Annotated in this window: 45 protein-coding genes and 4 pseudogenes (2 of these 49 cut by a window edge); 25 read left to right on the top strand and 24 right to left on the bottom strand. The window is 59.1% G+C overall.

Annotation, left to right across the window (positions count from 1 at the left end; genetic code table 11):
• The 6 genes from ACR0J1_RS17235 to ACR0J1_RS17210 all read left to right on the top strand — a co-directional run.
• Positions 1-139, top strand: the 3' end of a protein-coding gene (locus ACR0J1_RS17235; protein WP_480733859.1) for a sugar ABC transporter ATP-binding protein. The gene continues 1430 nt to the left of window position 1, outside the view; only the last 139 of its 1569 coding nucleotides appear in the window; its start codon lies off the left edge, out of view; it ends in the stop codon at positions 137-139.
• Positions 139-1182 carry an ABC transporter permease gene (locus ACR0J1_RS17230; protein WP_480733860.1) on the top strand — a complete coding sequence of 348 codons (1044 nt, stop codon included), beginning with the start codon at positions 139-141 and terminating at the stop codon, positions 1180-1182. Before ACR0J1_RS17235 ends, ACR0J1_RS17230 begins: the two co-directional genes overlap by 1 nt.
• Positions 1183-1211: 29 nt before the next feature.
• Positions 1212-2069, top strand: a complete 858-nt coding sequence (gene aroE / locus ACR0J1_RS17225; protein ID WP_480733861.1) for a shikimate dehydrogenase — start codon at positions 1212-1214, stop codon at positions 2067-2069.
• A gap of 87 nt (positions 2070-2156) precedes the next feature.
• On the top strand, positions 2157-2882 hold the full coding sequence (locus ACR0J1_RS17220; RefSeq protein WP_480733862.1) for an SDR family oxidoreductase: 726 nt from the start codon (positions 2157-2159) through the stop codon (positions 2880-2882).
• Positions 2883-2927: 45 nt separating this feature from the next.
• Positions 2928-3698, top strand: a complete 771-nt coding sequence (locus tag ACR0J1_RS17215; protein WP_480733863.1) for an SDR family NAD(P)-dependent oxidoreductase — start codon at positions 2928-2930, stop codon at positions 3696-3698.
• A gap of 19 nt (positions 3699-3717) precedes the next feature.
• Entirely contained in the window at positions 3718-4497 is a 780-nt protein-coding gene (locus ACR0J1_RS17210; protein ID WP_480733864.1) for an SDR family NAD(P)-dependent oxidoreductase, read from the top strand.
• A gap of 30 nt (positions 4498-4527) precedes the next feature.
• Here ACR0J1_RS17210 and ACR0J1_RS17205 read toward each other — a convergent pair whose 3' ends face one another.
• The 6 genes and pseudogenes from ACR0J1_RS17205 to ACR0J1_RS17180 all read right to left on the bottom strand — a co-directional run bounded on the left by ACR0J1_RS17205 (position 4528) and on the right by ACR0J1_RS17180 (position 9889).
• A complete protein-coding gene (locus ACR0J1_RS17205) occupies positions 4528-6042 on the bottom strand; it encodes a UxaA family hydrolase (RefSeq protein ID WP_480733865.1) in 1515 nt (504 codons plus the stop codon).
• Between the two features lie 88 nt (positions 6043-6130).
• Positions 6131-6289 (bottom strand): annotated as a pseudogene (locus ACR0J1_RS17200) (hypothetical protein); the annotation flags it as partial.
• Positions 6290-6352: 63 nt separating this feature from the next.
• A pseudogene (locus ACR0J1_RS17195) lies at positions 6353-6565 on the bottom strand (DUF2798 domain-containing protein); the annotation flags it as partial.
• 60 nt (positions 6566-6625) lie between these two features.
• On the bottom strand, positions 6626-8056 hold the full coding sequence (locus ACR0J1_RS17190; RefSeq protein WP_480733866.1) for an NAD-dependent succinate-semialdehyde dehydrogenase: 1431 nt from the start codon (positions 8054-8056) through the stop codon (positions 6626-6628).
• A 109-nt stretch (positions 8057-8165) separates the two neighbouring features.
• Positions 8166-9116, bottom strand: a complete 951-nt coding sequence (locus tag ACR0J1_RS17185; protein ID WP_480733867.1) for a LysR substrate-binding domain-containing protein — start codon at positions 9114-9116, stop codon at positions 8166-8168.
• Complete coding sequence (locus tag ACR0J1_RS17180) at positions 9113-9889, bottom strand: aspartate dehydrogenase (RefSeq protein WP_480733868.1); 777 nt, start codon at positions 9887-9889, stop codon at positions 9113-9115. The genes ACR0J1_RS17185 and ACR0J1_RS17180 overlap by 4 nt, the downstream gene beginning before the upstream one ends.
• 143 nt (positions 9890-10032) lie before the next feature.
• On the opposite strand from ACR0J1_RS17180, the gene ACR0J1_RS17175 reads away from it, so the two are divergent.
• The 3 genes and pseudogenes from ACR0J1_RS17175 (at position 10033) to ACR0J1_RS17165 (ending at position 12177) form a co-directional block, all read left to right on the top strand.
• Positions 10033-10986 carry a dihydrodipicolinate synthase family protein gene (locus ACR0J1_RS17175; RefSeq protein WP_480733869.1) on the top strand — a complete coding sequence of 318 codons (954 nt, stop codon included), beginning with the start codon at positions 10033-10035 and terminating at the stop codon, positions 10984-10986.
• Between the two features lie 372 nt (positions 10987-11358).
• Entirely contained in the window at positions 11359-11697 is a 339-nt protein-coding gene (locus ACR0J1_RS17170; protein ID WP_480733870.1) for a TRAP transporter large permease subunit, read from the top strand.
• Positions 11651-12177: pseudogene (locus ACR0J1_RS17165) on the top strand (TRAP transporter large permease subunit). Before ACR0J1_RS17170 ends, ACR0J1_RS17165 begins: the two are co-directional and overlap by 47 nt.
• 175 nt (positions 12178-12352) lie before the next feature.
• Here the strand turns inward: ACR0J1_RS17165 and ACR0J1_RS17160 are convergent.
• From ACR0J1_RS17160 to ACR0J1_RS17125, 8 genes are read right to left on the bottom strand one after another with little or no spacing between them, the layout of a single operon-like run.
• Positions 12353-12751 carry a cupin domain-containing protein gene (locus ACR0J1_RS17160; protein ID WP_480733871.1) on the bottom strand — a complete coding sequence of 133 codons (399 nt, stop codon included), beginning with the start codon at positions 12749-12751 and terminating at the stop codon, positions 12353-12355.
• Between the two features lie 58 nt (positions 12752-12809).
• Entirely contained in the window at positions 12810-13670 is an 861-nt protein-coding gene (locus ACR0J1_RS17155; protein ID WP_480733872.1) for a phosphoenolpyruvate hydrolase family protein, read from the bottom strand.
• 1 nt (position 13671) lies between these two features.
• Positions 13672-14880, bottom strand: a complete 1209-nt coding sequence (locus ACR0J1_RS17150) for a Tm-1-like ATP-binding domain-containing protein (RefSeq protein ID WP_480733873.1) — start codon at positions 14878-14880, stop codon at positions 13672-13674.
• Between the two features lie 15 nt (positions 14881-14895).
• Positions 14896-15615, bottom strand: a complete 720-nt coding sequence (locus tag ACR0J1_RS17145; RefSeq protein ID WP_480733874.1) for an ABC transporter ATP-binding protein — start codon at positions 15613-15615, stop codon at positions 14896-14898.
• Complete coding sequence (locus ACR0J1_RS17140) at positions 15605-16378, bottom strand: ABC transporter ATP-binding protein (RefSeq protein WP_480733875.1); 774 nt, start codon at positions 16376-16378, stop codon at positions 15605-15607. Before ACR0J1_RS17140 ends, ACR0J1_RS17145 begins: the two co-directional genes overlap by 11 nt.
• Positions 16369-17607, bottom strand: a complete 1239-nt coding sequence (locus ACR0J1_RS17135) for an ABC transporter substrate-binding protein (protein ID WP_480733876.1) — start codon at positions 17605-17607, stop codon at positions 16369-16371. Before ACR0J1_RS17135 ends, ACR0J1_RS17140 begins: the two co-directional genes overlap by 10 nt.
• Positions 17608-17634: 27 nt before the next feature.
• Positions 17635-18603: a branched-chain amino acid ABC transporter permease gene (locus tag ACR0J1_RS17130; protein WP_480733877.1), complete on the bottom strand. Its 969-nt coding sequence runs from the start codon at positions 18601-18603 to the stop codon at positions 17635-17637.
• Positions 18600-19466 carry a branched-chain amino acid ABC transporter permease gene (locus tag ACR0J1_RS17125; protein WP_480733878.1) on the bottom strand — a complete coding sequence of 289 codons (867 nt, stop codon included), beginning with the start codon at positions 19464-19466 and terminating at the stop codon, positions 18600-18602. Before ACR0J1_RS17125 ends, ACR0J1_RS17130 begins: the two co-directional genes overlap by 4 nt.
• 189 nt (positions 19467-19655) lie before the next feature.
• Here ACR0J1_RS17125 and ACR0J1_RS17120 point away from each other — a divergent pair, with 189 nt between their 5' ends.
• The 7 genes from ACR0J1_RS17120 to ACR0J1_RS17090 all read left to right on the top strand — a co-directional run bounded on the left by ACR0J1_RS17120 (position 19656) and on the right by ACR0J1_RS17090 (position 27481).
• Entirely contained in the window at positions 19656-20297 is a 642-nt protein-coding gene (locus tag ACR0J1_RS17120; protein WP_480733879.1) for a phosphoenolpyruvate hydrolase family protein, read from the top strand.
• A complete protein-coding gene (locus ACR0J1_RS17115; protein WP_480733880.1) occupies positions 20294-22018 on the top strand; it encodes a phosphoenolpyruvate hydrolase family protein in 1725 nt (574 codons plus the stop codon). The genes ACR0J1_RS17120 and ACR0J1_RS17115 overlap by 4 nt, the downstream gene beginning before the upstream one ends.
• A gap of 154 nt (positions 22019-22172) precedes the next feature.
• Positions 22173-23723, top strand: a complete 1551-nt coding sequence (locus ACR0J1_RS17110; protein ID WP_480733881.1) for a sugar ABC transporter ATP-binding protein — start codon at positions 22173-22175, stop codon at positions 23721-23723.
• A gap of 28 nt (positions 23724-23751) precedes the next feature.
• Positions 23752-25038 (top strand): ABC transporter permease, encoded by a 1287-nt coding sequence (locus ACR0J1_RS17105; RefSeq protein ID WP_480733883.1) that lies wholly within the window; start codon positions 23752-23754, stop codon positions 25036-25038.
• A gap of 84 nt (positions 25039-25122) precedes the next feature.
• Positions 25123-26079 (top strand): substrate-binding domain-containing protein, encoded by a 957-nt coding sequence (locus ACR0J1_RS17100; protein ID WP_480522180.1) that lies wholly within the window; start codon positions 25123-25125, stop codon positions 26077-26079.
• A 112-nt stretch (positions 26080-26191) separates the two neighbouring features.
• Positions 26192-27004, top strand: a complete 813-nt coding sequence (locus ACR0J1_RS17095; protein WP_480733884.1) for an IclR family transcriptional regulator — start codon at positions 26192-26194, stop codon at positions 27002-27004.
• Between the two features lie 48 nt (positions 27005-27052).
• Positions 27053-27481 (top strand): RbsD/FucU family protein, encoded by a 429-nt coding sequence (locus ACR0J1_RS17090; RefSeq protein ID WP_480733885.1) that lies wholly within the window; start codon positions 27053-27055, stop codon positions 27479-27481.
• Positions 27482-27577: 96 nt separating this feature from the next.
• Here ACR0J1_RS17090 and ACR0J1_RS17085 read toward each other — a convergent pair whose 3' ends face one another.
• Genes ACR0J1_RS17085 through ACR0J1_RS17075 form a run of 3 tightly spaced genes read right to left on the bottom strand, consistent with a single transcriptional unit; the run spans position 27578 to position 29613 of the window.
• Positions 27578-27712, bottom strand: a complete 135-nt coding sequence (locus ACR0J1_RS17085; RefSeq protein ID WP_480734557.1) for a DUF6525 family protein — start codon at positions 27710-27712, stop codon at positions 27578-27580.
• Between the two features lie 54 nt (positions 27713-27766).
• Positions 27767-28402 (bottom strand): DUF1826 domain-containing protein, encoded by a 636-nt coding sequence (locus tag ACR0J1_RS17080; RefSeq protein WP_480733887.1) that lies wholly within the window; start codon positions 28400-28402, stop codon positions 27767-27769.
• Entirely contained in the window at positions 28399-29613 is a 1215-nt protein-coding gene (locus tag ACR0J1_RS17075) for a GTP-binding protein (protein WP_480733888.1), read from the bottom strand. The genes ACR0J1_RS17080 and ACR0J1_RS17075 overlap by 4 nt, the downstream gene beginning before the upstream one ends.
• Positions 29614-29717: 104 nt before the next feature.
• On the opposite strand from ACR0J1_RS17075, the gene ACR0J1_RS17070 reads away from it, so the two are divergent.
• Positions 29718-30122, top strand: coding sequence for an RrF2 family transcriptional regulator (locus tag ACR0J1_RS17070; protein WP_480733889.1), 405 nt, complete (start codon positions 29718-29720; stop codon positions 30120-30122).
• A gap of 495 nt (positions 30123-30617) precedes the next feature.
• A complete protein-coding gene (locus tag ACR0J1_RS17065; RefSeq protein ID WP_480733890.1) occupies positions 30618-33983 on the top strand; it encodes a DUF3857 domain-containing transglutaminase family protein in 3366 nt (1121 codons plus the stop codon).
• A 48-nt stretch (positions 33984-34031) separates the two neighbouring features.
• On the opposite strand, the gene ACR0J1_RS17060 is transcribed toward ACR0J1_RS17065, so the two are convergent.
• Positions 34032-34730, bottom strand: coding sequence for an IS6 family transposase (locus ACR0J1_RS17060; RefSeq protein ID WP_480733951.1), 699 nt, complete (start codon positions 34728-34730; stop codon positions 34032-34034).
• Positions 34731-34936: 206 nt separating this feature from the next.
• Here ACR0J1_RS17060 and ACR0J1_RS17055 point away from each other — a divergent pair, with 206 nt between their 5' ends.
• From ACR0J1_RS17055 to ACR0J1_RS17045, 3 genes are all read left to right on the top strand, one after another.
• A complete protein-coding gene (locus ACR0J1_RS17055) occupies positions 34937-35917 on the top strand; it encodes a tripartite tricarboxylate transporter substrate binding protein (protein ID WP_480733891.1) in 981 nt (326 codons plus the stop codon).
• 66 nt (positions 35918-35983) lie between these two features.
• Complete coding sequence (locus ACR0J1_RS17050) at positions 35984-36466, top strand: tripartite tricarboxylate transporter TctB family protein (protein ID WP_480733892.1); 483 nt, start codon at positions 35984-35986, stop codon at positions 36464-36466.
• Position 36467: 1 nt separating this feature from the next.
• Complete coding sequence (locus ACR0J1_RS17045; RefSeq protein WP_480534550.1) at positions 36468-37979, top strand: tripartite tricarboxylate transporter permease; 1512 nt, start codon at positions 36468-36470, stop codon at positions 37977-37979.
• A gap of 140 nt (positions 37980-38119) precedes the next feature.
• Here the strand turns inward: ACR0J1_RS17045 and ACR0J1_RS17040 are convergent.
• From ACR0J1_RS17040 to ACR0J1_RS17015, 6 genes and pseudogenes are all read right to left on the bottom strand, one after another.
• Positions 38120-38600: pseudogene (locus tag ACR0J1_RS17040) on the bottom strand (IS6 family transposase); the annotation flags it as partial.
• A gap of 172 nt (positions 38601-38772) precedes the next feature.
• Positions 38773-39447 (bottom strand): 4'-phosphopantetheinyl transferase family protein, encoded by a 675-nt coding sequence (locus ACR0J1_RS17035; RefSeq protein ID WP_480733893.1) that lies wholly within the window; start codon positions 39445-39447, stop codon positions 38773-38775.
• Complete coding sequence (locus tag ACR0J1_RS17030; RefSeq protein ID WP_480733894.1) at positions 39444-44066, bottom strand: MupA/Atu3671 family FMN-dependent luciferase-like monooxygenase; 4623 nt, start codon at positions 44064-44066, stop codon at positions 39444-39446. Before ACR0J1_RS17030 ends, ACR0J1_RS17035 begins: the two co-directional genes overlap by 4 nt.
• A 2-nt stretch (positions 44067-44068) precedes the next feature.
• Positions 44069-45079 (bottom strand): glycosyltransferase family 2 protein, encoded by a 1011-nt coding sequence (locus tag ACR0J1_RS17025; protein WP_480733895.1) that lies wholly within the window; start codon positions 45077-45079, stop codon positions 44069-44071.
• Positions 45058-51480: a type I polyketide synthase gene (locus ACR0J1_RS17020; protein ID WP_480733896.1), complete on the bottom strand. Its 6423-nt coding sequence runs from the start codon at positions 51478-51480 to the stop codon at positions 45058-45060. Before ACR0J1_RS17020 ends, ACR0J1_RS17025 begins: the two co-directional genes overlap by 22 nt.
• A 463-nt stretch (positions 51481-51943) precedes the next feature.
• Entirely contained in the window at positions 51944-53245 is a 1302-nt protein-coding gene (locus ACR0J1_RS17015; RefSeq protein ID WP_480733897.1) for an oligosaccharide flippase family protein, read from the bottom strand.
• 637 nt (positions 53246-53882) lie between these two features.
• Here ACR0J1_RS17015 and ACR0J1_RS17010 point away from each other — a divergent pair.
• From ACR0J1_RS17010 to ACR0J1_RS16995, 4 genes are all read left to right on the top strand, one after another.
• The gene (locus ACR0J1_RS17010) at positions 53883-54707 is read left to right on the top strand and encodes an ExeA family protein (protein ID WP_480733898.1); all 825 of its coding nucleotides are present in this window, start codon (positions 53883-53885) and stop codon (positions 54705-54707) included.
• A complete protein-coding gene (locus tag ACR0J1_RS17005) occupies positions 54704-56263 on the top strand; it encodes a GumC family protein (protein ID WP_480733899.1) in 1560 nt (519 codons plus the stop codon). Before ACR0J1_RS17010 ends, ACR0J1_RS17005 begins: the two co-directional genes overlap by 4 nt.
• Before the next feature lie 12 nt (positions 56264-56275).
• The gene (locus ACR0J1_RS17000) at positions 56276-57118 is read left to right on the top strand and encodes a CpsD/CapB family tyrosine-protein kinase (protein ID WP_480733900.1); all 843 of its coding nucleotides are present in this window, start codon (positions 56276-56278) and stop codon (positions 57116-57118) included.
• Between the two features lie 73 nt (positions 57119-57191).
• Positions 57192-57671, top strand: the 5' portion of a protein-coding gene (locus ACR0J1_RS16995) for a class I SAM-dependent methyltransferase (RefSeq protein WP_480733901.1). 396 nt of this gene lie beyond the right edge of the window; only the first 480 of its 876 coding nucleotides appear in the window; it begins with the start codon at positions 57192-57194; its stop codon lies off the right edge, out of view.

Below are 57671 nucleotides of genomic sequence, written 5' to 3'. Positions count from 1 at the left end.
CCGTATCCTGACGATGTCCGAAGGGCGGATTACAGGGGAATTCAGCCGCCAGAACGCGACCGAGGAAACCCTTATGCAAAGCATGACGCCCGTGCATACACATTCCCAAGACATGCCTCAGCCCGCTGGAGTCCAATAATGAGTGACGAGACCAAACACGCCGAAAAGGGCCCGGGGGTTGCCGCTGAAACCCGCCCTTTCGATTGGGCAGGCACCCTTGCCAAGCTGGCACCGCTGATCTTTCTGGTCCTGCTGGTGATTGTGTTCACATCGTATAACGAACGGTTCCTGTCGACGCGCAATATCCTCAACATCATGACCGAGGTTTCGATCTTTGGCCTGCTGGCCATTGGTATGACCTTTGTCATCCTCACGGCTGGCATTGACCTGTCCGTGGGCTCCACCCTCGCGGCGGCGGGTATCGTAGGCGCGGCGCTGGTGACGGGCGGGCAGACCGAGTCTTTTTCTCTGGGTGGCGGGGAACAGGAGGCGATCTGGTGGTTCTGGGCCTTCGCTGCAGCCATACTTGTCGGGACGGCAGCGGGGCTTTTGCAGGGTGTTACCACAACAGTGTTCAATGTGCCCCCGTTTGTCGTGACCCTTGGCGGCATGTCTCTGTTCCGCGGCATTACCCTTTTGGTCGGTGACGGCGGGCCTATCAGCGGTTTCGACGCGGGCTATCGCTGGTGGGGGCGCGGCGATATTGCGGGTATCCCTGTTCCGGTTGTCCTGTTTGTCTGCGGAACCGCACTGGCATGGTATGTCCTGAACTATACCCGTTATGGCCGCAGCGTTTACGCCGTAGGGGCCAACCCCGAGGCTGCGCGGCTTTCGGGCATCAACGTCAAATTCGTGATTGCAAGTGTCTACACGATCACCGGGTTCTGTGCCGGGCTGGCAGGGTTCGTTTTGTCTGCCCGCCTGAATTCTGCCGAAGCCGTGGCGGGCGTCGGCTTTGAGCTTCGCGTTATCGCCTCGGTCGTCATTGGCGGCACCAGCCTGTTTGGCGGCATCGGGTCTGTTCTGGGAACCGCTGCAGGTGCGTTGCTGATCGGCGTCCTGCTCAATGGCCTTGTCATGCTGAACGTCAAACCCTTTTGGCAGCAGATCGTGATCGGCATCATCATCGTGGCCGCTGTTGCCTTCGACACCTACATCAAATCGCGCAGCCGCAGTAACTGATTGCCCCGGACGGACGGGTGGAGAAGCACATGAAATTCAAGACAGATCTGGTGGGCGTCATTGGTAAACCGGTTTGGGACAATCCCAGCGAACCGATGGTGCAGGCAGCATTCGATCACCACGACCTCGCTTGGCGCTATCTGACGCTGGAAGTCGCCGAGGACGGTCTGGAAGCGGCGGTTCAGGGACTGCGTGCCATGGGCTTTGCCGGGTTCAACTGCACCATGCCGCATAAAATCGCGGTGATAGATCATCTGGACGAGATTGCGCCATCCGCCTCTCTGATCGGCGCTGTCAATTGCGTGGTGCGAAAAGGCGACCGCCTGATCGGCGAAAACACGGACGGGCGCGGGCTGGTGCGGGCGCTGCAGAATGTTGAATCTCCGAAAGGGTTGAACGTTGTCATGCTTGGGGCGGGCGGCGCGGCGCGGGCTATAGCAGTCGAACTGGCGCTGGCGGGTATCCGACATCTCACAGTAGTGAACCGCGATAGGGCACGCGGAGAAGCGCTGTTGGAGTTGCTTCAATCCGATGAGTTGCTGGCGCAAACGGCTGGGTTCTCGGCCTCGTTCGAACCTTTGGGCGATCAAATCCGCTTGCCGGGCGATTGCGACGTGTTCGTCAACGCGACCTCGATTGGCATGTATCCGAACCCTGACGCGGTTGTGCCGTTGGATTTTGACAGCCTTCCTGCGTCCGGGCTGGTGATCGATGTGGTACCCAACCCGCCCGAAACGCCGTTGCTGAAGCGCGCAAAATCTGCCGGGTGCCGAACAATCGACGGGTTGGACATGCTGATCGAACAGGGACGGTACGGTATAGAGCTTTGGACAGGCGTCTGCCCCGACAAAGAGCCCATGCGCAGCCGTTTGGAACAGGTCATCTGATCCTCGGGCCTTTCAAGGTTGGGCCGATGGTCGAGCGACTGGTTCGGCTCTGCGCCAGCCATCGCCGAACTACATTTGGAGAGATCAATGCAGGATTTGACAGGAAAAGTGGCGCTCGTCACCGGCGCGAGTTCCGGTATCGGTCGCGAAACGGCGCGCTGCCTAAGCCGTCTGGGCTGTCGGCTGGTGCTGTCGGGCCGGGATCAGACCCGTCTGGCGACCGTCAGGGATGAACTGCAGTCCGACGCGGTGATTTTGCCCGCTGACCTTGGGGACCCGAGGCAGGCGCAAACCCTTGGTGCGCAGGCGATTGAGGCCTTCGGCCAGTTGGATATCCTGATCGCCAATGCGGGAGTTTTCGACAACCGGCCCTTTGCAGAGATGTCGGTGGATGAGATTGTCCAAATGGTGACTGTCAACCTGAGTTCCATAATGGTGCTGACGGTTTCGATTTTACCCCATATGCAGGCGCGAAAGAGCGGGGATATCCTGATGATCGGCTCGATCGCGGGGTCGGCGGATATGCGCGATGAGGCGGTCTATTCCGCGACAAAACATGGGTTGCGGGCCTTTGTAGGTTCGCTCAGACGGCAGGTGGCAAGCGACGGTATTCGGGTGTTGTCGGTGTCGCCGGGAACGGTCGCGACCGAGCTTTGGGGACCGCCCGATCCGGATCGCATCGCACAACAAGTTGCGGAGGGATCTACTCTGACACCGCAGGATATTGCCGGACTGGTTGCCCTTTCACTTCAGCAACCGCCGAACGTATCGGTGCGCGACATGATCGTGTTGCCTCAGGCGCAGGACATCTAAGTATCTGCACGAATCTAAACCGGGACATGGAAGGAGCCCTAAGCGATGGTCAGACCCCAAAACCCCAATTTTGCAACTTATCCCAGCCTTGCGTATAAATCCGTTTTTGTAACCGGGGGCGCGTCGGGCATCGGCGCTGAGATCGTTGCCGGGTTCGCGACACAGGGTTGCCGGGTTGGCTTTGTGGATATGGACGAACGGGCCAGTGCCGATCTGGTCAAGGCCATCGGCGGCGAAGTCCATTACGAAACCTGCGATCTACGCGACGTTGACGCTCTGCGCGACCGCTTTGGAAAACTTGCCGACAAGATCGGCCCTGCGCAGGTTCTGGTGAATAACGCCGCCCGCGATGACCGGCATGATTGGACCGATGTCACACCGGACTATTGGGATGACAGAACGAATACCAACCTGCGTCATATGTTCTTCGCGATTCAGGCGGTGGCACCGGCCATGATCAAAGCAGGCGGTGGCGCGATCATCAACATGGGGTCCAATTCCTGGTGGGAGGCGGGTGGAGGCTTTCCGGCCTACGCAACCGCCAAGGCTGCCGTCCACGGCTTGACCCGCACAATGGCACGCGACCTTGGGCAACACCGTATCCGCGTCAATACCGTCGTGCCGGGGTGGATCATGACCGAGCGGCAAAAGACGCTGTGGGCAACGCCGGATGCGCTGGAAAATCACCGGGCGCGGCAGTGCCTGCCCGATCTGATCGACCCGGCTTACGTGGCGCGCATGGTGATGTTTCTTGCCTCCGACGATGCGGCCATGTGTTCAGCCAATAATTACATGGTCGAAGCCGGGTCTATCTGAACAACAAAGGATGAAAGTCATGTCACTTTCCAAGTTATCACTTCCCGAATTCTCGGGCGCGGGGGTTCTGATTACGGGCGCGTCCACCGGAATCGGCGCTCAACTAGCGCGAGCATTCGCGCAGCAAGGTGCAAAGGTCGGGCTGCACTACAATTCCTCGAAAGACGCCGCCGAAGCGCTGGCTGCCGAAATCCGAGAGGCGGGCGGTACCGTGGAATTGGTGCGTGCAGATGCCAGCGATCCGCAAGCGCTGGGTGCCGCAGTTGTGGATGTGGCCGAGCGATTGGGCGGGTTGCGGGGCCTGATTAACAATGCAGGCGGAATGGTGCGCCGCATCCCCTACGAAGAGGTCACGGACAAGGACTATGACGAGATCATGGATCTGAATGCCCGTTCGATCCTTGTGGCGTCCAAAGCGGCGCTGCCGTTTCTCAAGAAAAATGGTGGTTTCGTCATCCACACCACATCCATCGCCGCGCGAAACGGGGCGAGCGGCGGCGCAGGTCTGTATGGCTCGTCCAAATCCTTTGTCTCGAACCTGACGCGCGGAATGGCAAAGGAATGGATCGGCTATGGAATCCGCGTGAATGCGGTTGCACCGGGGGTGATCACGACCCCGTTCCACGAAAGGTATTCAACACAGGCGCAGTTGGATGCCATGCTGGCGACAATTCCCCAAGGTCGTCTTGGCGTCGCCTCGGATTGCGTCGGGGCCTATTTGTTTCTCGCCTCAGATGTGCTTGCCGGATACGTCATCGGGCAAACGATCGAAGTGAATGGCGGCCAGCTTATGCCGTAAGGGTGTGCTTCGGTGTGACAGGCTCGGCCGCTACGTGACCGCACCGATTTGCCAGGGGACGAACTCAAAATCTCCCAGCCCCAGCTCTTCGGATTTGCTGGGGCGGCCCGACGCACTGTCGATGATATAGTCGAAAATCTCCTGACCCAGATCCTCGATGCTTTTGCTTTCTGTTAGAATGCGACCGGCATCGACATCGATGTCATCCCGCATGCGCTCGTACAGGGCCGTGTTCGAAGAGACTTTGATCGTCGGCGCGGGCTTTGACCCAAATGCCGACCCGCGACCGGTTGTAAAGACAACCATATTGCAGCCAGACGCGATTTCACCGGTGATAGAGGCGTGGTCGTAGCCGGGGCTATCCATGAACACAAAGCCCCTTTGGTCGATCAATTCGCCATATTTATAAACCTCGTTTAGGGATGTCGTGCCGCCTTTGGCAACAGCGCCGAGGGATTTTTCCAATATCGTGGTCAGACCACCGCGCTTGTTGCCTGGCGAAGGATTGTTGTCTATCGACCCGTCGTTGATCCGGGTGTAATCCTCCCACCAGGCAATGCGGTCCATCAATTTTTGCGCAACAGCTTCATCCGCGGCACGGCATGTCAGCAGATGCTGTGCGCCGTAGGTTTCGGGTGTCTCAGCCAGAACTGCGGTTCCGCCATTGCGCACAAGCGTGTCGGCGGCAAACCCCAGCGCGGGATTGGTGGTGACGCCCGACCAACCATCTGACCCACCACATTGCAAGGCTAGCGTGATCTCGGACGCCGGAGCGCGCGCGCGTCGGTCTTGGTTGACCAATGGCAACATCTCACGCACTTCGCGGATGCCTGCTTCGACCGTCTGTTTCAGGCCGCCCATGTTCTGGATGTTCATCGACCGAACACGCGGCCCCCGGGCCAGCCCATAGGCTTCGAGCAGAAAGTCGATCTGGTTGACTTCGCACCCGAGGCCCACAAACAAAACGCCTCCGACGTTGGGATTGCGCGCATAGCCCCACAAGACGCGCTGCAGGTTGGCGAACCCTTCGCTATTGGTCGCCATGCCGCACCCCGTGCCATGAGAGAACGCGGCAACCCCATCGACATTTTCGTAACCGGCCAGTTCTTCGTCGCCAATTCCGGCGGCAATCATATGCGCCGCTGTGGCAGAGCAGTTCACCGAGGTCAGAACCGCGATAAAATTCCGCGTTCCGACTTTGCCGTTCGGACGGTGGTATCCTATAAATTCCGCCCGGGCATCGACTGGCAGTAAATCGACCGGCTTGTAGTCTTGGCCCACGCGCATGTCGAGATCGAGGGCTTCGAACTGCAGGTTGTGCGAATGCACATGATCGCCAGGCGCGATGTCTGACGAGGCAAATCCGATAACCTGCCCGTATTTTCGGACAGGATTGCCTTTCGCAATATGCGCCGAGGCGATTTTGTGCCCCGATGGAACCGCACGCGAGAGAGTGAGGTTATCCTGACGAGCGTCTGCCTCGAGCGCCTGAGGGGCGATGACAATGTTGTCGATGGGATGAAGTTGTATCAGTCCGCTGTTCATTTATCGATCTTCAGAAAATCTAGCTGCAGTTCTCAACAATCATAGCGATGCCTTGGCCGCCACCAATACACATTGTGGCAAGCCCCTAACGTCCTTCGATGCGTTTCAGCTCGTGGACAAGTTTGGTCATTATGATCGCGCCCGACACGCCGATCGGGCGTCCCAATGCGATGGAACCGCTGGCCGTCGCGACGGCTTGTAAGCGGCTGCCACGCAAACGGTCGAAGCCCGCAGGGGTGTTCCCCGCTGGTTGAGTCGAATAACTGCTTGCAAGCCCAAGGGATCACGGTGCGTCTTCGGTTATCGCCGTTCAGTGCATCGTTTGTTTTTCTTTGACGACAATCCTCAAAATCCTGCGTGCAAGGCGCGCGACGATCAAGACAATTGGAAATGAGAAAACACAAGCCGCCAGCCACGCTGCAAACCACTTGCCGAAGAAATCGACAACGAATCCAACGTCCGAATAGGTCGCCAGCCCGGCAATCATGCAGGACATTGTCCCAGACAAGATGAAACCAAAGGCAAGCGGCTCGTACTATTTGGGAATAAAGGGTTCCATATCGCCTGTTTTACACCGTTGCGCCTACACAATGGCCGCAGAGTGCCAGACGTTTTTGACGTCCATGTAGTTATGGAGACCTTCAGTGCCACCTTCACGCCCATAACCACTGGACTTGACGCCGCCGAACGGCGTTTCGGGCATAGAGGCCTCGAGTGTGTTTATGGAGAGATTTCCAACCTCGACCTCGTCGATCAGACGGTCAATGTAATCGGCGCGATTGGTAAACGCATAGCCCGCCAGGCCGTAGGGCACCGAATTTGCTTGTGCGATCGCCTCATCCAGCGAAGAGACCGGGTTTATCACAGCGACCGGGCCAAACGGCTCTTCCTGCATGATCTGCGCATTTTGTGGCACGTTCAGCAGAACCGTGGGCTGGAAGAAATACCCGTTGTCCCCATGCCGCGCGCCGCCGGTGGCCAGTGTTGCGCCTTTGGCAACGGCATCTTCGACCAACGACGTCAGCACGGGCACGCGGCGTTCGTTTGCGGTTGGTCCCATTTCGACGCCCGCTTCCATACCGTTTCCGACGACAGTTGCCTTGGCGCGCTCGATAAAACCGGCGGCATAGTCATCAAAGATGCTTTGGTGGGCAAAGAACCGGGTCGGTGACGTGCAGACTTGGCCCGCATTGCGCATCTTGCGAATGGCGCTCGATACGGCGGCAGACTGCACATCTGCGTCTTCGCAGGCGATGACCGGCGCATGTCCACCCAATTCCATCAGCACACGCGTATCGTTTTGCGCGGCCATCGTCGTCAGATGTCGACCAACGGTCGTGGACCCTGTGAAGGCGACGAGGCGCACGGGTTTTTGGGGGATCAAGTAGCCTGAGATGTCGGCGGGGTTTCCGAAGACAAGGTTCAATACCCCCGCTGGCAGCCCGGCATCTTCGAAGGCTTTCGCAATATGGATTGCGCCTGCAGGGGTCTCTTCTGCCGCCTTCAGGATGATCGAGCAGCCCGACGCCAGTGCCCCCGCGATCTTGCGCGCAGGCTGGCTCATCGGGAAATTCCACGGCGAGAACGCTGCAACCACTCCGACGGGCTGGTGATGTACCGCAAACTTGTGTCCCCGCGCCGCCGGAATGATCCGGCCATAGGTGCGCATAGCCTCGCCTGCGTCCCATTCAAAAAACTCGGCGCCGCGAATGACTTCCAGCCGGGCCTGGGGCAGTGGCTTGCCATGTTCCAATGTGATCGAGGTCGCGATCTCGTCCTGACGTTCCCGCATAAGAGCCGCGGCGCGCAGGATCGTGTCGGCCCGTTCGCGCGGAGAGGTTTTGCGCCAAATCTCGAACCCTTTGACGGCAGCCTCCAACGCGGCGTCCAAATCCGTCGTACCGGCGCGGGGCAGGCGCCCGATCTCTTGCTCAGTGGCGGGGTTGATCACCGGCATATCCGATCCCGCCTTCCGCCATTCCCCGCCAATGAACAAATTTAGATCAGGATACATCTGTACACGCCTCCAATTACATTGCCTCCAGATCACCCATCACCTGCGCTCGCCTCAAGGAAATTGGATGAATACTGATATCGGATTGCGGAATATCAGGTTCTGGCTGCTATGCGCACAGCGACTGGGCTGCCGCATGCAGTGCCGATTTGAAAGCACGCCCCGCTGGTGACAGATCATCCCCGACGCGCAGTGAAACGCCAATGGGGCCGTGTCCAAACGGCACCCGCCAGTCAAGTTCCACAAGATGTTTGCCTGCCACGTCATGCGACACAACGGCAGCCGGCATCAGACCAATCAGATGACGCGATTGCAAAAGCGCCCGGTTGGTCAGGTACGAGACGCTTTCAATGGCGACTTTTGGTACGTATTGCTGCTGCCGGACAAAGAACTGATCGACTTGTCGCCTCAATGTCGTTTCCAAGGGCGGTAAAATCCATCCGAACGGTTTCGTCTGGGCAAAGCTTACGTCGCTTATCTGCGCCAAAGGATGATCTAGGCCAACCACGGCAAGAATACGATCTTCGAACAATTTCTCCCGGCGCAGTTTATCGCGATGTCTTTGCGAGGGCAGGCGTCCAACAACCATGTCAATTTCACCGGACAGAAGACCGGGCATCAGAACCTCGTTTGTGCCTTCAATGATCTTGATTGCCACATTCGGGCGCTGTTCCAGAAGAATTTCGATGGCTTTGGGCAAAAGGCTGGTTGACGCCGCAAGCAATGTGCCGACGACAACCCGACCGGCATTGCCTTCGCTTAGGTCGTCCAGTTCCTGCGCGGCATTCGAAATCTGCGCAAAAATCAGCTTGCCGTGACGGATCAGTGTTTCGCCAAAGACTGTTGGTACGACGCCCCGGTTGGTGCGGTCGAAAAGCTTGACCTCAAAGTCCAGTTCCAAATCCTGGATCATCTTGGTCGCGGCGGGTTGCGATATGCTCAGTGACCGCGCCGCATTCTGGATGTTGCCATGCGTGCCAACGGCCACCAGCAGACGCAATTGCCGCAGCTTAAGCCGGGTCAGCGCACGGTCAACAATCCGGGCGTGGCGATCAATCATAGTGAAATCCCCGCCGATATCTGATCAAGCTTGCTCAGAACGCTCATCGCGGCCAACGCAGAAGAGCGGGGATTTTCAGGCAGGGAATTGCCGCTGATCTGGAACTGAAACTGGCCGAAGTCGCCTTCGGCGGTGACCTCGTGAATGTTCTGCGAGACCTCTGCATCCGCAATCAGCCGAACCTTTGTGTCATCGAATCCAAGGCCCGCAAGCGCGACGGCCGCTGCGACATTGGCGTTCTTGGGATATTCCAGCGCGGCGGCACGGGCACTGCCTTCGAAATGTAGGTATGTGCCTTTGATCAGTCCTTCCAAATCCAGCTTGGCCTCGGCAGGGGACCCTTTCCATCCCTGCGGAGGTTTCCGGCCCGTATAGGTCACAGATGTCAACGTGCCCATGCGCGCGGCAGCCAAACAATCCAGCGCCCCGATGGCACCGCTGGCCAGATGCAATTGCGACCCTCCGGCCTCTGCCGCATCTCGCAAGGCGTCCCCGGTTTTCGCATTGGCTAGGGCACCAATTGAAACGGTGATCATGCTGAGACCCCGCGCCAGGATTTGCGGGCCGTGCGTCCTCAGAGCCTCGTGCCCCGCGCAGTCGATCATCAGATCAAGGTCGCGCGGAAGCGCCTCGACCGACCCGACCTCGAGGACCGCTCCGTCCGCCACTTTTTCCGGTCGCAGCAGGACGGCGCCCAGCTCATGCCCGTTCGAAGCCAGCGCATCTTCTACATATCGCGCGATTGCGCCTTTGCCGATCAATCCAACTTTCATGGGACGACATTAGGCCATCATAAGGTTCTCGGGAATTGCAAAGCGGTTGGTATCCGTTTTTTTGATATCCATATACCCCCTTCGCTTTGGACTGCGCAGATGTATTAAGGTCTTCTGGCGTCAAATCGGAAGGAGCGGTCCCTATGAAATATACCAAACACGACGCAAAGGCCTATGCGCGTGAGAACATGCGCGGCATTTGGGCGGCGGCGCTGAATCCATTTAAGGATGACCTGTCGCTGGACGAAGAGGGTTTGCGCGCCAACATCCGGCATTGGGTCGATGATCTGGGCATTCAGGGTCTGTTCGTGGCGGGCAAACAGGGCGAGTTTTGGTCGATGAGCCTAGAGGAGCGCAAGCGCAACATGAGCATCGCCGCCGATGAATGCAAAGGCACGGCGGGCACGATCATGTCGATCTCGGATCAGAACATGAATACCGCGCTGGAACTCGGCCGCCACGCCCAAGAATGTGGCGCAGATTATGTGGTGGTTCATGCGCCCATGCTCAGCTTTTGTCAGGATCGCGGAAACGTCCTCTATCACTACTACAAGCGTTTCTGTGACGAACTAGACATCGGCATTGCGATGTGGAGCCACCCCGATAGTGGCTATCTGATGCAGCCCGAGGAATGCGCCCGCATCGCGGAATTGCCCAATATAGTAGCGATCAAATATTCTGTCCCGCGTGAGATGTATGTGCGCCTTACGCACATGGTCGGCGAGAAAATCCACGTCTCAACCTCGGCCGAGCATGAGTGGCTCGACAATATTCTGGAGCTGAACTGGAAGCTCTATCTTTGCTCATCGCCGCCCTATCAATTGCAGACCAAGGCTGATCAGCGGATGAACGAGTATACACGGCTGGCCTTTGAAGGCAAAGCCGATGAAGCGCGGCGCGTATTCGACAGCCTGAACCCGGTCCGCGATGCGATGAAACGAACAAAACCAGCAGGCAAGCCGACGGCGTTCGGCAAGTATTGGCAAGAGCTTTTGGGCCAGACCGGGGGCCGCGTCCGCGCGCCCATGTTAGAGCTGACCGAGGCGGAGAAAGAGATCATCCGCCATGGGTTCAACGAATGTGGGCTCAAGGTCTGATATGGCGAAATCGGATATCCACATGCCGACAATTAATTTGCGGCAAAGGCAAGTGTCGCAGACACTTTTGGAGAAGGGAGACGACCTATGTCTAAATTAGCGACGTTTAACTTCAAGGCCTGGACTGATGAGCACCGGCATTTACTGAATACTGTGGTTCTGCTGGCGCTGGTTTCTACCACTTGATCTTGCGCAGGCTGGGTTCGACACGACGAAATTTCAGGGCGACACCTTCAACTTCATCTATGCAGAACCCACCCCGACACTGGGTCTGCCAAAGTACCTGTTCTGGCTGGTCATGTGGCTCTTTGCCGTTGGTACAAAGCTCCATTCGACCGCGCATCTGCTGTCACACACGCCAGAGAATTCGAATTGAGTGCGATCGTCTTTCTCATCGCTCTCCTGCTGTCTGCTCCAGTTGCGATCATTGGTGCCGCCACCGCGCAGATCGCGGTTATGTCGCGCGCCGTGGTCTCCGAGATGAAAGCAGAAGGCTACGACGAAGGCTTTGCCGCCACGACAACTGCCGGTGGAGGGCTGCTTGCCCCGGTAATCCTGCCGTCAAGGATGTTCGTGGTTTTCGGCGTCCTGGCTCAGGTGCCCATCGGCGAGATGTTCATCGCAGGCATTATTCTGGGCCTGCTGCCTGGCACTGGCATCTGCCTTGGTAATCACAAAGATCGGCTGGTCCCAGCAATTTCCAAGAGGTGATTGGTTATCCCTTGATGAAGCATGTCGTGCGCTGCTGGTTGCCCTACCAGCAATGCTGGTACCTGTTGCGATCATCAGTGGAATTCTGCTTGGCATCGCAACTCCCACGGAATCAGCAGCGATCGCCTCTCTCATCGCCTTTCTCTTGGGCTGGCTGTTCTACCGCGACCTAGACCCGGGTAAACTGAGGCAGATGTTCATCCGTACGGCACAAATGCGTCAATGATCCTCTTCATGATCGTAGCCGCAAGCGTTTTTGGCTGGGTCATCGTCTATGAGGAACTGCCGCAAAAACTCGCCGGTCTGATCACGTCGATCACCTCAGATCCGTTCATGTTCCTGTTGATCGTTAATCTGGCACTTTTTGCTTGTCGGCATGGTCATCGACGGGATCGCGGCGATCATCCTGCTCACACGGGGTCCTGCTGCCAATTGCCACCGGTTCATATGACATCAGCCTCTACATCGCTTCATCCATGAGCGGAACCACGCCAGGTCGGATCCTAAAATCGCTCTGGCCGTTTCTGGTCGCTGTGACAGCCATTCTGATCTTGCTGAGTTACTTTCCAAAATTGACAACCTTGTTGATTTGAACTTTGTATCTCAATTTATGGGTAGCGTCTGCAAGTGAATGTCGCTGGCGCTTTTTGCGGATCTACCGCAGACCACTCCACGGCGCCGTATCCGCGACGTCTTCGATCTCGTACCCCATTTCTCCGACGCATGGACCCAAGATGGCCAGAAGCGTTGCGTCGTTATCACCAATGTTGAACGTGGCGTGGACCACATCAGCACCGATAAAAACCGAATCCCCCGGGCCCATAGCCCGTTTTTCCTCGCCAAGCCACTGCTCGACCTTGCCCGCGACGCAATAGATGACCTCTTCCTGATCGGGGTGTTTGTGAAAATCGTGGCCATGACCGGGCGCAAGGCTGACCTCGATCACCGTGAGTTGCCCAGCACCAGTTGCGGGTGGGTTGCTCATCCATTTTAACTTGCCCCAATCGAGCGTTTCCTGCGGCGTGTCCGCCGAAAGCATGAATTTTCCGATCATAGCAATTCTCCGATAGTGTTTTGGTTGCGCAACAGTCCCGAAAGTTGAAGATTGGTCGTCAAGCGACACCTCTAGAGCTTTCATTACCACGCCGCAGTTTGCCGAACTCGGCGGTCTGGGCTGTGATCGCCCGTTCGGTGGGCAGACGCTCCATCGATGAGGCACCATAGAAGCCGTGGCAATCGGGGCAGAGGTCAAGGAATTTCTGTGCATCCTCAGGTTCCGCGAGCGGACCGCCGTGGCAGATAAAGATCAAGTCATCGCGGTAAGCCCGCGCCGCCGCGGCCCATTCATCGTAAAGCCGCGCGCATTCTGCGATATCGGGCGCACTGTCTCCGGCGCCGATGGACCCGCCCGTGGTCAGGCCAAAATGCGCCACGATCACATCCGCGCCCGCCTTGGCCATTTCGGCGGCGTTGTCAGCGCTGAATACATATGGTGTGGTCAGCAGGTCGCGCTCGCGGGCCTTGGCGATCATCTCGACCTCCATGTCATAGGACATGCCGGTAGCCTCAAGCTCGCGCCGGAAACGGCCGTCGATGATGCCAACAGTGGGAAAGTTCTGAACGCCCGCGAACCCCATCGCGCCAAGATCGTCCAGAAACTTGTCCATGATACAGAAAGGGTCCGTGGCATTCACACCCGCCAAAACAGGCACGTTTTTGACAACGGGCAGCACTTCGCGCCCCATATCCACAACGATCTCGTTGGCGTTGCCATAGGACATATACCCCGCCAGCGACCCGCGGCCGGCCATGCGATAGCGGCCTGAATTGTAAATGACGATCAGGTCGATGCCGCCAGCCTCTTCGCATTTGGCGGACAGGCCGGTGCCCGCTCCGCCGCCGACGATCACCTTGTCTGCTGCGATTTTGGCCCGCAGGCGGCCAAGGATTTTTGTGCGTCCCGTGACTGCCATCTCAGGTATCCTTCTTTGCATAGATTTCGTTGAAATTGCTGATCGCGGCCTCGGCAAAGGCGGGATCGTTGATATGCAGGTCCAACTCGACCAGTTGCCGGTCGGGGGTCTGGACCACCGTGTCGCGCAACGCCTGGAACAGCGCCTCGTTGGCTGCCGGATCGTGGAAAGCCCCGCCCTCGATATCCAACGCAGAGACCCCGCGCAGAGGCAGCAGGAACCGCACCGGCCCGCCACAGGCGTTCAGCTTGTTGCCGATCCATGTGCCGATTTGCGCGCATTCCTCGGGAGTCGAGCGCATCAGTGTGACCTGCGCGTTGTGGTGATAGAAGTTGCGCCCCTTAAACTCCGGTGGCACCGACTCGGGTGCCCAGAAATTCGCCATGTCCAGCGCGCCACACGACCCTACATAAGGCAGTTTGCTGCGCGCGATGCTGTCGAGGCGTTCTTCGCCCGCGCTGAGGAAACCGCCCACGATCAGGTCGCAGATCTCGGTCGTCGTGATGTCCAGAACACCCGTCACGTCGCCCTGATCGACCAGTTGCTCCATCGACCGGCCACCGCTACCGGTGGCGTGGAAGACAAGGCAATCGTAGTCCTCGGCCAAACCTTCGGTGATGGCCTGAACGGCGGGGGTGGTGACGCCGAACATCGACAGGACCAGCGCCGGGCGGTCATCTGCGGCTTCGGGCACCTCATTGGCCATCATACCCGCCAGCGCATGGGCCGCATTGCCCAGCAGTTTGCGCGACACGCGGTTCAGACCCGAGACATCCGTCACCGGATGGAACATATTCACATCCGAGGCCCCCACATAGGCCGAGACATCGCCCGATGCGAGGGTGGACACCAGCACCTTGGGTACGCCGATGGGCAAAGCCTGCATGGCCGGAGCAATGATCCCCGACCCGCCCGAGCCACCCAGCCCAATGATGCCGCCAAGATCGTCGCGGCCCAGCACAAAGGCCGTCAGCGCGCGCGACATCTCGGTCACAGCCTGCCCGCGGTCGTTCACGAACACCGAGGCCGGGCCGTCGGGATGGCAGGCGGCGACGCTGGTGGCTGTTACATCCACGCCCGCCTCGCCGCCTTTGGTGCCGACATTGACAAGCACGGTTTCCATCCCTGCCGCATCGATCAGATCGCGCACATAGCGCAGTTCCGGCCCTTTGGTGTCGGCGGTGCCGATCACGTAAGCTCTTTTTGTCATCCTCTCTCCCTCCCGTTAGCCCGACTGCCCGGGTTCCAGCCCCAGATGGCGCTTTTGCATCGCCGGATCGTTTTCAAGGGCCTCTGCCGTCATCCGCTCGACAACTTCTCCGCCAACCATGATGGCCACGTCCTGCACGGCGGCCAGCGCCGCGTGCATGTTCTGTTCGACCAGCAGCACCGCGATGCCCTCGCTTGCGATCAGTTCGATCAGATCAATCACGTCCGAGACGATGGCCGGGGCCAGCCCCTCGGTCGGTTCGTCCAGCACCATCAGGCGCGGGTTCAGCAGCAGCGCGCGGCCAATCGCCAGCATCTGCTGTTCCCCGCCCGACAGGCGGTTGCCCAGATTGCGGCGACGTTCCTTGAGGCGCGGAAAGGTCTCGTACACCCGGTCAACAGACCACGCGCCGCCCTTGCGTTCGACGATCTTCAGGTGCTCCTCAACGGTCAGAGACCGGAACACCCGCCGCCCCTGCGGCACATAGCCGATCCCCATCTGCGCGCGCTTTTCGGGCGGCAGACCGGTCATATCCACGCCGTCAAATCGGATTTCCCCCGCCGAATGCGGGTGCAGGCCCATGATGGCGTTGCACAGGCTGGTCTTGCCCATCCCATTACGACCCAGAATGCCCAGAGGGCGTTTGCCGAGGTTCAGATCAACGCCATGCAACACATGACTTGAGCCATAGCGCAGGTCCAGCCCGCGAATATCCAGCAGAGCATCAGTGGCCATGAGCGCCTCCGATATACACGCGATGCACGTCTTCATTGCGCATGATGTCGTCTGGTGAGCCTTCGGCCAGCATCCGCCCGTTATAGAGGACCGAAACGCTCTCTGAGGTCTGCAAGGCGATATCCATATCGTGCTCGATCAGCACAACCGTCACATCCTTGGGCAAGGACATCAGCAGCGCGCTGAGCTTCGGGCGTTCGGCAGGCGACAGCCCAGCCGCCGGTTCGTCCAGCAGCAAGATCTTGGGATCCTCGGCCAGCGCGATCCCGATTTCCAACTGCCGCCGCTGCCCGTGGCTGAGTTCGGATGTCTCACGCTCCAGCACATCGGCAACACCTGCAATCTCGGCCAGACGCTCGGCCTCAGCCAGCCGGTCATCACTGACCCGTAGGGGCAGCACCTGCCGCCAGCCGCCGCGCACCCCGGCCACGGCCAGAAACAGCGTGTCGCGCACGGTCAGGCCGTTGAACAGATGGGCATGCTGATAGGTCCGGCGCAGCCCGCGTTGAATTCTCTTGTTGATCGGCTCGCGCGTCACGCTGTCGCCAAACAGGGAGATCTGGCCGGTCGTGGCGCTGGTATCCCCGGTCAATACGTTGAACAGGCTGGTCTTGCCCGCCCCGTTCGGCCCCAGAATCGCGCGCCGCTCGCCGGGGCGGACGGTCAGGTCGATATCCTGCACCGCCCAGAACCCGCCAAAGCGTTTGCCAATGCCCCGGACCTCCAGGGCATTGGCTGTGTTATGTGAGTGGTTTACGGGCACGAAGGGTTGTCCCGGCTGACCGGCCCCGAGGCCAGGAACGCGTCTTCTTCCTGTCCCAGCAGCTGGTCAACGTCGCGCACAACCTTGACCACGCGGTTGCCCAGCGTGCCATCTTCGCGCTCGAACACTTCGGTGACGAAGTTGTCGACAACGCCGTTACGGTTCTTATCCAGACGCATGGTGCCACCGGTCGGGGTTACAAAGGTCAGGTTGGTAAGCGCTTCGCGGAACGCTGCCTGATCGTTGGACAGATCACCATCGACTTCATCCAGCGCCAGCAGACCTGCTTTTGCCGCCATGTAATAGTGATGGGCAAAGATCGAAGGGGCCGAGAAACCATCAGGGAAGGCGTCAGTGTAGCTGGCCGAGAACTCTTTCCACTCTGCACCGTCATAGTCGCTGACGGTAGGAGTACCCGCAGGCGCGCCAACCAGAAGCTTTTTGAATGGGCCTTTGCTGTCTAGGATCGACTGGTCGATGGTGATCGAGCCGCCGATGATCGGCTTATCACCGCCTGCCTGACTGTACTGGGTCAGGAAGTTGACCGCATCCGCGCCACCCAGGGCCACGAAAATCGCGTCGACATCCTGCGGGATCGAGTAGACAACCGAGGAGTAGTCCTTGTTGCCGATCGGGGTCCAGAACTTCTCGGGCACCTTGCCACCTGCCGAGCAGAACTCGGACATGAAGCCCAGAACCTGAGTGTAGGGGAAAGAATAGTCTTCGGCGATCACGGCCACGGATTTGTAACCCATGTCGTTATAGGCATAGTCACCAACGCCAACCATCCACTGCGCGCCATCGCCGCCAAAACGGAAGAAGTTTTCAGAGCTGTCGCGCAGCGTCGTATCCTGCGCCGCCGAAGAGCCGTTGATGAAGGTCACGGCCGGATAAGATTTCGACAGATCGCGCAGCGCCAGACCTTCGGAGCCGGACAGCGGGCCGACAATGATGTCTACGCCGTCCTGTTCGATCAGCTTGCGCGCCGCGTTCACCGCGCTGTCCGGGCTGGCGTCAGACGACATGGTGATGACTTCGATTGTGTTGCCATCGACCTCGCCCCCGGTTTCCAGAACCGCCAGCTCCGCGCCGCGGATGCCGTCCTGTCCCAACGCGGCAAACGCGCCTTCCAGGATCGAAATCACGCCGATTTTGACGTCTTCGGCAGATGCAGGCACCGCCATTGCGCTAAGCGCCAGCGCGGATGCAGCCATTTTGAGCTTATTCATTTTTTAGGTTCCTCCCTATGAGTTTGCTCAGACAGTTGATTTCTTTTTCGCTTCAGGACGGCGCAGCCGCGCCATCCAGTCGCTTGCCAGCTGTTGCAGCCCGCCCGGGGCCACGATCACGATCAGCAGCAGCACAACGCCGATCAGCGTGTTGAACCGCTCGCGGTCGATCAGGTCGACGGCGAAGGTGTCCAGCAGGACAAAGACCACCGCTCCGACAAACGCTCCGCCCGGGTGGCGCAGCCCGCCGATGACCGAGATGATGAGGATGTCGATGATGGGCCCAAGCCCGACCGAAAAGGATGAGATGCGTTCCTGATACCAGACGTTCAGGATGCCCCCGGCCCCGGCCAGCAGGCCCGAAAAGGCAAAGGCGGCAACGATGGGTGTGGTGACGGAAATCCCCAGCGCCAGCACGCGCCCCGGCGCGTCGCGCACGGCCTGAATGGTCAGGCCCAGCGGCGAGCGGACAAAGCCGCTGACCAATGCCAGCGCCAATGCGGCCACGCCAAGCGATAACAGATACAGCGGCAACGGATCGCGCAGGCTGAGACCCGCAATCTGTGGCGCGCGGACGCCGGAAAAGCCGGTCCAGCCATTGAAGAAGGTATAGTTCTGGCGGGTGAAGTAGAAGAACGCCACGCCAATCGCCAACGTGATCATGATGGCGTAGATCCCGCGCGACCGGCGCGCGATCAAACCAACTAAGGCACCTGAAACGGTCGCAAAGATCAGCGCCAGCGGGATGGAAATCCAGAACTGCAGCGGAACTCCGATGCCGACTGAATTTGGACCAAAAAACGCAATGGTATAGCCCGCAATTCCGGCCATGGTCGCTTGCGCAAAAGAAACGACACCCAGATAGGTCGCCAGAAAGCTGAGGCTCAGCGCCATGATCCCAAGGATCAGCGACCGCGTGGCGACCTGCGTCAGCCAGAAATCGTTCAGCACGACCGGCAGGATCAGCAGCGGGATAAGGATCAGCGCCTGTTTCATTGCTCGGCCTTTCCCAGCAGGCCCTGCGGCCGCACCGCCAGCACCAGAACCATGATCGCAAAGGTGAAGACCACGCCGTAAGTAGGCGCATAGGCGAGCCCGTATTGCTCGGCCAGACCGACCAGAAGCGCACCCAGAGCAGCCCCTCCGATCGAGCCCATGCCGCCGACGATCACCACCACCAGCGAAGACAGCAGGAATTGCAGGTCTGTCCCCGGCGCAATTGACAATGCGCTGGCGGCGACGACTCCGGCCATCCCGGCCAGCATGCCGCCCAAGGCAAACACAAGAACAAAGATACGGTTGATCGGATAGCCCAAGGCGCGCAGCATGTCCTGATCGTCGACGCCCGCCCGGATTACCGCACCAAATCGCGTGCGTTGGATCAGAAACCACAGGCCAATCCCCACAACCAGCGCAAAGCCCATCAGCGCCAGACGGATATTGGCATACCCCACGCCCAGAACCGGCAGGCGCTGCCCCCCGGCCAGGCCATCGGGCAGTTCGACCTGATAGGTCAACCCGCCCCAGTACCACAGCATCAGATCGGCCATGATGATCGAGATCGCAATCGAGGCAAGCGTCTGGCGCAACTCATCCCCTTGCATCCAGCCCAAAACCCCCGCCTGCACAATGGCTCCGGCCAAAGCCGCCGCCAAACCTCCGCCAAGGACACCCAGACCCCATGAGCCGGTAACATCGACGATGCTGTAACCGACATAACCACCCAGCAGCAGCAACGCCCCATGGGCCATGTTCACCGTGCGCATCAGCCCAAAGATCAGGCTGAAGCCGCTGGCTGCCAAAAAGTAGAGCGCTGCAAGCGTCAGCCCATTCAGGGTGACGATCAGAAATAAGGTCATGATTCCTCCCGTTGAGACGACAATGTCCGAATTTCAGAAATCGGCACAGCATCGGATTCTTTTCCGGTGAAGAAAAATATCTCTATTTTACAAATGCTTAATGCCTTCCTATGCTCAACGGCTTTTAAGAAAGCAAGAAAAAATGAGAATTAACTTCTCAAATACGGAAATCTCTTCCTATACAGAGTCATGCAAAACCTGACACTGACTGGCACGCCTTCTGCCGACCCGGACCAGATCGACCGCATTTACTGCCCTGCTTTGGGTGGTCTGAGTGTTTCTCAGGCAGATTTGGCCTTCGTAATGCCCCGGCTTGACCACAACCGCGTGCTGCGTGAAACGCCGAAACAGGGCGACTGGGCGGCCATTTTGGCCAGCGATCCGTTCGGGTCCGAAGCGACCATGCTCTCGCAACTCTATGAGAAAGGGTATCGCGGCGTGGTGAACTGGCCCTCTTCGATCCTGCTGGATGGCAGTTTGCGCCAGTCGATGTCGACAATCCCGGCCTCGCCTGAGTTCGAATACGCTTTTCTGGCCCGCGCCAAAGCCGCCGGGTTTCAGACGCTGGCCTTCTTCATCTCGCTGGCGCAGGCCCGCGCCGCGGTAAGGGCCGGGCTGGACCAGCTTGCCCTGCACCCCGGCCTGCTGGATGTGGACAGCCCCGACAGCGGCGCGCTTGTTCTGGGTTCATTGCAAAGGGTGATTGAGACGATCCGGGACGAGGCAGAGCAGGTCAGCGTGTTTGCCTATACCTCGACATGGCACGAACGCATGGTTCCGCTTAGCACGCTTGATGTGGACGGTCTGATCTGGTGCGAGGGTGCGGCATGACAAGTCGCGACAGGAACTTTCTGTTTGCTGCGGTTGTTGGCTCGGGCCTGACGGCAAAGGCGGCAGACAAGGCCGGGGCCGATTATCTGCTGGCCCTGAACGCGGGACGTTTCCGGGTGCAGGGGGCTTCATCCCTGACCAGCTTTCTGCCAGTCCGGGCTGCCAATGACTGGGTCATCGAATTTGCCGAACGCGAGATGCTGGGCCGCTGCTCTGCGCCGATCTATGCGGGGTTCTCGGTTAGTGATCCCGATCTGGACATCGGCGATCTGGTGCAAAGAACCAAAAGGCTTGGCTTCTCAGGCATCTGCAATTTCCCGTCAACCACGCTGATCGACGGGCGGCTGGGCGCATTGATGGAGCGCGAGGGGTTGGGGTTCGACCGCGAAATCGCGCTGGTGCAGGAGGCGGCGGCGGCCGGTCTGGGCACCTTCGTCTATGTCCACACCAACGCGCAGGCCCGCAGGATGGTCGATGCAGGTGCGACGGCCATCTGTGTAAACGTGGGCTTTACCAGCGGCGCGACGGGCGTGAGCACGCACCTGACACTGGAAACCGCAGCGGCGCAGATCGAGCGGGTTCTCGACGGCGTACCAGCCTCGGTCGACAAACTGTGCCACGGTGGCCCCATCACCTCGCCCGAAGAGGCGCTGGCCATCACCCGCATCTGCGGTGTGCAGGGATTTGTTGCAGGCTCAACACTTGACCGGCTGCCGGTCGAGCAAACCCTTAGCGAAGTCACCAAGGGCTTTACCGCGATCCCCAGCTTGACGCGCATCAAACAGGCCCCTTCGAACACCGCAAATGATCTGGTGGGCTCGTCTTATGCCATGCAGATGATCCGCGAAGAACTGGATGATCTCGCCTATGAAGACATCCCGGTTCTGTTGATCGGCGAGACCGGGACGGGCAAAAGCCGCGCAGCCCTTAGGCTGCACGAAGCGGGGCCTAGTGCCCGGCGGCAACCCGTGGTCGTGGATTGCCCGGCCCTGGGCGGTGAGGAAGGCGGCGTGCATTTGCTGGGCAGAGCGCCCGGCGCGTTGGGCAGTACTGGCACCCAACGCGGCGCATTGGAGCAAGCGTCGGGCAGCACCATTATCTTTGACGAAATCACGGCATTGCAGCCCGAGCATCAGGGCAAGATTCTGAAATTCACCGATGAAAAAACGGTGCAGCGTATCGGAGATCATACGCTCCGGCGCGCGGATGCCCGGATCATCTCGACCACTACGCAGGATCCGATTGGCCAGATCGAGAGGGAAACGTTTCGACAGGATTTGTATTACCGGATTTCCGGCCATGAAATCACGCTGTCCCCGTTGCGCGACCGCGTTGACGATATCCCAGAACTTGCCATGTACCTTGGCCAACAGGTCAGTGGCGAGCCCCCGAAGTTCTCGAACGCTGCGTTGCGGCTGATGCTGGAACACAACTGGCCCGGCAATGTGCGAGAGCTGCACCACGCCGTTCAGCGCGCGGTGCGCCGGTCGGGCGGGGCAACGATCGACCTCAAGGCGATCGACTTTCTGCGTCGGAAACCGGCGGCTGTTCCGAAAGCGCAGACGGATGAAACGCCGGCCCGAGTCGCCGTGTCCGAGCGCGACTGGATCGCCGAGGCACTGGCGCGAAACGGCTTCCGCCGCGCGCAAACCGCCGAGGAACTGGGCATGACCACGCGCACGCTTTACAACAAAATCAAGAAGTTCGGCCTTCAGGCCTGAGCCCTTTTTGGGGTGCAAAACTGCCTGCGCAAATGCCAGAAATGGCGGTTTGAATACCCTGGAAAAAAATCCTTGACGCTTCACCAGCACGCATGGTTTCGTATATGAAACGGTTTCAAACGACTCGTTAAGAGCGGCGAAGGGAGGCGCTGTAATGACGAAAGTGCAATCGGCATTGCGCGCGCAGCGCGGAACGGAAAGCCAGATCACCCTGTCTCTGAGCGGGATCGGCATGTCATTTTCGGGCATTTCGGTGCTGCGTGACGTGGACCTAACCTTTGATGGCGGTGAAATCCATACGCTGATGGGGGAAAACGGCGCGGGCAAAAGCACGCTGGTCAAGATCATCAGCGGCGTGCAGAAGCCGACATTCGGCACCTTCCAGATCGACGGTGAAACGGTCGCATTCGACTCGCCGCGCGATGCGGAAAACCATGGCATCGTCATCATGCATCAGGAACTGAGCCTGATCCCCGAAATGACCGTGGCCGAAAATGTTCTGCTGGGGCATGAGCCGCGAAAATTCGGCACCTTTATAGATCGCAAGGCGCTGCGGCAGAGGGCACGGCAGGCTCTGTCGCGGTTTGGCTTCACGCTGGATATCGACACCCCGGTCAAGGATCTGCGTGTAGGCGAGCAACAGCTTGTCGAGATCGCCCGCGCCCTGCTGATGAATGCGCGGCTGCTGATCATGGATGAGCCGACCTCGGCTCTGTCGCAGGCCGAAGCCGACATTCTCATGGAGGTCGTGCGCGATCTGGCCCTTCAGGGCGTCGCGGTAGTCTATATCTCGCACCGGATGGATGAGGTGTTCGAAATCTCGGACCGCGTCACCGTTCTGCGCGATGGCAACCTGATCGGCACACGGCTGGCCTCCGAGACCACACCGGCAGAGCTGATCCGCATGATGGTCGGTCGGACGGTCGAGATCAACGCGGTTGACCGTCAGACCCCGGCCACCGACGAGGTCGTGCTACAGGTCGCCAACCTGTCGGCCTGGGCCGGCCATCGTAAGGTTCTGGACGATGTCTCATTTGATCTGAAACGCGGAGAGGTGCTGGGCGTTGGCGGCCTGCTGGGCGCAGGACGGACCGAGCTGCTTGAAACGCTTTTTGGCGCGCGCGGTGAATCCTATCGGGGTGACATCGCCCTTGAAGGCAAGCCCCTGCGCCCGGTGAAACCGCAGGATGGGGTCCGCAACGGGCTGGCGCTGATCACCGAGGACCGCAAGGGTAACGGGCTGATCCTGGATCGGTCAATCGCCTCGAATGTCGCGCTGCCGCTAATGCCACTGCAATCGCGTTTTGGCCGCTATTCCGAGGCCGAGCAGCGCAAGCAGGCCCTGAAGGCCATCGAAACGCTCAAGGTGGCGGCCACCGGACCCGAGCACGCCGTCGGCAATCTGAGCGGCGGCAATCAGCAAAAGGTGGTTCTGGGCAAATGGCTGGCGACCCAGCCGCGCGTTCTGCTGCTGGATGAACCCACACGCGGCATCGATATCGGTGCCAAGGACGAGATTTACGATCTGGTCGGACGGCTGGCGGATCAGGGCATCTCGGTCCTGTTTGCCAGTTCGGAACTGTCGGAATTCATGGCCGTCTGCGATCGCATGATCGTGCTGTGCGAAGGGCAACTGGCCGGAGAGCTTTCTCGCGAAGAAATGACCGTGGATTCGATCAAGGCCCTGGCGATGCAGTTCCGCTGACCGCCGCGACCCCAATATGAGAAAAGATATGACCGTTATGGAACCCAACAGCCAGACAGTGAAACAGGAACATCCCGGCACCGCGATGTTCATGCGGCTTCTGAACAAGACCAAGCTTTACTGGGGGCTGTTCGCGCTGATCCTGTTCGGTGCCCTGACCTCGCCGTTGTCGTCCAAGGGCAACAACATCTTTCTGTCGCTGGGCAACTTGACGGACATCCTGCGTCAGGTCTCGGTCACGGGGATCGTGGCGGTGGGGATGACGATGGTGATTTTCATCGCCGGGATTGATCTGTCCGTTGGTTCGGTGATGGCCTTGGGCACCGTGATCTGCGCCATGTTGCTGACGCAGGAAGGCTGGACGGCGGCCAGCTATTTCGGAGTTCCGGCCACGGGGATCGTCCTGTTCGTGACCATCGGCGCGCTGATCTATTTCGTGCAAAGCAACCTGAACCGAACCTCGGAAACGGCGGCAACCAACAGTGCGCCCTCGCGGATGCTGAGCCGCTTAGTCGCTGCCGCCATCGCCATTGGCGTCATGATTTGGCTGGCCGGTCAGGTGATGCCAAAGTTCGGGGTACTGGCGGTGTTGATCGTCGTGCCTTGCATCGGCGCTGTCATGGGTACGGTGAACGGTGCGCTGATCGTCTATGGCCGGTTGCAGCCTTTCATCGTGACGCTCGCCATGATGGTCGGCGCGCTGGGGCTGGCGCGCGTCATTGCGGGTCAGGATACCGCCGTCTACCCGGTCTATACCGGTTCGAACGCGACCGAGAGCTTTGAAGTTCTGCGCGAATTACTGTGGGGCGTCCTGCCGGTTCCGGGCCTGTTTTTCCTCGCCGTGCTGCTGCTGTTCTTCCTGATCACCCGCTTCACCACCTTCGGCAGCTATCTGATGGCCATCGGCGGTAATGAAGAGGCCGCGCGTCTGGCAGGCATCAATGTGGGCCGCAACAAGATCATCACCTATGCGCTGGCGGGTGGCCTATCCGCGCTGGCCGGTGTGCTTTATGTGGCGCAGTTCCGTCAGGGCAAGCCGGATGCGGGGCTTGGTCTGGAATTGGACGCCATCGCAGCCGTGGTCATCGGCGGCACCAGCCTGATGGGTGGGCGTGGCGCGATCATGGGGACGTTTGTGGGCGTGCTGATTTTCGGCTTTCTCAGCAACATCCTGCAACTCAACAACATCGACAGCAACACGCAGTTGATCCTCAAGGGCATTATCATCGTGGTCGCCGTCCTGCTTCAGGAAGGGCGATTTGAAGAGATCTTTGTCATGGCAAAAGAACGCCTGGGCAGAGGGAGGAGGCTCTGACCTTAAATCTTGGCGGACCAAGGTCAGAGCGCAATCAGAACGCGGGACATCGAAATAACCCGCATCATGACTAAGGAGTAAACTATGAAAAGAAGAACATTTGGCAAGGGCCTGCTCACGGCCACCGCCATGTCGATGGCTTTGACAGCCAGCGCGGCATGGGCAGCGGACAATTATGTGATCGGCTTTTCTCAGGTAACAACGGTCGAGCCGTGGCGGGTTCAGTTCAACAAGGACCTGCGTGCCGAGGCCGACCTGCACGACAATGTCGAACTGCTGATCTCGGACGCCAATGACCGCACCGACAAGCAGGTCGCGGATGTCGAGAACTTCATCCGTCAGGAAGTTGATGCCATCCTGATTTCACCCAAGGAATCCGCCGGCCTGACCGGTGTGGTTGAGCAAGCCACCGATGCGGGCATTCCGGTCTTTGTTCTGGACCGCAACGTGGACACCGACAAGTTCGTACAGTGGGTCGGCGGTGACAACGTGCTGATCGGCGAGGCCGCCGGTGAATACGCGCTGGAACTGCTGGGCGGCAAAGGCAACGCCAAAGGCAATATCGTCGAAATCTATGGCGGGCTTGGCGTGCAGGCGACCTTTGATCGGTCGGACCCATTCCACGCTGCCTTTGAAGGCGAAGAAGGCGTGACCTTCCTGTTGGACAAGCAGTCGGGCGACTGGAAGCAGGATCAGGCCTATGACATCATGTCGACCGCCCTGCGCAACTATGAAGACATCACCATGGTCTATGGCCACAACGACCCGATGGCCTATGGCGCCTATCTGGCGGCCAAAGATGCGGGCCGCGCCGATGACATTATCTTTATCGGTGTCGATGGTTTGCCGGGCGAAGGTGTGACTTGGGTTGCCAATGGCGAACTGGCCGCGACCTTCCTCTATCCCACGCCCGGTGCCGAAGGGCTGCGTCAGGCGCTGAAGCACCTCAAAGGGGAAGAGGTCGAGAAATCGGTTGTTCTGGGCACCGAGGCGATCACACCAGAGAATGCAGGTGAGATCCTCAAGAAAAACGGGTTGTAATGCTTCTCCCCGCCGGCATTCCTCCTTCTCCCGCAGAAGCGCCGGCAGAGCAGACAGGGGCTTGCGCCCCTGCTGCTTTCTCTTAAGACAATGGTCAGCAAAGGTTCAGTGAATGTCCGAAACCAAGACCAAGCTACAGAAATACTCGGCCCCTGCACTTGAGAAGGGTCTGGATATTCTGGAGTTTTTGTCCCTTTCGGATGTCACGCCCAGCCTGTCGCAACTGGCCAGCGGGATCGGCCGGTCCAAGAACGAAATCTTTCGCATGATGATCGTTCTGGAGGAACGCGGCTATATCGAACGGCAGGACGGCGATCTTTATAAACTGACCGGTAAACTCGCCCTTCTGGGCGGAGAAAGAACCGATAGCAGCAAGCTGGCCGAATTGGCGGGCCCCTATATGGAGCGCCTCGCAGAAGAAACAGAGCTGTCCAACCACCTCTGGGTACCCAGCGACACAGGTGATCTGATCGTCATCAACAGCGTGTCATCGTCGCAAAACTATGGCGTGACCGTGCAGGTGGGATACCGAACACCGGTCTTTGCAACATCCGTCGGGGCCTGTTTTCTGTCCGAACTGGATGCCGAAGCGGATCGGATCAAACTGCTGGGGACGATCGCCCCCAAGCAGAGCCAGAGCGACCTTCAGGCATTCTCGGACCACGCCACGGAATGTGCGCAACAAGGCTATATCTCGCTCGGCAGCCCGGAAAGTCAGGCGATCAATGAGGTATCGGCCCCCATTCGCCACGTTCCCGGAAAGATGGTGATCGCTGCGCTGACCATCCCACATCTGGCGAATGTCCTGATCGACAATCGACGCGAGCTTGTGATCAACGCTTTGCGCACCACGGCCCTGCAATTGCAAGAGAGCATTGCGACACATATGCCCCTACCTCGCACGCCGTGGTATCAATCGATCTGAATTCACGACCCCAAACCCATTTCAAACGCTGAGCGCCGGAGGCCAACTATGTTGCTCAATATCGATCCGATCCTGTCGCCTGAACTGCTCTACACCTTGCGCGCGATGGGGCACGGGGATGACATCGCCATCGTCGATGCAAACTTCCCCGGCGAGAGTTCGGGGCCGCCCTGCATTCGCGCCGACGGTTCGACCGCCAGCGAGATGCTCAGGGCAATCCTGTCCGTCATGCCGCTGGACAGCTTTGTCCCCGACCCGGCCCTGACCATGCAGGTGGTCGGAGATTCTGAGACCGTGCCAGAGGCCGTCGCCGATTTTCAGACCATCATCAAGACCTGCGCAAACCATCCGGTACAGTTGCAGGGGCTCGAGCGATTTGCCTTCTATGACCGCACCAGCACTGCCAGCGCCGTTGTCCAAACCGGAGAACGGCGGCTCTATGGCAATATCATTCTGAAGAAAGGTGTGATTGGCTGACGCTGCACCGAGCGAAGAGACTGCGGGCCAAACAGATCCTGACGTCAAACTCAAGAAGGTCTGCTGCAGGCATCGCTGTCCGTTCCCTGCCTCGTGTCAATACGCATTGAAATCAAAGCGTGCCCAACCCCCGGTCCCGGGCAAACGCCGCGCAGAAGCGAGAGGCCAGGATAAGTCCGCCTCCGATAACTGCAGTCTCAGAGGTGGGGGCAGACCATCATGGGTCGACATTGGGGTCATCTGACCAACGTTTGCGGTACAAGCTGCTTTGTCCATGATTGCGGGTCATACTTCGTTTTCCGGATCGGTCACGGGGTCGAGTACGAGGACCAGCCGCGTCTCGCCTGTCCCTTCGATTGGGGGCGAACGATGCAGCAGACCGGACGGTGGTTCCACGGGCCAAAGCGTTCCGCGCAAAAGAATGGGTGAGCCGGTTTGAACCGTGAACACGCGTTTCGGGTCGCCACCGTCGGTCGATATCCCGTATTGGGTGCCAGTGCCTCGATAGGTGCACACAAGCCGTGCAGTGATCGCGTCGATGTGAAACCTGCGACAGGCGTTGGTGGTCACAACATCCAACCGCAGCCGCAAGAACTTGGCCGACATCAAGTCCGAGAACACATCGGCCAGCCTGACGACGTCGTCCTGAAGCCAATCCCGTTCTGTTCCGGCGGGAACATTGGCCATATCGCACAGGTGCTGCACCGTCTCGCCGACAGCTTGAGGTCGGTGTATGACCCGACCCCGCGGCAGGGCGTTGGCGTCAACGCGATCCAACCAGAATTGCACCTCTGGCGGCGTTTGCCGGCGCCAGATCGCAGCGGCACAGCCGGGTTGCAGGAAGGTGCTCAAGGCCGCTGGATCATCTGCGATACCGACGCCGATGGCAGCACCCTGGACGGTCTTCCTGACAAAATTCATGCCGCATCCTCCACACGACGCCACCCCGGAAACGGATCGGGCAGATCAAGTGGCAAGGCGTCCGGTCCGCCAGCCAAGACAGCAGGAACAAGGCAGGAATCCAGTTTTGCCTGCAGCGCGGGCCAGTCAATGCCAGCGCCGATAAAGACCAACTCCTGCCGCCTGTCGCCCCAAGGCTCTGCCCAATGCTGTTTGATGTAGTCGGATGCCGCGACTTGCTCTGGCCACCGATCCAGAGGCATGTTCGCCCACCAGGTCCCGATGGGTTTGACGCTCGAGAGCGATCCCGCGAGCGAAAACTCGGCAACCCACTCGGGCCGTGTAGCGATCCAGAAATGCCCTTTAGCTCGGATGACGCCGGGCATGTCACTGTTCAAGACGGCAAGAATTTTCTCGGGAATAAACGGGGCCTTGGCGCGATACACATATGATGCAACGCCATATTCTTCGGTTTCAGGCACATGGTCGGCAAAACCATACAGCTCCTTTGCCCACATCGGGTGTTCGTGAGCCTGCTCGAAATCAAACAGACCTGTGTCGAGGATCTTCTTTGCCGCAACGCGCGACTGGTTAGTTTCGATGATCTCTGCATCCGCGTTGAGGCTTCTGATGATCTTGCGGGCCGCGTCGACCTTGTAGGGGCCTGCGTCATCGACCTTGTTCAGGATCACGACATCGGCAAACTCTATCTGGTCCGTTAGCAGATGCACAAGGGTACGTTCATCTTCCTCGCCCATCGTTTCGCCGCGATCGCTCAGGAAATCGTGGCTGGCGTAGTCGTTCAGAAGGTTCACGGCATCAACCACCGTGACCATCGTATCGAGCCGAGCCACATCTGACAGGCTCGCCCCGAACTCATCCCGGAACTCGAAAGTCGCAGCGACCGGCAGTGGCTCGGATATCCCGGTGGATTCAATTAGAAGATAGTCAAAGCGCCCCTCGGCCGCCAGGCGGCGCACTTCGTCCAGCAGGTCATCGCGCAAGGTACAGCAGATGCAGCCGTTTGACATCTCTACCAGCGTCTCGTCCGTTCGACTAAGCTCAGTATCCGCCCGGACAAGATCCGCATCGATGTTCACCTCGGACATATCGTTGACGATAACCGCGACTCGTCTCCCGTCCCGGTTATTGAGAACCCGATTGAGAAGAGTTGTTTTTCCCGCGCCCAGAAAGCCGGAAAGCACCGTGACGGGAAGGCGTTCATCTGACATAAACCGCTCCAAAGCTGATGTGATATTTCTCGCAACTTACGCAGTTACTAGACTAATGCAACTGTCAAAGTTACGTGTATGATCCAATTGGAGAAAAACCGCACATGAAACGCAATTCGCGCCTGTCGCTTGCCCTGCACACTCTCACCCATATGGCTGGGGAGCCGGACCGCGTACGGACGTCGTCCGACATCGCAGATCATGCGGGCACCAATCCTGTCGTGGTCCGCCGCGTGCTAGGAAGGCTGCGAGAGGCGGGTCTTCTGACCTCAGAGAAGGGCCACGCAGGGGGCTGGCGTTTGGCACGTTTGCCGCAGGATATCTCCCTTGCCGATGTCTATCTCGCACTTAACGAGCGTTTGGTTGCGTCTGACGATATCAGCGAAGCCCCTGCCTGTTCAGTCGAGCATGCGTTGCAAAAACGCGTATCCGGTGTCCTTGAGGAAATCGAACAGAGCCTCGTCGAGAAACTTGGCGAAACATCGATCTCCGAAGTGCGGGGCGCTTGATCTTTCGACAGTGGGCGCATTGCTGTCGTTCAGACATCGTTCAGACATCGTTCAGACATCGTTCAGCGTCGGTCAAAATGGGCTGCTTCCAGACCTAGGAGGTAGCCCAGTATGTTGTGCTCCGATCAATGTCGGGTTGTTACTTTAAACGGACACGGCGGCTCGGAGAATCCGTCAAGGAAACACCAAAAGATGTGCACTGGAAACGGCTTACGCGAAGGCGTCTATTGCAGCCCCAGTACTGTTTGCACGAGCACCGTGACTTTCGTTTTGACGCGGCAGTTGACGCCAAAGCTGTCTTTGAAATTTACGCGGCAGCGCAAGATTTGATCGGTCCTTTGCGGTGAGGAAGATCAATCTCATGAAATGAGATAAGCCTCTATTGCCAGCGGCTTACACGAAGCGCCATCCGTATCTTCTGCGACACTAAGACCATATTTTCGCCACGAAGGTTCAATCTACTGGCGAGCATTCAATTGGTTGGGAAATACTGTTGTGAATGCGATTCATTCGGAGCTGGTGCCGGCACCAGGCAATTCGTCCATATTGACCCTCGACACCGAACTGACGCGCGAAGTTCGTGCTGAGCGATGCCGGCTGGACGCTCGCAGGGCATTCAAGCTGTATCTTATGCTGGCCATTTCCATGACTTGCTTGGCCGTAACGTTTCTGGCGGAGACTTTCGGAGCTTTTGTCGCTGTTTGGCATGCTGGCCTCGACTGGGGTCTCGTCGGTGCAGAACCCTGGGCGATGATACTCCTCAGTCTTTTCGTTTTCTTTTTGGCAAGGTCAAACGCCATGAACGCCGGTTTCATGTGGGCTATATGGAAGGGTCGCGCCCCAGTTATCCTGGATGATTTTGGCATTTCAAATTTTGATACCCGCTACACGGTCGATCAAGATAGCGTCGAGGCCATAGAAGTGCATCAAGCGGAGGCGTGGCATTTTACGCATATTTCCAAGCCTGCAGCCGTGGGGCGATTTGTAATCTGGAAACGAGCAAACCGAAGGCTGTTTTTCGTTCCCATGCCAACATCCGAAGACGCGAAACGCCTTGTGAAGAGGCTGAACGCAAAAAGGCAAGCCCCGAGCTCGAGCGGGTTCGATCCCAAAAACGCGCCCGCAACTGCTCAGTACCAAGAGATCTCGGCCAATGAGGCGTTTCGAGTGTTGAGCAAACTGTCTGCAAAACTGGGTACGCCCTGCCCGGATTGGCTGGGCTCAATGTTTAGCTATTTGGGCTTCGTATGGCTTGCAGGTCTTTCGGCCTTTCTGCTGTTTGCGTTATTGACCGGAGGAGTGCTGGACGCAGGCTTTCCCTTGTTCAACCAGATTGGTATGGCCTTGCTTTTCGTAGCGATGACCGTGTCGGCGGCAGATGCATGGCCTTTTCTGCCAAAACTGCGCCATCTTCACTACTTCCGGCATGGACTGTTGCGCGGCTTCGATTGGGGACCGACGGCCGTGAGTTGCGACAAGGCGGCCATTGAAATCTGGCGCGAAGGCAAACGATTGCGCCTTGATTGGTCTGCGGTGCGTGCTGTTCACAACGAAAATGACCTGACCATTATCGAGACGAGAGATGATCAGTTGCATGTTGTTCCGGAGATACCCTCTGCAGCAAATCTTCTTTCCGCCTACAGAGTCTCTCAGGGGCTGGGTCCGTGGGCAGACACCAAACGCACGGCCGAGCCGAAAGTTGAGAAAAAAAAGTGGTGGCAATCCACATTCGCCAACATTGCAATTTGGGTCATCGTCTTTCTTGTCATATTGGGCTTACTAAATTTGATCGGTGCCAAACCTGCGTCAGCGGAACTGTTACGCGATAAAAACCTACCTGAGTGGTATGAGGAAGTTTCTCAGAAAGACCGAGAAACGGCTTTGCAGGCTGACACATCCATAAACCTCCCCATTCACGACGAAAAGATCAGGGTCGAAGACACCGGATACCAGAGGGTCAGGCAGAGCTTTTTTGCCGTGCATGATCGCTCCTCGTTGGAACTCTATGGCGAAGTGCAGTTGATGGTGGACCCCAATTTCGAACGTGCCACTCTTCACCGCCTGCAGATCCACCGGGACGGCAGAATAGTGGACCAACTCGATCTGCCGTTTGAAGAACTCAGGCGTGAGCCCGAGCTTAACTCGGGCGTGATGCTGGGCGACATCGAGTATTTTGGCCAGATCGCCGATCTTCGAGTCGGCGATACCGTCGAGATGATCTGGTCGACGACAGCCACCACACCCGTTTTCCCGGACCAGTTTCACTATCGTTCAGACGGGCTCAGAGATTGGGGGTGGGAGCGGAGACGCACGTCCATAGACTTGCCCGCTGCAACGCGTTTTGGACTGAACCACACGGATGAGTTCGATGTGCAGCGTGACGAGGGTGCCGACAGGACGATCTTACGGTGGGAACTGGGAAAGGCTGAAGAAGACGACCGAAACACGCGCGCCGCGGATGATTGGGACGTCTCGAACGATGGGCTGCAACTCTCAACCTTTCAGAATTGGTCTCAGATCGTCCAGGGGTTGACCGGTGACTATCGGGCCAGACCCGACTTGCTGCCCGATGATCTGGTCAAGCTGCTCGATGACATGCAGGCGCAGTCCGAAGACCGGCAATGGCGCGCAACGCAAGCTTTGCGTCTGGTGCAGGATCGGGTCCGGTATTTCAGTGTCTCGATTGGCGAAGGCGGCTGGATACCCCGATCCCCAGACGAAGTCTGGTCAAGCGCCTATGGCGACTGCAAGGACAAGGCGCTTCTTCTGATTTCCATGCTGGCACATCTGCAGATCGAGGCCGATGTCGTCCTCGTTGATCACGACATGGGGCCTGCATTGCCGCGCATGTTGCCTTCTCCGTTTGTCTTCGATCATGCCATTGTACGTGTCCGCGATCCGCAAGGTGACTGGTTTGTTGACGCAACCGATCTGTTGCAAGGCGGTGTAGGTCGTGAGATTCCGCTGAGAGATTTCGCCTGGGGGCTGCCTTTGGCAGAGGACAGCACCGAGCTTGTTGAAATTGTAAGGCATTTTTCAGACGAACCGACCCGAGAGACTGTGCAGGAATTTGTATTCCTGGATGACAGCCCGAATGCAGCAGTGCTTAGCGTCACAGACACATGGCGGGGCGTGGAAGCGGACAACATGCGCTGGCGTTATGACGGCGAGGATATGGACGACCGGCGCAAGCAATATGAAAAGTGGTACGCCAAACGGTTTCCCGGCGCCACGCACGCGGATGAGATGATCATCGAGGATGATCTCGACGCCAACGTGTTCAGGCTGGTCCAGCACTACACGTTGCCTCGCGAGGGGTTTGAGGAAAAAGACCTTTGGAACAAGCTGAACCACTATGGCTACGCCATTTCGGGCGAACTTCATGAGCTTGATGATGACGAAGTGCTTGAAGGGCATTCCCGCGTAAACACCCCGATGCATAACGTCCACAGGATCGTTATGCGCAATGTTCCGGCCCCTTTGAAAAAGCCCAACGCGCTTGGGTTCGAAAATGACTTCATCAAATTCACGACCGGTGGCGAGTGGAATGAGGCCGAGGCAACCTGGACATATCAATGGGACCTCAAAACGAAGGAAACAACACTCAAGCCGGGTGACGAAGACGCCTGGAGAGAGGGTGAAGACTATGTCGACGATAATGATGCTTATTACGTCTACCTGCATCGTCGGCTGTTCGAAGTCGTGGAAAATAAGCCGATCTACATGGGGTTGAATGCGACGCAGCTAATGGTCTTTCCGGTGTTCCTGCTGATCGCAGTACTTATGGTCTTGTTCTTCCGGCAGGGAATACGTGCGGAGGTGCGTGCGGCAACAGCCAAACAGGAAGAGAGGGCTGAATAAGTACATATCAACGGTTTTGTTACAGAGATTTGAGCCGGTTGAGTTGTTTCAGCAATCGTTTGTGTGACAGGTGGCGAGCTCAGCGGACTGCTGAAATGGGCAGTGTCCAGGTGTGAGTTGGCCCTTGCGGATCATGTGCGAGACTTCTATCCCGTCGAGCGTTGTCGCCGCTGAAGCAAAGGCCTTGAATCCCAGCATTGGCCGCGTGCGTCTCTTGATGAAACGGTGGCCCTGTTCCACAATATCGTTCAAGTATTTCCGCCTCACCATCTCAGTTGGGATTGGGCAGCCAAAGTCTTTGAGCATTTTGTTAATGGCCTTGATGCCGGTGGTTTCGGCACTGCGCTTGTTGATCACAATCTTCCTTGGCAATCCATTGACCTCGAACATGCTGGCGAAGACCTTGGTGGCGGCTGGTTTGTTTCGATGCCGTGAAAGCATGAAATCAAGGGTCTTGCCGTGCTCGTCGACCGCTCGGTGGAGATAGATCCACGCACCTTTCACCTTTATGTAAGTTTCGTCCATTCTCCACGAACGATCACATGGCCCTTTGCGGCGACGCGCCGCCTCGGCAATTGCACCAGAGTACCGTGTTACCCACCGGTTTAGCGTGGTGTGGTCCACTGGGAGACGACGTTCGGTTATGATTTCTACCAAATCCCGGTAAGACACACGGTATCGGACATAGAAAAACACCGTGAACAGGATCACATCCTTCGGATATTGTGCGCCTTTGAAGGAGATCATGAACTGACCTTCGGCTAAATTATCGCCGCCATTCACTCTCAGTGCCGTCAGCGTCAATGGCAAAAAGCTTGCAACAGATCCCGGCTACCCCATCAGCACATTCTCGGATCGAGCGCTGTGATCGACAGGTTCGTGACAGGTTTATCTTCTACAGTTCACAAACGAACAACCAGCTACGTTGATAGTGCTGGTTTAGGGAGGATATTATGACAACACTCAAACTGGGCCGTCGCGCCCTAATTGTGGCCGTGGCTGCTATTGGTCTTACTGGACCTGCACTGTCCGAAGAGAAGGTGGTTGACAGCATCCACTTTCTTATCCCCGGCGGTGCTGGCGGCGGTTGGGATGGAACCGCACGTGGCACCGGAGAGGCGTTGACAAATGCAGGTCTCGTCGGAACCGCATCTTACGAAAATATGTCTGGCGGTGGCGGTGGCAAGGCCATCGGTTTTCTGATTGAAAACGCCGAAAGCAACCACGGCACGCTGATGGTGAATTCGACGCCAATCGTGATCCGCTCGCTGACCGGTGTGTTCCCGCATAATTTCCGTGATCTGACCCTGGTGTCGGGAACTATCGGGGACTATGCGGCCATCGTGGTTGGCAAGGACAGCCCGATCAACTCGATGGATGATCTATTGGCCGCATTTGACGCCGATCCGGGTGCGACCGCGATCGGTGGCGGTTCGGTTCCGGGCGGCATGGACCATCTGGTCGCGGCCATGGTGATGGAAGCGGCTGGCAAAGACGCGCTGAGCGTCAAGTACATCCCCTACGATGCCGGTGGCAAAGCCATGGCGGCCCTGCTGTCTGGCGAGATTGCCGCCTTGTCGACGGGCTTCTCGGAAGCTGTCGATCTGGCCAATCAGGGTGAGGTGAAGATTATTGGTGTTACCGCAGAGGAGCGCGTGGATGCGGCCCCTGATGCGCAGACCATGAAAGAGCAGGGCATCGATACCACTTTCGTCAACTGGCGTGGGTTCTTTGGAGCTCCGGGTCTGCCCGAAGACAAATTGGTGGCCTACCAGGAAGCCATTACAAAGATGTATGACACCCCCGAATGGGAAGAAGTGCGAGCCCGCAACGGCTGGGTGAACATTCACAACTCGGGCGCTGATTTCGAATCTTTCCTTGAAGATCAGGAAAAGCAGATCAGCGATCTGATGAAGAAACTTGGCTTTCTCTAAAGGCACCATCGGCAGAGCGGTTCACCGCTCTGCCCCAAAACACAAACTGAAATGGGAGGGGACACGATGGCGCTGGATCGCTGGATCGCGCTTGTTCTGCTGGGAATTTGCCTAACCTACGGTTATGCGGCCTGGTTTACGATGGACGGCAGCCTGCCCCCTTTCATGCAAAGGAATCCCATTTGGCCAAGCACCTTCCCCAAGGTTCTGTCCATACTGGGGATCATCGCTTCGGCAATCATCCTGTTGGGACTTGAAGAAAGCAAGTTGAAAGAGGCGGATATCGATTACCGCCGTCTGGGTGAGTACCATCTGGGTCAGGCGATTGCGCTGCTGGCGTTGATGGTCGTTTACGCACTGTGTCTGCGCCCGGTTGGCTTTCTGATCGCCACCTCAGCCTTCTTGATCACTGGGTCCTACATTCTGGGTGAGCGCAAGTGGCACGTCATGGTGCCCGTCGCCCTGATTGCCGCCGGGTTCGTTTGGTATCTGGTTCAGGAAGTTCTTGGAATTTACATGCGCCCGCTGCCGGGCATTTTCGGAGGCTGACATGCTTGAAGGATTGCTCATTGGCCTGCAAACGGCATTCTCTCTCCAAAATCTTCTTATGGTCGTGGCTGGCTGCCTGATCGGCACGTTTATCGGTATGCTACCGGGGCTTGGCCCGATGTCGATCATTGCGATCATGATCCCGGTTGCAATTTCAATGGGCGATCCCTCGGCTGCGCTGATCCTGCTGGCGGGCGTCTATTATGGCGCGATTTTCGGGGGGTCGACGTCGTCCATCCTGCTCAATGCGCCGGGGGTCGCAGGCACCGTGGCCTCAAGCTTTGATGGCTATCCTATGGCCCAGCAAGGTAAGGCCGGCAAGGCGCTGACCATCGCCGCTATTGCCAGTTTCGCCGGTGGTACCTTGGGTGCGATCCTGCTTATGGTGTTTGCACCGGCCCTGTCTTCCGTTGCTTTGCTGTTTCATTCTGCCGAGTATTTCGCGCTGATGGTCGTGGGTCTCTCGGCCATCGCAGCCTTCGCAGGCTCGGGACAGGTAGCTAAGGCGTTGATCATGACCATATTGGGCCTGATCATGGCGACCGTTGGCGAAGGCGCTTTGTTCAACCTGCCGCGCTTCACCATGGGTATCATGGACCTGCAATCGGGCTTCGGCTTCATCACGCTGGCGATGGCGATGTTCGCGCTGCCAGAGGCCTTGTTTCTTGTCCTGAAGCCCAAGGATCTGAAAGGTGATGACGGTGATATCAAGGATTTGCGCATCTCAAGGGATGAAGCGAAAGCCATCGCTCCGGTTGTTGGTCGCCAGTCCGCGCAAGGCTTTTTCATCGGCGTGCTGCCGGGGGCGGGGGCAACAATTGCCAGCTTCCTTGGCTATGCGGTGGAACGCAATATCGCCCCGAAGGAAGAACAGGAAGAGTTTGGCAAAGGCTCGATCAAAGGTCTTGCCGCACCTGAGGCCGCCAACAACGCTGCGTGTACCGGGTCTTTTGTTCCGCTGCTGACTTTGGGTATTCCCGGATCCGGCACCACGGCTATCCTGCTGGGTGCGCTGATCGCCCTGAATGTCACGCCTGGCCCGCGCCTGATGGTGGACGAGCCTCAGATCTTCTGGGCGGTGATCATGTCAATGTTCATCGGCAACCTCGTTCTGTTGATCCTGAATCTGCCGCTGATCCCTTACATCGCCAAAGTACTTGCCGTTCCGCGCAATTTTCTGATCCCGTTTATCCTGTTCTTCACCCTGATGGGGGCTTACATCGGCCAGAATAACGCCACTGAGCTACTGATACTGGTCGGATTCGGGGTTTGCGCAACAGCGTTAAAGTTTGCGGATTATCCCCTGGCACCACTGCTGATCGGTTTCATCCTCGGCGGGATGATGGAGGACAACTTCGCGCGCTCCATGCAGCTCTATGATGGTATCGGCTTCATCTGGGAACGCCCGATGACTTTGGGTCTGCTTCTGATCGCCGTCCTTCTGGTACTACTGCCCAGTTACCGCGCACGCCGGGCCAGAGCCCGCGCGGACGGGATTGCAGATGGAGATTAAGAACGCATAGCAAAAGTGCATTGTAGCACCAAGACATAAAGACTGAGTTACCCTCGAAATTCGGACACAGACGTAAGCCACGATGTGTTGTCTGTTGATTTTCAGCAAAAACGAAATTAGGCCCGGGGTGCATAGCCAGTATCGATTGGTATCGGACAACCAAAGCTTTTCAGCATCTTGTTGATGGACTCGATCCCGGCTGTGTTCGCACCGCTTTTGTCGGTGACGATCTTACGTGGCAGCCCGTTGATCTCGAACGCGCGGGTGAAGAACCTCGTTGCCGCGGCTTTGCTCCGGTGTTTGGACAGCATAAAGTCAAGCGTTTTGCCGAACTTATCAATGGCACGATAAAGGTAAATCCATTCGCCCTTCACTTTCACATAAGTCTCATCCATGCGCCAAGAACGATCCGCAGCACGTTTTCGATATCACGCCGCCTCAGCCATCAGAACGGTATATTTATCCACCCAGCGGTTCAGCGTCGCATGGTCCAGGTCAACACCGCGTTCGGCCATGATTCTTCAAGATCACGGTATGACACGCCGTATCGAAGGTAGAAGAAGACTGCGTGCAGGATCACGTTCTTTGAAAAAAATGTGCACCTTTGAACGAAATCGTCATCGTCTGCTCTTGTCCTATCTGAGCGCGGGTTATCAAAACCGCGGTCGAAGCGACAGTTGGGAGCAGATCTCGCGACAGAACCCTGGAAATCTGCCCGACTACAATACCCGGTGGCCAGACAGCGGGTCCGAAGCAATCTCTACATCCAGCGGCCGCAGTTGGGCATTCAGTGCTAGCCGTCTGAGGCATTCGCAGCTGAGTGAACAATGGACAGGCTGAGGACGTGGTTCTTTAAGCGCACCAAATGGCCGGTAATGTTGGGGGCGCCATGTGTTTGGGCCACAAACGACGTCTGATCCTGCGCCATGGTGACCCGCATGTCGGTGAACTCGATCAACGTTCGGGTCAGGGGGTAGATGGCCTTGTAGGCGCTTTCCTTGGCGCAGAAGATCGATTTGACCAACGCGCCGCGTTCAGACGTGGGTTGTGCCTCAAGCCAATCGCGCTCGGCGCGGGTGAGAATGATGTCGTGCATTTCAGACGGCACGGCTGTGTCCGGCTCGATGTCGATGCCAAGGCCTTGCAGCATCTCTTGGTGAGCGACGGTTGCGATGCACAACTCGGTGCAATGGGTGATCGACCCGACAATGCCGGGGGGCCAGACAGGGCTACGGTCGGGGGCGCTGGGAATAGCCGTTGGCGGATGGCCGATCTGGGCCAGGGCTGCCCTGGCTGCGACCCGCCCGGCGGTGAACTCAAGTTTACGCAGCGGGATGGCGCGTGCGACGACGGGTTTTTCTTCGGGCAGAAGCGTCCCGCCCGGATCGGCAGGATCGGTGACGGCGATCCCGACACCTGCACCCAGGATCCGGCGCAGGGGGGCGATGATCGCCGCCGGGTCCGTCATGCAGAGGGTTGACGTCGCGATCGCATCTGACGGCGGCGGGCCATGGCGTCGCTGCGCTCGGCGGCGCGTTCGGCCTTGGCGGCGGCGACCTCTTCGGGGTTTTCCGTAGGTTCTGGCCCTCCGGTCTTCTGATCCACCACTTCGGTAAGCGCTGACAGGGTGGGGCAGCGGAAGATGTCGGTGATGCTGAGCGATGGAACCTCAAGCTCGGTGCGAATCTCTCGATGGGCCTGTACGGCCAGCAGGGAATGCCCGCCGAGATCAAAGAAACTGTCGCGCCCGGAGATGCCGGTGACGCCCAGAATGCGCTCCCAGATCGCGGCAATCTTTTGTTGATTGCTGCCGCCAGCGGTGGGCTGCGTGGTTGCAGGGGTGCTGATCCGGCGCGGGGCCGGGGCGGGCAGGGCCTTGCGGTCGATTTTTTTGTTCGGCGTCAGCGGGAACTGTTCCAGCGTGACAAAATGGGCGGGGACCATGAAATCAGGTAGTTGCGCCGACAGCGCCTCTTTCAATGCTGTCTCAATCACGGGCGCATCGGTGACCATGTAAGCCACCAGTTGCACGACCGAAGGAGTATCCTCACGGGCGATGACGACCGACTGACGGATGCCGGGGCAGGCGTCCAGCAGGCTTTCGATCTCGCCCAGTTCGATCCGGTAGCCGCGCAGTTTGACCTGATGATCGGCACGGCCCAGGAAATCAAGCTTGCCGTCAGTGCGCCAGCGCACCAGATCACCGGTGCGATAGAGCCGCGCGCCGGGCAGGTCCGAGAACGGATCGGTCACAAACCGTTCAGCTGTCAGATCTTCGCGCTGCCAGTAACCGCGCGCAACGCTCGCACCACCGATATAAAGCTCTCCGGCCGAGCCGATGGGAACCGGCTTCATCGCGTCGTCCAGAACATAGACCTGCGTGTTGGCGATCGGGTTGCCGACATTGACCACCCCGGCAACGGGCGCGGCCATCTCGGTGGTCGACCAGATCGTGGTTTCGGTCGGGCCATACATATTCTGGATCCGGGTCTGCGTGATCTTGTTCAACTCGGACACCAGTGCGCCGGGCAGGGCTTCGCCGCCGATCATCATATGGTCCAGATAACCCAGGGCGTAACGCGCCTCGTCATTCATCACCAGCATTTGCGCCATTGAAGGCGTGCATTGCATATGCGTGACCTTGTGGCGGATGATTTGGGCCGCGATGGAATAGTCATTGTCGTCCAGCGCGGTTTCCAGATTGGCCAGCCGCAGCACCTCGGCCAGCGGGCGCAATCCGTCCAGCACCTGCGGAACCGGGATACCGTAGTCGATCAGGCAGGTGATTTCATCGACCCCGATACGCTTGAGCTCTTCGACCCGCTGAAGGCAGTCTTCGACTGTGCCGAACAGTCCCGAATCCTCGAAATAGCGCTGGAACGCGAAATCCAGAATGCCTTCAAGTTCATCCTCGGACAGGCTGCCAAGGTCCAGCTGGAACGGGTTGGTCACGCCCTTGGGTTTCTTGAACGCCGGGAATGCCCAGGCATATTGCTTGATCAGGCCAGCGGCAGCGCGCAGGTAATCCTTCATCGGCTCACGCGCAATCTCGCGCACTGCTTCGCGTTCGTCGCCGACGAACGTGTGCAGCATCAGCGTGACCTTAAAGTCTTTCGGATCGTATCCGGCTTCGCGCAGCGCCTGGTGGTAGATGCCTATCTTGTCCGACACCTCTTCGATGCTCTGGCCCAGAAGGTGGGTCAGGACGTTCGCGCCAATCGCGCCAGCCTCGCGCCATGTATCGGGGTTGCCGGCGGTGGTGACCCAGATCGGCAGGGTTTTTGACACCGGCCGCGGTTGCGTTACGACGCCGTGCATGTCGCCCGACTTGGTGGGGAACTCGACCGTTTCCCCGGCCCAAAGCTGGCGCAGGGTGGCGATGGATTCAAGCATCGCCGGTTTATTGTTAGGCGGTGTGTTTTCGGGCCGCAGCACAAAATCGTCCGGCTGCCAGCCTGACGCGATCGCCAGCCCGGCGCGCCCGTTGGTCAGGTTGTCAATCACCGCCCATTCTTCGGCAATACGCGCGGTGTGGTGCAGCGGGGCCACGCAGCTTCCTGCGCGCACGCTGATATTTTGCGTAACGGCAGCCACGGCCGCACCGGTGACCGACGGGTTGGGGTAGGGGCCGCCGAAGGCGTGAAAGTGCCGCTCGGGCGTCCAGACGGCGCAGAACCCGTTCTGGTCGGCGAACTGCGCGCCCTCCAGCAACAGTTTGTACTTGTCGCGCCCGATGCCATCGTCGTTGCCCCAGTAGAACAGGCTGAATTCCATCCCGCGGCCGGTGATCGCTTTGGAATAATCCGCGTCGCCCGCGACCAGAGTGCGGTTTTCATCGTCGCTGAGCACGATCTTGAAGCCGCGGGCCAGCGTCCAGAACAGCTCGAGCACCGAGATGTCGAAGGACAGGCTGGTGACGGCGAGCCACACGCCCGGAGGATCATGGCGGATGCGCCCGTCCATGCCGGTGAAGAAGTTCGACACATTGCGGTGTTCGATCATCACACCTTTGGGGCGACCTGTCGAACCGGATGTGTAGATCAGATAGGCCAGATCATCCGCGCTGACGCCGCTGTCGATGTTGTCGGTCGCAGCGGCGGCGATGCGGGGATCGCTGTCCAGTTCCAGAACCTGCGCCTTGTGTGGAGGCAGGTCGGCGGCGAGGCTTGAATCGGTAAGGACAACCGCGGCACCGCTGTCCTCAAGATAGAGCGCCACGCGATCTGCAGGGTAGGCCGGGTCAACGGGAACATAAGCACCGCCTGCCTTCAGAGCCGCCAGCGCACCGATCAGCAGGGCGGGCGAGCGGCGGGTATGGACACCGACCAGCACGCCCGGTTTGACGCCCATGTCGCGCAGCACATGCGCCACGCGGTTGGCGGCCGCGTTCAGATCGGCATAGCTGTAGACGATGTTTTCAAACACCAGCGCTTCGGCGTCAGGGGTGCGGGTGGCCTGTGCCTCGAACAGCTGATGCACACATGAGGTCTGGTCGTAATCCGTTGCGGTGGCGTTCCAGTCCAGCACAATCTGCTGCCGTTCGGGTTCGGGCAGGATGGGCAGGTCGGTGACGGGACGCTCGGCCATGCCGGGTTCGGCCAGCGCGGCCAGCAGGCTTTCCAGCCGGGCCGAGAACAGGCGTTGCGCGGTTTCTTCCACATGGCCACTATCGGCGATCAGGATCACCTGATCCCCGTTTTGCGCCAAAGTCAGACTGGTGCCCGGAACCAGCCCTGATGCGACCGAGCTGGTGATGCCGATCTGCGGCGTCTGAACCGGGTTCGGAACGCGCGCTGGAAGATCGCAGGCAAACGGCCCGCGCACCTGAGCGTTGGCGCGTTCAGCATCGAATTTGGCGCAGGAGGCTGCAAAATTACTGCCCGTGCCGAACCGCACCGGGACCCACGGCGACAGGTGGGAGCTCTCATCCGGCATCTGTTGCGCAAGATCAATCGTGTCGCTGTCGGCCAGACGGCAGAACAGTGCGGCCAGCGCACCGTTGATCTGCGCCTCGGTCACGCCCGAGGGGACGTGCAGCGTCTGCATCCGGGGCGCACCGGATGCGGCTGAGATGTCGATCATCGGAATATCGGGATGGCTGAGCCGCTCCAGATCGGCCCGCCATCCGGGCTCCGAGGCCAGCGTCGAGGCCAGCTCTTTGCTCAGCGCCGCAGCTTCATCGACCGACGGGGACGCCAGGGCTTTGCTGCCATTTGTGACCGCTTCTGCCGAGACCGCCGCGCCGAAGCAATCGCGGAATCCGCTCAGCGTCACCGCACCGTCGGCTGTGGCGATGGTCAGGCTGTCTTCGGTGCGCGACAGGATGGTGCCGGGGGCCTCGGTGGTGTCAGCCTCGGCCAGTTCGGCCTTGCCGACCAGCCAGATGCGACCGCCGCGTTCCAGCTTGGGGCAGCTCAGCGGGTTCCAGTATTCGCCATGATCCAGCGCTCGGATCAGCGTCGTAATCTCTTGCGCCGATTTGGTGAAATCCAGCCGTCCGGCCGCCGCAGGGCGCGCGTCTTTGGCGAAATAGCTGCGCAGGCTCAAGTCTTGTTTGGTCAGCGCGGGCTGATCGCTCGCCAGCGCGGCAATCACCTCGGGGAAGCTATCGATGGCAGCGGCATAGCATTTGGTGTTCAGCGTCAGCGCCGTTTCGCTGGCGTCGATATCGAACATGCGTTGGGCAATGATGTCGCCTTCGTCCACGCCGCCTGAAATCATGTGCCACGTGATGCCGTGCCGGGCCTCGCCATTCAGGATCGACCAGACCGGAGCGTTCAGCCCCGCATAGCGCGGCAGCGGGCCGTCGTGGAAGTTCACCGCCCCTCGGGCCGCGCGATCAAGCAGAGATTGCGGCAACAGATCCAGATTGGCGATGCTGAGAAGCCAATCGAACGCCATGTCGCCCAGCCGGTCCGCCAGATCTTTGCCAGGGGCGTGAACGGGCAGCCCCTCGGCCTCGGCCCATGCGCGGACGTCATCATTTCGTGTCACCACCCCCTGAACGCCATGGCCCGCCTCGCGCAGCATGGTTCCACATTGAATCACAAGGGATTCGTGGCCGATCAAAAGCGTGGTAAAGGACATCATTACTCTCCAACAACAGGTTCGGGGGCGCTGACGGGCTTGTTACGACCCAGAACTGCGCGAAATAGCGCACGGGTATCGTGCCAGAGCAGGGTCAGCAGAAAATAGGGTGAAACGCCGCGTTCCTTGCGGGTGATCAAGCACCGCAGCCAATGCAGGAACCCCGCAGTCAGATGCGCCAGCGTGGCCCCGGCGGCGTAAAGCGCGCCGTGATTTTTCACGAAGTAATGCAGCCGGGAATCGTACCAATAACCGGGCACGCGCTTCCACGTCTTCATGCCCGTCGAGGCCGATCCGATATGCATGACCTCGCTGCTGCGCACATAATCCGTGCGATAGCCTGCAAGGGCGGCCCGACGGCACAGGTCGGTTTCCTCGAAATAGAGAAAGAAGGTTTCGTCAAACAGCCCGATCTCGGACAACACACTGTCGCGCATCATCAGGCTGGCCCCGGCCAGCCAGTCTACGGGCTGTGTCTCGGTCGGGATCGGGATAGGAACGGCCTTATGACCCAGCAGCTTGGTGACGGGTCCGAAGTTGATCGCGCCTTCGAATTCGCTGGCGATAGTCGGAAAGCGGAAGCTGGTCAGGTGCGGCTCGCCATCATCGCCATAGATATAGCTGCCTGCGAAACCGGCCTGAGGCGTGGTTTCCAGGTGGTTCAGCAGGATACGGATCGCATCGGGGGCCGGGAAGGCGTCCGAGTTCACGATATAGCAGTAATCGGGCCGCGTGCCGTCGCTCAGCCCTGCGCGGATGCCCACGTTGTTGCCCGCACCAAAGCCGCCATTGTGACCCGACTGGATCACCCGGACGCGCGCGTCTTCGTCCCAGCCCTGTTTGGTCACATGGGCCGAGATGGCCTCGAACGACCCGTCCTGCGAGTCGTTGTCGACGATGATGATCTCGCCCCGGATGCCGTCCATCGCCGCGCGCACTGCTTCGGCCGCGCGCAGGGTCATGTCGGCGGTCTTGTAGTTCAGCAGAACGGTCAGGATGCAGGGGTCAGACATTTTCTCTCCGCCTCATCCAGGCATCGTTTCATACGCGAGGCAAGGACGCGCACATTTGGTTCCAGTACCATCGAGTCATGGTCACCCGGCACCTCGAACACCTCGATCTTCGGGGCCCATGGAGTCCAGTCATTGTCGGGTGTGATGTAGTCGCGTTCATGATTGACCAGACGGTCCGGGGCGACCTTCCATTTCGCTACCAACGGCGGACGGAACAGGGTCAGCGGGCCGGCCCACGGTTTCAGCGGGTAAGAGCCGACGCTTTCCAGAAACGCCTCTTCGATGGCGGCGTTGTGGAATTGTTGGCCTTCGGCGACCGGTTCGCCGTCCGAGTTGCGCTTTTCCATCTCCCACGCGATCCGCTTTTTGGCCCACTCGACCGGGTAGCCCGGGCCGCGTTCGCGCAGTTCCAGCAGCTGGATCATGATCCGGTCGCGTTTGCTGACAGAGGGTCGCACCGGTAGCGGGGTGTCGAGCATCACCAGCGCGCTGACCTCTTCGCCAGCGGCGGTCAATTGCTGCGCGATCTCGTAGGCGGTGATGCCACCGCCCGAGAAGCCGCCCAGCATGTACGGCCCTTTCGGCTGCACCTGCCGCATCTCAGAAATGTAGTCCCGAGCGGCTTCTTGCAGGTCGCGGTGGGGATCCTCGTCCCCGAACAGACCACGCGCCTGCAGACCATAGAAGGGCCGGTCGGCGCCGATCAGATGCGCCAGATGGCGCAGGTTCAGCACATTGCCGAACATGCCTGCCACAAGGAAGAACGGCGTTTTGGGTCCGCCCTCGCCAGAGTGCATCGGTACAAGATGCGTGAACCGCCGTTCTGGGGTTGCCGGGGCAGCAGCTGGTGCATCGCCACCGCCGCCTTCGGTTGGAACACCGCGCGCGGCGATCAGTTCGGCGCATTTGCGGATGGTCGGCGCTTCGAACAGGACCGAGATCGGGAAGTCCACGTTATAGGTTTTGCGGATTTGCGCGAAAAGGCGCACGGCGATCAGAGAATGACCGCCAAGGTCGAAGAAGCTGTCTTCGACCCCGATCTGATCGACGCCTAGCAGTTCCTGCCAGAACCCGGCCAGCCGGATTTCGATATCGTTTTCTGGGGCCACATAATCCGAGTCGAGCTCTGGCCGTTCGAATTTCTGCTCGTACCCTGCAGCATCCGCTGTGCTTTCGCCCGCCTGTGCGACAAGGCCGTTCAGATCGAGCGAGGACAGGATGACTTGCGATTGCCTTGCAGCCAGCGCGCGGAAGAACAGGTCGGCCCCTTCGCTGGCCAGAATACCCTGCGACAGGTTGTGGCGCAGCCGTTCCTCGGCCGGTGACAGCGGGGCCGGAGTGTCCAGTTCACTGGTCTGCGCGGCCGGAGCCTCGGACGCGGCAAACCCGGCGGCCTCTTCCATGCGGCGGATCGAGAAACCCTCGACCTCGACGCAGACAGTTCCGTCCGGGGCTGCAATTGTGACATCGAAACTGGCGGTTTCGCCATCTGCACGATTGTCGCCAGCGTTGCGCACCCAGCTGACGATTTCCGCGGGCAGGGGTTGGTGAACACGGACGGACCGGTAGGAGACCGGCACCCACAAGTGGGTCGGCTCATAGCCTTCGATCAGCGCCATGGCCCAGCCGGTTGCCAGATCCATCAGGCCGGGATGCAGGCGATATCCAGCATCAAGATCGCCGCGCAGATCATACGTCAGGGCCAGATGCGCAAGGCCTTCGCCCTGCCCAAGCGCGGTCGAGGTCAGAACGCGCCAGCGCGGGCCAAAGGCCAGATGCGCCTCTTGGCTGGACCGCAGGCGCCCGCCTTCCGGCGCTTGCCGCGGATCGGAACAGCGCGCGGCGATTGCGGCGATATCGACAGGGTCGGGCGTGGGCAGCGGCAGCAGAGACAGGCTGGCCTGCGCATTCATGTCAAAGCCGTCGCCGTCGGCAGCGCTTTCGACAACCAGATCATATCCGACATCGCTGCGCGGCAGGCGCAGTTTGACCTGCTGATCCTTGCTGTCCGAAACCGCCAGTGGGCGCAGGAAATACAGATCCCTGATCTCGAACGGAGTGACCTCACCCTGCGCGTCCATCGCCTGCGCGGCCAGTTCAAGATAACCGGTGCCGGGGATCAGTGCATCACCCGCCTTGGTGCGGTGATCGTTCAGGAACCAACGATCCTTTGCGTTGTAGGTCGCTGTGAACAACCGGTTGCCCGCTGTATCGAACGTGGCCTCATCCAGCATCGGAACGTGCGCGGGTTCGGTCGGGGGTGGTGTGCCGCCGGTTCGTGCTTCCATCGCGTCTGCAGCCATGCCGACATCGGACCAGATGCCCCAGTTGATCGCCAGCACCTGCGTCTTGTCCCCGGCGCGCGCCCGGGCGTAAGCGTTGAGGTATTCATTTGCCGCCACGTAGTCGACCTGACCAATCGGAGCCGTTGCGGTCGACGTCGAGGAGAACAGAACTAACCAGTCGAGCGTTCCATCAGGGAACAATTGGTCGATGACCTGTGTGCCGTGGAGTTTCGGGGTAAAGACGTCTTCGATCTCCATCATCGACTTGGTCATGATGGGGGCGTCGGCGATCAGCCCGGCGGCGTGGATGACACCGTTGATTTGGCCAAACTCTGCGGTCACCTGATCCATTGCGGCGCGCATATCCTCGACATTCGAGACATCGGCGCTGATCGACAGGACCTTACCGCCCGAAGCCTCCAACGCTTCTATCGCGCGGATGCGGCGGGCCGTGCTGTCTTGCGGCGCACTGTTCTGCAGAATACGGGGCCATTGGTCACGGGGCGGCAGTGCGCCGCGTGAAACCAGAACGATGTTTGCCTTGCACCGATTGATGAGCGCGTTGGCTAGTGTCAGGCCAATGCCACCAAACCCGCCGGTGATCATATAGGTGCCGCCATCGCGCAGAGGCAGGTCCTGAGGCATCGGATCGGGCAGGGTCCGGGCGCGGTATTGCTGCGCCATCCGCTTGCCGCCGCGCAGGGCCGCCGTCCAGTTGCCCGGGGCGGCCAGCAGGTCTTCGAGCACCTGATCAGCCAATTCGGGCGACGGGGCTGGGGCTTTGCGTTTGCCGTTTTGTTGCGGCAGGTCGACGTCCAGAACGCCACAGGTGATGCCCGGATATTCGCGCGGGATCACGCGGGCAGGGCCGGTAAGCGTGGCCTTTTCGGGATGGGGCAGACCTTCATCCCGAACCTGAAACGCGCCAGAGCTGAGGATGCTGATATGCATCGGGGCCGAGAGGTCCTCTTCCCCGATGGCCTGCGCCAGGAAGAACAGGCTGAAGAAGCCCTGTTCGAGATTGCGGTGGAAGAAGCTGCTGCCGGGGCGGAAGCTTTCGTCCTGTGTCAGCAGCCAGCCATGGACGATCCGGTTGGGAATACGGTCGTTGGCGGCCAGATCGGCAAGCAAGGCCTGATACCCTTCGCGCCCGCGTTCGGGGGCAAGCCGATAGGTGTCGGCATCGATGCGTGTAAACGCATCGCCAGTGGTGACAAGGGTTACAGTATGCCCGGCTTTGCGCAGGCGTTCGACCAACCCGCCGCACAGCCCGGCCTCATCCGCGAAGATCAGCCAGTTTTCCCGCGTGCTGTCTGACAGATCGCCCGAGACATCCACATCGCATTCGGCATATTTCGGTGACCACGCCACGCGATAGCCCCAGTCTTCGGGGTTTTCAGTCCGCATCAGCCATTGCTGCGCGGTGTCAGACTGCACCTTGCCCGGTTCGATGAAATAGGGCGAGCGCTGGAACCGATAGGTCGGCAGCGGCACTCGGTTGCGCCGCGCCTCGCCCCAGATCTGGTCCCAGTCGAACGTGCCACCAAGGGCCCAGACACGGCCCAGCATCGCCATGAAATAGGCATCATCCGCGACGGTATCATCGGGATGACGCAGGCTGCTGATGACCTGATTGGCGTCAACCTTGCCGTGCTGCCCGGTCAGAGAGGCCAGCGCCTTGCCGGGGCCGACCTCGATAAAGATACGCTCAGGGTTTTCTGCCAGCGTACCGATGCAATCCGCAAAATGGACGGTGCCGCGCAGGTGGCCGACCCAGTATTCGGGATCGGTGGCCTCAGCCTCGGTGATCCAGGTGCCGCTGCGGTTTGACGGGAAGGGTATCTTGGGCGCGTTGAGTTCGATTGACCGTAGATAGTCACCGAAATCCTTCAGGATCGGTTCCAGCATCCGCGAATGGGCGGCGATATCGATAAGAATGCGCTGACAGTCGACGTCCTGTTTCGCCAGTCTCTCTTGCAGGTCATCTAGCGCGGCTTGCGGTCCTGTGGCGACGGTTAAACCCGGCGCGTTCACCGCACCCAGATCAAGGTCATCCCCAAGCAACGGGCGCAGTTCGTCCGCGGGTAGAGGCACGCTGAGCATCCCACCTGCGGGCACCGTATCGAACAGTTTCCCGCGCAGATGGACCAGCCCGATGCAATCCTCGAACGACATCACGCCTGCAACGCAGGCGGCGGTGTTCTCGCCCATCGAATGGCCGACCAAGGCCGCCGGTTCCACGCCCCATGCCATCCAAAGCTGCGCCAGCGCATATTCGGTGATCATGATCAGAGGCAATTGCACCGAAGGCGTCTTCAACCGCTCATCCGCCCCGGCCATCTGGTCCGGCTCGGGCAGCCAGATGGCGCGGATGTCATAGTCGAGCTTGGGTTGAAGAATATCCAGCCCCTTATCCATCCAGTCGGCAAAGACCGGCTCGGTCTCATAGAGATCACGCGCCATGCCCGCGTATTGCGCTCCGCCGCCGGGGAACATGAAAACGTGGTCGGGATTGTCCGAGATCACCGTATGGGTGAACACGCGACGCGGGTCGTTTTCTTCCAGCATCGCGGCGGCTTGTTCGTGTGTTTCGGCCACCACAACCCGGCGTTTCTCGAACCCGCGCCGCCCTTGTTTCAGGGTCCAGGCAACGTCGGCAAGGTTCTGGCTGGGGTTCGCGCGCAGATGCGCGGCAAGCGCCTCGGCTCCCTGATCCAGTGCCTTTTTGCTGCGGGCCGAAACTGTCAGCAACTGAAACGGCCAGTCCGAGGGGTCAGACTCTTGCCGCGCGGGTGCCTCCTGCAGGATCGCATGGGCGTTGGTGCCTCCGACGCCCAGAGAGTTCACGCCAGCCCGGCGCGGGCCTTTTTGCGGAACCCAGTCGGTCAGCGTGTCGTTGACCCGGAAGGGGCTGGATTCGAAATCAATGGCCGGGTTGGGCTTTTCGTACCCGAGGCTGGGCGGCAACTGGCGGTGATGCAACGACAGAGACGCCTTGATCAGGCTGGCCACGCCAGCGGCGGTGTCGAGGTGGCCGATATTGGTCTTCACCGACCCCAAGCGGCAGAACCCGGTTTCCTGCGTGGTTTCCGAAAACGCCTTGGTCAGCGCGGCCACTTCGATGGGATCACCCAGATAGGTGCCCGTGCCGTGGCATTCGACATAGTCAATCGTGTCGGCGGTCACGTCCGCCATCATATGCGCCTCAGAGATTGCGGCAGATTGGCCATCGACCGAAGGTGCCAGATAGCCAGCCTTGGCGGCACCGTCATTGTTGATCGCCGTGCCGCGGATGACGGCCCAGATATGGTCTCCGTCCTCGAGCGCATCGGCCAGCCTGCGCAGGACAACAACGCCCGCGCCAGAGCCAAAGACAGTGCCTTGTGCGCGGTGATCGAACGCGTGGCATTGACCATCGGGCGAGAGCACCTCGCCCTCTTTGTAGATATATCCCCGGTTCTGCGGCAGTTCGATGGTGACCCCGCCCGCCAATGCCATATCGCATTCGCCGGTCATCAGTGCCTGCACGGCGTAATGCGCGGCGACCAGCGAGGTCGAACACGCGGTCTGCACGTTGACGCTGGGCCCCTTGAGGTCCAGCACATGGCTGACGCGGGTCGACAGGAAGTCCTTATCGTTGCCCGTATGGCGCAGCAGGAACATGCCCACGTCGTCGACCAGATCGGGGTTCGAGCAGACGTTGAAATAGAAATAGCTGCCCATGCCGCAGCCCGCGAAAACGCCGATGGGTCCGGGAAAGGTCTCGGGCGGGTGGCCGGCGTTTTCCAGCGCTTCCCAGGCGCATTCCAGTAGCTGCCTGTGCTGTGGGTCCATGATGGCGGCTTCTTTGGGTGACAGGCCGAAGAATTCCGCATCGAACCGGTCGAACCCGTCCAGAGGCGCCGCAAAAGGCACATAGTCAGGGCGCTTGAGAAGATGCGGCGCTTCGCCCGAGGCCAGCAAATCCTCATCGCTGATGCGCTGGATCGATTCCACGCCGCTGCGCAGGTTTGACCAGAATGTCTCAACCGAATCGGCGCCGGGCAGATGCGCCGCCATGCCAACGATCGCGATATCGCCGTCCCGGACCGGGTTATCCATTTTCGAACCGTCCATCACCTTAACCGAGCAACCTTTAACCCTATATAACAAAGAACTGACGCGGACACATGCAACCCGGTATCCGAGCTGTGAGCTCATGAGGGCGTGCGATCAGCATGTTTTTTCCAAATGAGAAATGGAACCAATACAACCAGTTTAACGAAGAACGTGCCTGAATTATGACCAAAGAGACAGATTTTGCCTGAGGATCTGATCACCAGATTGCTTATGTCGATAATGGAAACAGTATTCCACATTGCGAGGAATTGTGGTGCCAGCCGAGTTGCCGGGTATCACGTCGCCGACTCCGATGCTGACAGCAGCGGTCGGGAGGTTTCATGGGCGAGAGGGGTAGAGAAATGGGATACTGACACAAAGCACACCTTAAATTCTTGAGGACAAAAACGATTCGGTCCGGATAGTGTGAAAGTAACCCTTCGCCGGGGAGGGTGCCAAGGCGTCACGAACGATTATGCGGTCAGCGGATCAAGGCAATCGCGTCGGCATTCAGCCAGATGGCCAATAGGCCAAGCGCGATTCCCCCCACACCAAAGGCGAAATCATGCAGCGGATCCCAAGCCTTGTGCCGCCGGGCCAGCAGGATCAGCATCGGGAAAACGGCAAGGCCTGCAAGGAACTGTCCCGCAAGGGCACCGATCAGTCCGAACTGGCTGACGCCGATCAGGAAGAAGGCGATTTGTGTCGTGGACCTTGCGACCACATAGAGGCAGAAATTTCGCGAGTCCCCAGCCGCAAGGGCAACCCGGTCGTAGGTCTGCAGAACGATCTGCGGGATCAGGACCACCGAGATCAGGGTCGCGATCCCCCCGGCGGCCATGTAGCGCGGATCGTACAGGATCGACACGATGGCGGGCGCCAGCGCGGCCAGCAGAAGCGTCATGGCCAGCAGGCCGCTGGTGATCGCGCAGCGCATCTTGCGCAACTTGCGGAAGTTCTCGGCGGATTCCGAGGGGGGTTTTTCCCGGTAGAGCGGGATCAGGATACGCCCCAGAACCGACTCGCCCAGCAGAAACGGGAAGCTGGCGATGAAGAAGCCGATGCTGTAAATGCCCAGCATGTCGATGGTCAGGAATTTGCCCAGAATGATGCGGTCGCCCTGGGTCGAGATGAACCCCGCGATCGTGCTGAGGTAGATCCATTTACCAAAGTGGAACAGTTCGCTGACCGACTGTTTTTCCCAGCGAAAACGGTTTTTCTGGCCGCTGAGGAATAGGAAATGAAGGGCCAGCTTGACCGCGCTCGAGGTTATCGCGCCGGCAATCATGACCCAGATCGATTGAAAGAACAGCGCCAGCCCGACCATCAGGATGACCCCGGCGGTTTGCCCCAGAAAATCCAGCAGCATCAGCCGCCCGATCATCAGGTGGCGTCCGGCGGTTTCGACCCGCGTCGGTCGGAAACCGTCGATAAACAGGGTGATCCCCGCAACCGGCAGAAGGACGGCCAGCGAGGGTTCGTTGTAGAAATTCGCCAGCGGAAAAGCCAGCAGACAGGACGCAACCCACAGAATGCCGCCGCGTGCGACCTGCATCGTCCAGGCGGTGTTGAGGAAATCGGGATCGTCGCCGCGCTTGCTTTGCTGGATCGAGGGGCTGATGCCGGCGTCCGAAACCATCGACAGACCCACAAGCACAGCCAGGATCAGGGCGATCAGGCCGAAGGCTTCGGGAAACAGCAACCGCGTCAAGATCAGGTTCGACGCCAGTCGCACCGCCTGTGTCGCGCCGAACCCCAGCAGCGACCAAAGCGAACTGCGCATGGCGCGAGCCTTCAGCCCCAAATCGGACAAACCCAGCTGCTGGCGCCTTAAAATCATGATCCACTAATACCCATACATAACGACAAACTGCCCCCGATTGCTGCTGATCGGAGTACCAGATATCCGAGTTGCGCCCACGCCTAATTTAGCAATCTGGCATTTTTTTGGTGACCGGGCCCCAACCGGTCAGGCGTTTTGCCATGTTGCGCCCTGCCGCTTCGCCGGATAAGAGAAGTCCTTGTGCTGCCCGCTCAGCGGCCGGTGGCTTGTGTTGTTTGTTGAGTGTTTCCAGGTGTTACGATGGATAAGTGTGATCCGGCAGGGGGCGTCAGTCACCCATCAGTTTCGATCCCGTGTCAGGGATCAAATGGTCGCAAAGTAGAAAAATCGGTTCAACAGGGGGTTGCGGCAAGCGGCTTTGGGTCGCAGTCTGGTTGCTGTCGGCAACGACATTAACCGGGTTATTTGTTACATGCCTCAAACTCGCCCTTTTTTGGTGTAGGATACTGCCTGCGCGAGCGTGGATTTTGCTCGTGGTTTTGTGAAATGAGTGAATAGGTTGAATATTCGTACTGGCCATACTTCCGGCAACCATACGACTGGTAGCTCTTTGGATATTTATACGGATCACTTCGGATTGACCGAGCGGCCTTTCTCGCTTGTGCCTGATCCGGGTTTTCTGTTCTGGTCGGATTCGCACCAGCGCGCGTTTACCATGCTGGAATATGGTATTCTGACCCGCGCGCCGATAACGCTGATTACCGGCGAGGTTGGTTCGGGTAAGACAACCCTTGTGCATCAGCTGCTGAAATCGGTCGGCGAAGACGTCAAGATCGGCCTGATTTCCAACGCGCACGGGGACCGGGGCGAACTGCTCCGCTGGGTCCTGATGGCGCTGGATCAGCCCGCACCGGCCGGGGGAACCTATGTCGATCTTTTTGCGGCGTTTCAGGCCTATCTGATCGACCAATATGCGATGGGGCGCCGGGTGATTCTGATTTTCGACGAGGCTCAGAACCTCAGTACGGAATCTTTGGAAGAACTCAGGATGTTCACAAATATCAACTCGAACAAGGACGAGTTGCTGCAACTGGTATTGGTGGGCCAGCCCGAGCTTCTGGATATGATCAGACGTCCCGAGATGCGGCAGTTCGCCCAGCGGGTCGCGTCAAGTTTTCATCTGAACGCGATGGATGCCAGGACGGTTCGAAAATATGTCGGGCACCGGCTGGCCGTGGCGGGGGCGAAACGGAACCTGTTCAGCCGTGCGGCGACCGATCTGGTCTACGAGGCCACCGGCGGGGTGCCCCGGCTGGTCAATCAGCTTTGCGATCTGTCGATGGTCTACGCGTTTACCCGCGGCAACAAGAGCATAATCGGACATACCGTGCAGAAGGTTCTGGACGACGGAGCTTTTTTTGCGGCGCGCCAACCTGAACAAGGAAGCGATTTTCAACTATGATGAGTGAGTTTCGGTTTTATCTGTCGCTGTTTCTCCGGCGGTTTCACTTTCTGGCCCTGATCGTGGTCGGATGCACGGTTGCGGGCCTGGTGCTGGCCTTCACCCTGCCGCCAATCTACCGGGCCGAGGCGCGTCTGGTCGTCGAGTCGCCGCAGATCCCCGGTGAGCTGGCCTCGTCGACCGTGCAGGCCAGCGTCATCGAGATCCTCGAGGTGATCCAGCAGCGTCTGCTGACCCGTACGAAACTGCTGGAACTTTCCGAACGTTTCGATGTCCACGCCGAGCAACCGAACCTGCCTAGCGACGCCATCGTTGAGGATATGGAAGAACGGATTACCATCGAGCTGCCTGTCAACAACTTCAACAACCGTGCGTCTTTTGTGCGGGTGTCGTTCGCCGCACCGACAGGGGAGACCTCGGCGGCGGTGACGAACGAGTTGGTGGCCCAGATTCTGGAACAGAATGTCGAAATGCGCACCAGCGTCACCAGTCAGACGCTCGAGTTCTTCATCGGCGAGGTTGCCCGTCTGGACGATGAACTAGCAGAACAGGGCGCGCTTATTCTTGAGTATCAAGAGGCGAACAAGGATGCGCTGCCGGACAGTCTGGAATATCGGCGCAACCGTCAGTCATCCCTGCAAGAAAGAGTGCTGCAACTGGATCGAGAATTGTCCGGCCTCAGGGATCGCCGCGCGCGGCTGGTCGAGGTTTATGAAAGAACCGGGCGTCCGGATTTTCTGGGGGAAAGCCTGACGCCTGAACAGCGTCAGCTGCGCCAATTGCAGGACGAGCGGGCCTCGGCCAGTGTCATCTATTCGCAGGACCACCCGCGGATCAGATCTCTGGACGCGCAGATTGCGGCGCTTGAGGCGGCCAATATCCGGCTGGGCCTTGGAACCGAGACGGCCCCGAACATTACTGCGTTCGAGTTGCAGTTGGCCGATATCGACGGTCAGATCGAATTCATCGAAGAAGAACGCGCCATCAACGAACGCGAGCTTGAAAAACTGGCCGCGTCCATTGAGGAAACGCCGGGGAACGCCATCACACTGGGTACGCTGGAGCGGGATTATGACAATCTGCGCCTGCAATATGCTCAGGCGACCGCAAGTCTGGCAGAAGCCCGCACCGGCGATCAGATCGAAGCGCAATCGCGCGGGCAGCGTGTGACTGTGACCGAGATGGCGTCGATCCCGCTGGCCCCGGCGGATCCGAACCGGAAGCTCATTGCGTTCTTCGGGCTGGTGGGCGGCCTTGGTCTGGCGACGGTGCTTTTCCTGCTGCTGGAGATACTGAACAATAAAATCCGCAGGCCATCCGAACTTGAGGCGCAGTTCGGCGGTCCTGTTTTTGGCACTGTGCCCTATATCCAGACGACCGAGCAGATCGTGCTGAGGAAAGGGATCGTGGCGATGTCCATACTGGTGCCGGTCGCAGCGATTTGCGGGGTGCTTTATCTTGCGCACATCAATTATGAACCCATTGAAGCCTTTATTTCCATCGTGACCGAAAAGCTGGGGATCGGCGATCCGGCCAACCTGTCGGATAACGGCTGAGAAGGATTACTTATGGAACGTATCCAATCTGCAATTCAGAAAGCCCGCGAAGCCCGTCAGCAGACCGAGCCCGACCCCAAAGGACCGTTTGCGGTCGCGGAACCCGTTGCCCCGGCTTCCAGCGCCGAAGCAACACAGGCAGAGGCCATCGACAAGGCCTGGGCCGAGCTGCCGGCGGTTGAGTTCAAACCCAAAACGCTGAGCCGGGCGCGGATCGTGACGGATCAGGCCAGCCCCAACTCGGGCTCTTTTGACGGGATGCGCACCCGGATGCTGCATGAGATGCGCAAGAACAACTGGCGCCGGGTTGCGGTGACATCGCCGAGCAGCGCTTGCGGCAAGTCGACCCTTTGCCTGAACCTTGCATTTGGTTTGGGCCGGCAGCGCGACATTCGGACCATGCTGATCGATCTCGATATGCGCAAACCGTCGATTGAAAAGATGCTGAACTTCAAGGAGGCTCATAACTTCGCCTCTGCGTTGGCGGATGAATCCCGGCCCGAGGATCATATGTGCTGCTACAAGCAAAAGCTTGCCTTTGCCACCAACCGCCGGCCGGCGCACGATCCGTCCGAGCTGTTGCAGGGTAAAGATGCGGCGCGGGTGATCGACGATCTGGAGGCACGGTATGCTCCGGATATTATGATTTTCGATACACCGCCGTTGTTGACCTGTGACGACACGCTGGCGTTTCTGGATCAGATCGACTGCGTCCTGCTTGTTGCAGCGGCCGAGGCATCGACGGTTGAAGAGATGAAGACCTGCGAGCACGAGATCCGGCAGAAAAGCAATCTGCTGGGCGTGGTGCTTAACAAGTGCCGCTATATGGAACAGCCCTACAACTATGGGTACTGAGCGGAGCGCGCCTGTATGCGGAAACTTCCCTGTGTGACGGTTATCTGCCGCAGCTGTGCGCCGGGGGGCGGCGATGTGGTCTGAGGCCGAACTGAACCAGTTTCGTGACCGGCTGCTTGCGCCTGAAGCCGAACAATTGATCCGCTTCATGGGTCAGAAAAGCATGATGGCGGATGCGGCGGCGTTTGCACCTGTTGCCGCCCCGGTGGCCGAAGGTCTGGGCTGGATCGATGGGCCCGAAGGGCAACTGACCCCGCAGGGTGGCATGGCCGCCGATTCCTGCCGTGAATATGCCTTCTGGCTGGACCGGGACAAGGCGCTGCCGTTCGAGGGGGCGGCACCGCACCTGACGGCCAGCTATTTCAGCAACCGGAAAGTCATGGAAATCGGCGCAGGTATGGGTGCGAACTTGTTGTCGCTATCGGCTGCGGGGGCCGAGGTGTGCGGGATCGAACCGGTTGCGGGCTATCGGCAGATGGGCGCGATATTTGCCGAACGCGAGGGTCTGAAGGCTGCCGATATTCGCGATGGCCAGGCTGAAAAGCTGCCATTT

This window comes from Ruegeria sp. CJ3, from assembly GCF_056536725.1.
Note: the sequence above shows the minus strand (reverse complement) of the source record. Positions and strands in the feature narration are given on the sequence as shown.

Bases quoted from the DNA above. Each gene is read 5' to 3' on its own strand.
- ACR0J1_RS17085 (WP_480734557.1), bottom strand. From the start codon at position 27,712: ATGTCGACCCATGATGGTCTGCCCCCACCTCTGAGACTGCAGTTATCG.
- ACR0J1_RS17175 (WP_480733869.1), top strand. From the start codon at position 10,033: ATGAAATATACCAAACACGACGCAAAGGCCTATGCGCGTGAGAACATG.
- ACR0J1_RS17055 (WP_480733891.1), top strand. From the start codon at position 34,937: ATGACAACACTCAAACTGGGCCGTCGCGCCCTAATTGTGGCCGTGGCT.
- ACR0J1_RS17185 (WP_480733867.1), bottom strand. From the start codon at position 9,116: ATGATTGATCGCCACGCCCGGATTGTTGACCGTGCGCTGACCCGGCTT.
- ACR0J1_RS17220 (WP_480733862.1), top strand. From the start codon at position 2,157: ATGCAGGATTTGACAGGAAAAGTGGCGCTCGTCACCGGCGCGAGTTCC.
- ACR0J1_RS17130 (WP_480733877.1), bottom strand. From the start codon at position 18,603: ATGAAACAGGCGCTGATCCTTATCCCGCTGCTGATCCTGCCGGTCGTG.
- ACR0J1_RS17215 (WP_480733863.1), top strand. From the start codon at position 2,928: ATGGTCAGACCCCAAAACCCCAATTTTGCAACTTATCCCAGCCTTGCG.
- ACR0J1_RS17110 (WP_480733881.1), top strand. From the start codon at position 22,173: ATGACGAAAGTGCAATCGGCATTGCGCGCGCAGCGCGGAACGGAAAGC.
- ACR0J1_RS17015 (WP_480733897.1), bottom strand. From the start codon at position 53,245: ATGCGCAGTTCGCTTTGGTCGCTGCTGGGGTTCGGCGCGACACAGGCG.
- ACR0J1_RS17180 (WP_480733868.1), bottom strand. From the start codon at position 9,889: ATGAAAGTTGGATTGATCGGCAAAGGCGCAATCGCGCGATATGTAGAA.
- ACR0J1_RS17060 (WP_480733951.1), bottom strand. From the start codon at position 34,730: ATGATCTCCTTCAAAGGCGCACAATATCCGAAGGATGTGATCCTGTTC.
- ACR0J1_RS17050 (WP_480733892.1), top strand. From the start codon at position 35,984: ATGGCGCTGGATCGCTGGATCGCGCTTGTTCTGCTGGGAATTTGCCTA.
- ACR0J1_RS17045 (WP_480534550.1), top strand. From the start codon at position 36,468: ATGCTTGAAGGATTGCTCATTGGCCTGCAAACGGCATTCTCTCTCCAA.
- ACR0J1_RS17070 (WP_480733889.1), top strand. From the start codon at position 29,718: ATGAAACGCAATTCGCGCCTGTCGCTTGCCCTGCACACTCTCACCCAT.
- ACR0J1_RS17190 (WP_480733866.1), bottom strand. From the start codon at position 8,056: ATGTATCCTGATCTAAATTTGTTCATTGGCGGGGAATGGCGGAAGGCG.
- ACR0J1_RS17090 (WP_480733885.1), top strand. From the start codon at position 27,053: ATGTTGCTCAATATCGATCCGATCCTGTCGCCTGAACTGCTCTACACC.
- ACR0J1_RS17100 (WP_480522180.1), top strand. From the start codon at position 25,123: ATGAAAAGAAGAACATTTGGCAAGGGCCTGCTCACGGCCACCGCCATG.
- ACR0J1_RS17080 (WP_480733887.1), bottom strand. From the start codon at position 28,402: ATGAATTTTGTCAGGAAGACCGTCCAGGGTGCTGCCATCGGCGTCGGT.
- ACR0J1_RS17075 (WP_480733888.1), bottom strand. From the start codon at position 29,613: ATGTCAGATGAACGCCTTCCCGTCACGGTGCTTTCCGGCTTTCTGGGC.
- ACR0J1_RS17000 (WP_480733900.1), top strand. From the start codon at position 56,276: ATGGAACGTATCCAATCTGCAATTCAGAAAGCCCGCGAAGCCCGTCAG.
- ACR0J1_RS17150 (WP_480733873.1), bottom strand. From the start codon at position 14,880: ATGACAAAAAGAGCTTACGTGATCGGCACCGCCGACACCAAAGGGCCG.
- ACR0J1_RS17030 (WP_480733894.1), bottom strand. From the start codon at position 44,066: ATGTCCTTTACCACGCTTTTGATCGGCCACGAATCCCTTGTGATTCAA.
- ACR0J1_RS17095 (WP_480733884.1), top strand. From the start codon at position 26,192: ATGTCCGAAACCAAGACCAAGCTACAGAAATACTCGGCCCCTGCACTT.
- ACR0J1_RS17145 (WP_480733874.1), bottom strand. From the start codon at position 15,615: ATGGCCACTGATGCTCTGCTGGATATTCGCGGGCTGGACCTGCGCTAT.
- ACR0J1_RS17135 (WP_480733876.1), bottom strand. From the start codon at position 17,607: ATGAATAAGCTCAAAATGGCTGCATCCGCGCTGGCGCTTAGCGCAATG.
- ACR0J1_RS17155 (WP_480733872.1), bottom strand. From the start codon at position 13,670: ATGGCAGTCACGGGACGCACAAAAATCCTTGGCCGCCTGCGGGCCAAA.
- ACR0J1_RS17025 (WP_480733895.1), bottom strand. From the start codon at position 45,079: ATGTCTGACCCCTGCATCCTGACCGTTCTGCTGAACTACAAGACCGCC.
- ACR0J1_RS17205 (WP_480733865.1), bottom strand. From the start codon at position 6,042: ATGAACAGCGGACTGATACAACTTCATCCCATCGACAACATTGTCATC.
- aroE (WP_480733861.1), top strand. From the start codon at position 1,212: ATGAAATTCAAGACAGATCTGGTGGGCGTCATTGGTAAACCGGTTTGG.
- ACR0J1_RS17160 (WP_480733871.1), bottom strand. From the start codon at position 12,751: ATGATCGGAAAATTCATGCTTTCGGCGGACACGCCGCAGGAAACGCTC.
- ACR0J1_RS17105 (WP_480733883.1), top strand. From the start codon at position 23,752: ATGACCGTTATGGAACCCAACAGCCAGACAGTGAAACAGGAACATCCC.
- ACR0J1_RS17115 (WP_480733880.1), top strand. From the start codon at position 20,294: ATGACAAGTCGCGACAGGAACTTTCTGTTTGCTGCGGTTGTTGGCTCG.
- ACR0J1_RS17035 (WP_480733893.1), bottom strand. From the start codon at position 39,447: ATGACGGACCCGGCGGCGATCATCGCCCCCCTGCGCCGGATCCTGGGT.
- ACR0J1_RS17210 (WP_480733864.1), top strand. From the start codon at position 3,718: ATGTCACTTTCCAAGTTATCACTTCCCGAATTCTCGGGCGCGGGGGTT.
- ACR0J1_RS17125 (WP_480733878.1), bottom strand. From the start codon at position 19,466: ATGACCTTATTTCTGATCGTCACCCTGAATGGGCTGACGCTTGCAGCG.
- ACR0J1_RS17120 (WP_480733879.1), top strand. From the start codon at position 19,656: ATGCAAAACCTGACACTGACTGGCACGCCTTCTGCCGACCCGGACCAG.
- ACR0J1_RS17230 (WP_480733860.1), top strand. From the start codon at position 139: ATGAGTGACGAGACCAAACACGCCGAAAAGGGCCCGGGGGTTGCCGCT.
- ACR0J1_RS17020 (WP_480733896.1), bottom strand. From the start codon at position 51,480: ATGGACGGTTCGAAAATGGATAACCCGGTCCGGGACGGCGATATCGCG.
- ACR0J1_RS17005 (WP_480733899.1), top strand. From the start codon at position 54,704: ATGATGAGTGAGTTTCGGTTTTATCTGTCGCTGTTTCTCCGGCGGTTT.